Origin of the sequence: Belnapia moabensis DSM 16746, assembly GCF_000745835.1 — a bacterium.
Classification (GTDB): domain Bacteria; phylum Pseudomonadota; class Alphaproteobacteria; order Acetobacterales; family Acetobacteraceae; genus Belnapia; species Belnapia moabensis.
Genome location: NZ_KN050757.1, coordinates 1 through 53,156, shown reverse-complemented (window position 1 = coordinate 53,156; position 53,156 = coordinate 1). Strand labels below are relative to the sequence as shown.

Genomic DNA, 53,156 nt, shown 5'->3' with positions numbered 1-53,156 from the left:
GTGGGAGCCATCGGTGCAGCAGCCAGCAACGGCGGATGCTGAGCCCGGCGAAAGGCCGAACAGCACGCAGGCCATCGAGGGCCTCGACCGACGTGATGCAAAGCCACGTCTGCCGAAGGTGAGGGTGCGGCGTTTTGCGGACCCCTTCGCCGACGGCGATGACGGCGCCAACTGCATCCGCTGCGGGTATCTCGTCGAGCGGGCCCGGGAAGCACGTGGCCTGTGGACGTGCTCGAAGTGTGGCTGATGCGCCTGCGGTGACACTGCCGAGTGCGCTAATGATCATTACGGCAAACACCCGCGAACGGTGAGCCAAAATCAATACTACCCCTACAAACTTGGGCCCTCTCTTCAAACGGATCCGTCATTTCAGAGGATAGAGGTAAAGCGGGTCATACCGTCTTTCCTTCGCGCCGGCGACCAACGAGGCCAAAGCGAGCACCAAATGGATCCTCTGTAACCACGGCAAAATCACCGCCGGAGATCTGGTCGGGGCCGCTCAACACGCGTCTCCCAGCGCTCGTCAGGCGCCCGATAGCATCGTTGACTTCGGGAACGAGGATGTAAAAGCGCCAGCCAAGGACTTCGCCGGGCGGCACGTTCATGGTGGCGCCCAGGCCGACGAGCCGGGCATAAAGGGCCAGCATCGACCACGCCCTCGCTGTCTGGGCAAATTGCCCCACGGTGTCGCGAAATGCATTGGGCCAAAGCTGCTCCCAACGGCAGCATGCTCAAAGGCTGACAGGCAAACTGCCCAACGCTGGACTTCAAGTTCAAATTTGAATCCGCTGCTCCTCATGATACCGCCAGACTTCGTCGGTTCATTTTTCGTTTCAGCAGCGTCGGGCAACGAGGGCAGAATGCCAAGGATACCGCGTGAGGAGCATGCGACGATCGTCCGCAGGGTCGATGTCGAGGGACACAAGGTGGCCGAGGTTGCCGCGGCCTATGGCTGCACGCCCGCCAACATCTACGCCATCCTGAGCAAGCTGCGCCGTCAGGCCACTAGCGAGGCTGCTCCAGCCCCGGCACCGCCAGGGCCAGTCACAGCCGACGCTGATGACGCACCCGTGGCGGCGCGGGCTACCACGGTCGACCTCTTTGCTGCCCCGCCCGCGGGACCGCCGGAACCCCTGCCTTCGCTCCCGCTGGCGTCGAATGCGCCAGTTTTGCCTCCAACTGAGCCGGCGGGGCCACCACCAACCTCGCCAAGCGAGCCTGCCCGCACAGAGCCAAAGCCAAGAGCCGTCACTCCCAGTCGGGCTGCACGGACTGCAGCGTCAAAGCCGGCCGCACCGGTGTCACCACCGCGGGCGGGCAAGGCTGGGTACGCCCTGCTGATGCGGACCAGCGACGGCGAGGAAGCGGTGAACCCCTTCCGCTCGCTCGAGGAGTTGCTGTCCGCGGCAAAACCCCTCCTGCGGACCGCGGCGCGCAGCCCAGAGCCAGTCTGGTTCTCGATCCAGCAGATCGACCTTGACGCCTTGGGCGATGACTTCTGATCCGGCGACCCAAGCAGACCATGTCAGCTGAGGACTGAGTTGATCGCCTCCTCCGCGGCGCCCAGGCGCTATCGCTGGCTCGACGTACTCGACCCCACCCATCACTGCAGTTTCCTGATCGACGGCGTGCCGGTACGCTTCTTCCGGGGCGACACTGAAGATCCTAGCAAGCGCACTCTGGTCCAGCGGGGGATTAAGGCGCAGCAGCTTGCCCTCGCTCTCGGGACGGCGAAGGGATCGGAAGACATCTTGTTGTACGGGTCAGCGGCCTGGACACACTGAGCCCTGCTCGCGTCTAGGGTCATGCGGTCCGGATGTACTCCGGCCGCCCAAGCTCGAGCATGTGGTTCAGCGCCTTGGTAGCGATGGCCACCTCGGTCGTCTGGCGTCCATCAGTTTGTGAGTGTAGCCCGTCACCGATGACGCGCTTCCATCTTGAGATGTCCGCCTCCACCAGGGCACGAATGTTGTGTCCTGACGCCTGCTGCCAGCCCATGCGCCCACGCTCGGCAATACAGCGCAAATGTGCATCCCGCTGTGTCGGCGCGGTCTCGACTGTGCCGCTCGACACCGCATTCGCACGCGGCCGAACGATGATGGAGGCATGTGGATGCCGCGCCGCAACCTCGGCACAGACGTCGTCTCGGTCGTAGGCTCCATCGCCGGTGAAGGACGCCACGGAACCGTCGACCCCGTCGAGCAGGGAGCCAACTTGCGAGCCGTCATCGGCATCCTTGCTGGTCAACACCGAGGTGACGACCTGGCCGGTGTCGGCGTCAGTGGCGAGGTGGAGCATCTTCCAGGCTCGGCGCCGCTTGGTGCCGTGCTTCTCCTCCAGCCAACCGCCGGGACCGCACAGCCGCAGGCCGGTGCTGTCCACTAGCAGGTGCACCGGCTCGCGCCCGCAGCGTGGCCGCGGCACCTCCAGCGTCTCGGCCCGACGGCTCAGGGTGGAGTGGTCCGGCACCGCAAGGTCGAGGCCAAGCAGCTGCAGAATGGAGCCAATCAGGCCTTCGGTTTGGCGCAGCGCCAGGCGGAACAAGGCACGCAGCGTCAGGGCGGTTGCGATCGCCAGGTCCGAGTACTTCGCTTGGCCACCCCGGCCAGTGCGCGCCTCGGCGCGCCACCCTGCAATCGCCTCGGCCGTGAACCATACAGTCAGGCTGCCACGGGCGCGCAGCCCGGCATCGTACTCAGCTGAGTTGGTGACCTTCTGGCGCTGCTTGGGGATGTGGTGCCGGCGATCGGCGTTGACCTTGAACGGCATGCCGGGCGTCCCTCACGGCTCGAGGGCTCCCCTCTCTGCCAGGCTACTCCAAGGCGCCCGACCGAGCGACCTATGCAACAAGATACCATCGCGGGAGTTCTGTTGCGGCCCTGATCCAAGGATTGGGTGACCGCGTCTCTGACATCACGAGGCCAATGCTTCCGACACCATCATGCGGCGGCCCATGCCGACCGCGGAGAGAACCGTGATCCGGCCGGGACGCCATTCGCCGCAAGGCAGGTGAATAAAGGGCTTGATCTCCAAGCCCGCCATAAGAGAACAGATACCCACCAGGGCGATGACATCGGCCGGGTATTGGGTTGGTTCAGCGGCCCGGCGCTGCGCTCGTTGGACTGCTTGCCGCAGCTCCGGCAGCGGAACCGGCGGTAGCCCTGGGCGGTACGCTCAGGCCGCTCCGCCACAGCAGCGGAGCCACAGGCTACACAGTCCATTCCTGACCCCCGTTCCCTCGCCTCGGGAGGTTAACAGTCCTATTCCAGCCGGCCAAATGCCCTACCGGCGCGAGACCTGACAAAGCCATACTTCCCAAGCGTCGTAAATCCGCAGAAATCCTCCACTTTCAGCCTATTTCACGGCTGATTAAATACAATGCCAATCTAATCTCGGATGGCAACATCGCCCATAATCTAGTAGGCTAAACTAACGTAAACTCCATGTGTGGATTACGTGTCGACTCACCACGGCGTTTTGCATGGTCTTTTCACGCTGTGATCTGCGCAGATCGGCCTGCATTTATATCCAGGGTGGTTCCAGAGATGAAGTGCGCCGCTGGCCCTGCGAGGAATGCAACTCCATCGGCGATATCCTGCGGTCGAAGGGCTCCAACAGGAAGGGCATTTTGCATTGCCTTCGCATTCGTACCTGCATCTCCGCTGCTAAATCCGCCACCGGTACGGCGCAACATAGCTGTATCGACTGCTGTCGGGGCGACCGCGTTAACTGTAATCCCTTCGGGGCCAAGCTGAGCAGCGAGGGACTTCATCATCCCGGTAAGCGCCCATTTGGTAGTTGAGTAGCTCATTGAGTCGGGAACCCCCAGCCGAGCCTGAAGAGATGTGATAATGATGATGCGCGCCCCGGGCCTCTTGAGACTAGGCAAAGCAGCTAGAGCTGTTTGCATAGTGCCTGTTAGGTTCACGTCCACAACAGCACGCCAGCTCTCGGGATCTAAGGTTTCCAACCGGTCATCTACAGCGACGCCAGCATTTGCAACCAGAATGTCAAGCGCACCGAACTCTGAAACCGCGCGTCTCGTCGCCCCCTCGATTGCTGCACGGTCACGAATGTCAGCAACGAGAGGCAAAGTCCTCACTCCTTCAGCGCTTGTGAGGCGTACAGATTCTTGAAGGTCCTCCAAACTGGCGAGGCGATACCCACGCACGGCTGGGATTGCATTGGGGTCAGCTATGTCAAGCAAAGCTACATCGGCGCCATGCCGCGCGAGTGTGATCGAAATCGCGCGGCCGATTCCCCTGGCTGCCCCGGTGACGAGTGCTGACTTCCCCAGCAGTGGACGCGAAGAGCTATGTGGCTGCCCCACAGCGTCCCTCGCAAGGGATATGCCGGCCCCAAGGACAGCAGAAGATGTGAACGATCGACGCGACGGCATTTGAGCCCCCCATTCTGAGCGAATTTAGCAGAAACGCGCTTGGTCGGTCCGACTGAACCTCCTCCAGCACGGGCCTGCTACTCTCAGCTGCTTTGAAAGCCGTGTCGCCGGCATCTCCGGGCCCGCCAAGCGAGCCGTACTCGCCCCTGCATCTTCGCGGCAACTGTATGCCAGTTAACGGACAAAGCAGCGTCGCTGTTAACATCCCTGCAAATGCCTGCGAGTTTCAAGGTCGAGCATCGGTCCCAATCTGAAGACGCCAACCAGACGATGCTAGTTGCTGCCACGGCGAATTATCGCCCAGCCGGTCCCCCAGCCGCTGCCAGCTTGCCGCGCACTAGGACGGTGTACGAGCCCTGGCTGGCCGGACGACATCTCCCAGAGACCCATCTTCGTCGCTTGTCCGCAGTCTAGCCAACGTGGACCCGGAGCATTTCCCTCGTTTCGTAAACCGAAGCCGCGGTCTGTTACGTGCAAAGTCCAAGCTGTTCCAGTAAACTCACCAGACGTAGCAAGCCTCACTAATCCAAGATCGGTCACGCCGTCGAGCCAAGCTTCAGCCGTACTGATAGTGGTGCTCCGGAAGGCGAAAAAGCCGCCTCCGATATGGTGGACGCGCCACCATATCGTTTGGCTCCTCTCATCAACCTCAGTGGTGACGCGCACTTCGGTCGGAGAAACCGCTTGCAGGAACGCCCTGTCATGGGAATGGTGACCCTGGCATTCCAAGGCCACAACTTCTCTATCCTCGAACGGTGCGTTCATTTTCCCTATATGTCGAAATACGCTATCATTATCGACGGGGCTCGACTGTTCAGCAGCGGCCGGCATAAGGAAGGCGGCCAACAGAAGCGAAACGCCCATTTTGACATGAACCGCCATTTTACCCCTCCTCGCCGTGCAACCTCTTTGCCATTTCAGATTCTTCTGATACGCAGTTTCTATGCGACGGGACCGCCACAGCCCACGGGTAGCCTGAAACGGCTTGGCTGAGGGATGGATGGTTTGACCAGTGGATGAAAAAGGATCATGGAAAAATAAGCACTTCATGCAACCGGTAGTGGATTTCTACTTGATCCATAAATCTTGCATGGAGTTACGATATTATCCGCGACTAATTTGCTGCTCCGATCGCCAGATCTGCGCCAAGCGGCACGTAGCTCGGATCGAGCCGATTATCCGGGTCATCTACGGGTAGGACAACGCGAAAGCTTATATCCGGACTCTGCGCGACGTTAATTGTCGCATGAATTAATGCTCCTTCATCACTAGGCCGGATCGCCCTCGCGGGAAGAGGAAGGCGGAACAATTCATTGCCTCGGCGGACTTCAAGCTCCAACTGCATTTCACGTGCGTCCAGCGCGCATGGATGTTGCAGCTGAATGGCCACTTCGAGCTGGTTAGACCCGCGCCAATTGACCTGTTGGAGTCGTGTCACCGCCCCAGAGGTAACAGGCAGTGCTCGAAAAACCTGATAGTCAGCAATCAGCAGAACGTCGCGTGGTTCGGAGGGGGATCGCAGCTGACTTCGAACGGCTGCCTCGACGCCCATTCGTAGTCCGTGGGTATGCAGTATCGCCGAACCCGATCGATCGGGCTGTGCATAAAGGAATCTACTTCGGTCCTTTAGCAATATCTCACCTGTCGCGGAAAGGGGCAGCCAGTAAACAATGCCATTACCAGCTCGCGGATCAACGCGGCTCGCAGCTCCTTGTACGCCGACGCTCCGGCTGTAGCCTAGCAGTCCTCGTGTGCTGGAGAGGTAGTATGTATCCCGATTTGGGCCGGCAGACTGGTGCAAATGCCAAATTGCTGCCCCTTCAGTGCCTGGGACTAAGCTAATCCGTTCACGGCCACGTTCGTAGAGGAGCAGGCCGCTCTCGGTGCCAATGAGAAATTCCCCGTTTGCGTTCGGGATGGCTGTCCAGGTTGCTACTACCAAGCTGTTGAGGTTGACTCCATGGTATTCGACCGCGCTCGTGGACCAGCCTCCCCATCCGAGTTCAGCGTGATGCCAATTCCTCCAGCCAGACTGTACTAGTAGCGAATTACTGGAGAGGGGCAGCCACGCTGTGATAACGCCGTTCACGTTTCCACTTGCCTTAGTTATAGAACCATTTGGGCGGTCAGCATCGGGGAGTTTGTAATAGAATAGTCCCGAATCAGAAGAAATAAGAAGATCTCCTGAGTCAGTTTTATACCATGTATGGATGAAGCTGGGCGATTGATCCTGATCCTCCGCTGGCACAGGGGATAGTTGCCGGAGGCCAGGGTCGTAAAGCGAGAGTCCTCGCCGACCGATTACCAATGTCTTACCAGAGCTGAGATCGTATGCACCGAGTGTGATGTCAGTTCTGATGTCGCCTAGCTCGCTTACGGATCGGCCGTCATAAACAAGCAAGAGATGATTAAGTCCAGAGGTCGCATGTAGAACCGTGTGCGAGGATCCTGGTGTACGTCGCTCCTCAGCTTCTGGCGGCGTGCGCCAGAAAACACGTGATCGCCTCGTTGGCCCCGTCAAGCGCTCTGGCATTAACGGCCCGCCATCAAGGGTTATATGGTACCAGGCCCGCTCCTCCTGGATAAGCACTGCGCTTCCTAAGCGCGACCATTCTATCACACGGCCAAACCCGGGCCTCGATATTTTTCGTAATTCGTTGCCGTTAAAAACGTATAGCCCGTCGTCGGCGGAAATAAGAAGGGCGTTCAGCTCGTTGAGTCGCATCCATTTTCGGATCCGCCCTGCAGCCCGGCCGGGGACTTCGGTTGCTTCTGGCGCCTCCCCAGCGCGCAAAACGAGTGAAAAGATTCCATTTTCCAGTGCAATGATGAGGCGCTCTGACCATCGCTCTCCGCTGGAGGCTGCCCAGATTAACCAGTCTTGTATCGTGCCTGCGTTACCGCCGCGCTCAGAATTGGCGACGTTCAAGCGCGAGAGTATAAGTCCGTCATACCTCCAAATGCCTCGCTCGGCGACAAGTACCGCGTTGTCTGGTACACCTCGAGCCCCAAAGATTCGGCCAGTCAACGATGCGGCTGGGGCTTGATATAGGTCTCGCGCTAACGGGGGCGAAACAGGAAAGACGCAGAGGTTGTTCGGAGCTTGGGAGGGATCGAGCGAACGAGGAAATATAGGCGGTATCGTTGTATCTCCTGGTAAGGTTCGGTTCCCGAGAGGCCGCCTTTCGATTGGTGGAAGATCGGGAGCGGGATCGAGCGGGAGCCCCATGTTTGCGAGTGCGCCAATAGCAGCTGAAAGTGGAACCATTGCAGCGTATCCCGGCCGCGGACGTTCGTCGGTCAGCACGCCTGAATGGATCCCAACTACGGTACCTTCAGCTGAGAGGTATGGTGCCCCGCTAAGGCCACCTGCACTGGTTGCACGGAATATAATACTTCCCTGCGGCCCTGCGGTGGTGTCCAAATGGGCCACCTCGGGCGTCTCAGAAAGTGGCAAACCTGATCGAAAGCCTATGAATGCGAGGCTTCGGTGTGATGTGTCGCGGAAGCGGCCGAGGCGCATACCCGCTATACTCGCGTTCATTCGGCCAGGTGGCTTTATGAGAATAGCACCGAGATCCGGTCCGCCTAGGTATACTATACATTCCGCAAACACCGGATCGCCGCCAGTGTTTCCGATCCGGAGAGTAAGTGTCGCCTCATCCACCGGCTGGCAGGTGTTCGGTGGAACCGCTTGCTGGTTTATGCCGCGGGCGGTTGGATCAACAACACCAAATATATTATGCGCAGCGGTAAGGACAAACAGACCACCTCGCTCCGACCGGACCAGAAATCCGGTGCCCTTCCGGCCAGCCATCTCTACGTAGACAAGTGCTTCGCGGTGCTCAGCTGTCCAAGCAGCAGCGGGCGAGGATGGCAGCTGCGCAGTTGCAGTGCCTGCCCCCATTGTGAGCAGCAGCGTCAGCGCCGTGATACCATAGCGGAGAAACAGTTTGTCCCTTTGTCGGGAAGATGCCGTTCCGTTCGGCATGGTTAGTGTCAGCATGGCTAGTTCCTCGGGTACCATAGCTGTAGAGCCGCTAGATCACCCACGCTTAATCGAGGCGCCCCCCCCCGGTATATGTTGTTGCAATAGTTCATAATGGAACTTTCGTCGTAGTCGCCGACCCGCAACGGTCGGAAGCCATGAAAATCCTGTGGTGGGTGCAACGCTTGTGCGCATCGGGGTTGGCGGCTGGCAGCCTCCTGGCGAATGTGTTCGTGGAGGAAGCCAAGGGAGTGGAGGAACTCGTGGATAGCGACGACCGCTATACATTCGTCATTGCGTCCTCGGCAGCTTTCGAACCCTGCAAACTCGTCAAGTTGAAAGTTCAAGGTCATTTGTGTTGGCAGTTCCTGGTAGTCCCCGAAGTGACCAAATCGCCTTAGCAATCGCCCGTCCGGATCACGAGCGAACTGGCGCCCGACGTGACTGACAGGCCATGTATGATCGGAAACGGCAATGCGGATGCCCAGATCTGACTCGCCGCACGCCGGCCAGGATGTATTAAATTCCACTCCTGACTGGTTTTCGATGTGCTCCTTCACTGCAGAACGCACCATGCGCCGTTGTGCCTCGTGCCGCGGTTCTGGAGAGTTCCAGCACACTCTGACAGGTCGCGAGGTGGGCGGCCAGTAACCCTCCTGATCAAGGTAAGCTTCGGGACCGATGCGGGGAGCTTGTTGCGCGAATGCCGACAGCAGTCCAAAGTAGGCGTACGCGGTGGTAAGTGCGGCACGTACGCCTAATTTTAATGAGCTTCTGCGCATGGCAGCTTCCTCCTATGGACTCTCCGACGAGCGGCACAGACTGCCGTCGCGTAAGTTTCAGCCCGCTTCGGGGCATATTGATGTTGGCCCCGGCCTCCGCTTGGACATTGAGTGAGGTAGTTTGGACAATCGCACATCCAGAGCGAAAAGCGGGACGAGGCTAGTGGATTTCTAACCTAAGCCATAGCGGATGCGCTGTTTCTCGACCAGTTCGGTCGTACTTTCCATGCTGATTGAAGGGCGTGCTGACGCCGGCAAGCAATCATCTTTGAACGTGACCTTTGGACCGGCCAATCAACTTCCGAGTAGTTCTGTAATTTCTCGTTCCTCATAACAGCTGCGAAAATGCTGCTTGCTCGGCTGAGGCGCTACGTTGCGCAAAGGTTCTGTTCTCTTATGCCTTGCCACAACGTCTTGCCATTGCCGTCGACGATGCAGACCGAGGTCTGCTCCAGTAATACGTCCAGCCCAACATAGTGGTCCATGACAGTCCTCCTGGCTGCAGCATCAAGGACCAGATAGTATCAGGCCCCGCTTTGCCGCTGGAAGACATCAGCCCGCCATAACCCATGTCAGCGTCCACGCGCTACGTCGGTCTTTCACGCTCCATAGCGGCTCTTCCGGAGCAAGAGCATTGCCTTTGATTTCAGTGCGAAGCTATGAAAAGAGCTTGTTAAACAGCTCCGGTTGGGCGTCGAGAAGGCGGCGAGCCATTTGGTTAGCGTAGAACATGTCGGAGCTCGCCTGCGTGGGCAAGACGATCTTTGTATAGTCCGGCGCATCTTTATTGAGACTGAAGGTGGCGAGTCCAACGCCGTGAATACTGCAAAGTGCTTTCAAGCGGCCGAAATCATCTTTGCTGATGGTACCCGGAACCACGATATAGCTCTTGTGAGGGGATAGCCGGTAGGCCACGGCCTTACCGAAGGCGACGACCGGTTGATTTAGATAGATCTTGATCTCCGCCGACACGGTCTGCGGCTCGAACTTAAGCAGGGGCATTGTCAACTTCGTGGTCGCTGGCCGTAACGAAGAGACTGGGCCATGCTGGCGAGATGATGCCCGAGCCCACCACCTACCCTGGCTACCGCTTCCCAGCCGAGAATATCAGCCACGGCGTCTGGCTGTACTGTGAGAGTATCCAGGCCGCTCGGCGGGTCTGACCCCTGATCTCTACTGACCGCGTGTCCTGAGGTGGATCTGTCGGCCTTCCGAGCGGCACCGGCGGTCAAGCGGGATGTGACCTCATAGGAACTTGGCGGTGTTCGTCCCATCACAGTCCTGTCCCCCTGCTGGACTGCCGGACCCTCACCCGTTCCGGAGACCCGGCACAATGAACGAGGCCACCTCATCAGACGTCATAATCGGTGCCGACACACACAAGCAGACCCACACCGCCATCGCCATCACCACGCTTGGTGCGCGTGTGGGAGAGTTGACTGTCTCCGCCTGCACACAAGGCTACTACGACCTGGAGGCTTGGGCCGCCTCGCTGGGATCCATCCGCAGCTTCGCCATCGAGGGGACCGGGTCCTACGGCGCGGGCCTGTCGCGGTTCTTGCGCGAGAGGCGGCATACCGTCCGTGAGGTCTGCCGGCCTGATAGGCGAGCTCGCCACCAGCACGGCAAGGCAGACCACCTCGACGCCGAGGTCGCAGCCTGCACACTCCTCAGCGGCTATCGCGCGGCCGTTCCAAAGTCGGGGAGGAGCGAGGCTGAGATGATCAGGCACCTCAAAGTTGCCCGTGACACCGCGGTCAAGGCACGCACGCAAGCCATGCTCACGCTGAAGTCACTCATCGTCGAGGCCCCCGCTGCCCTCCGCGAGCAGCTCGAGGCTCTTCGGGGCAAGAAGATGCTGTTGCGGCACCTCGCTGCGCTACGGCCCGGCGCGGTCACCACAACGGTGGCTTCGGCCAAGACCAGCCTGCGTGCCATTGCCCGATGTCAAACGACATCAGGAACCCAGCCACCGGCGACACCGAAGACCCAGCCACCCCGGTCACGCTGATGCCCCGGCCGGAGCCGGTGCGACATTGGATTTGTGCAGCCCGGACCGCCGCTTCTCCCGCAGACGATAGCTGTCGCCACGGATGGTCAGCACGTCGCTGTGGTGCAGCAGCCGGTCCAGAATGGCTGTCGCTACCACCTGGTCGTTTAGGACGATCCCCCACTCGCTGACGCTGCGGTTGCTGGTCACCAGATTGCTGCCCCGCTCGTAACGGCAGCTCACCAGGGCAAAGAACAAGTGCGCGGCATGCGGCTCGAGCGGCAGGTAGCCGAACTCGTCGATGATCAGCAGCTTCGGCTTGGCGTAGCGCGTCAGCTTTTCCTCCAGCCGCCCTTCCGCCTGCGCCTTCATCAGGTCGGTGATAAGCGCCATGGCCGAAGTGAACAGCACGGAGTAGCCCTGCTGTACCGCCTCGCGCCCGAGGGCGACCGCGAGATGGCTTTTCCCCACCCCCGGCGGCCCCTGGACCAGCAGCGTGTCGCCGTTCGCTACCCAGCGGCAGGCGGCCAGGTCGCGGACCTGCTTGGGATCGAGCGAGGGCTGGGCAGCGAAGTCGAAGCCTTCCAGCGTGCGCACATAGGGGAACTTAGCAATGCTCAGCCCCATCTGGATGCGCCGCTCCTCGCGGTGCGCCACCTCGGCTGCGCATAACAGGCCCAGCGCCTCGGGCAGGTTGAGGTCGCGTCGAGCCGCCTCGTCCAGCAGGACGTCGAGGCGGTCACGCAGCGCCGTCAGCTTCAGCCGCCCCAGCATCTCGGGCAGGGAGGATGCCGCGGCGCCGCTCACCACGCGCCTCCCGTCACCTGCTCGTACTCGGCCAACGGCCGCAGGAGATCGGCGCCAGGCGCCAGCGCCTCCACCACGCCGTCGAGCCGCGGCTCGCCTTGAGCACCCACCACGATGCCGCGCAGGTGGGCACGATCCACGGCGCGCTCGCGCCGACCCCGCCGTTGCCCATGACGTGCCACCTCGGCGCCCGCATGGCTGATCCGCACCTCGCCGTCGTTGACCACCACGCTGACCTGGGCGCCGATCAGCTGCCAGGGCACGCTGTAATGGTTGGTGTCGACGTCCACGCAGCCGTCGTTCTGCACGCAGCGGGTCAGCTCACGCATCTGGCGGAACGGTGGCTTGCCGCCGAGCGGACGCAGCGCCTGCCGCTCCTCGCGCTCGAACCGCAGCATCGGCACTTCGCCCGTGGTGCCGTGCACGCGCTGGTCGGCGATCTCGCGCATCCACCACGCCAGGTGCGCCTCCAGCGCCGCCCAGCTGGCGAAGCTCCGGCCCGCGATGGCATTGCGCTTGACGTAGCCGACCCCGCGCTCGTCCTTGCCCTTGGTCCGCGCCCGGTACGGCGCACAGGCCACTGGCCGCACGTCCCAGTACCGCGCGAAGGCGTGCAAGCGGGCGTTGAACACCACCTCCCGGGTGGCCGGGTCATGGTGCTCGACCAGCGCCTTGGCATTGTCGAGCAGCACCTCCTTGGGCAGGCCGCCGAAATGCCGGAACCCACCCTCCAGCCCCTCGAACCAGGCTGACTGCCGCTCGTGCCGGAAGGCGTGGGCATAGACCCGGCGCGAGTAGCCGAGGGTCGCCACAAACAGGTAGACCCGCACCTGCTCATCGCCGATCGCCACCCAACGCTCGCCGAAGTCGATCTGCAGTTGCCGCCCCGGTGGCGTCTCGAAGCGCACCGTCGCCAGCGCCTCCGCCGCGAGCTCGCGCCGCAAGTCCGCCACCGCCCGCTCGACCGTGCGCAGGCTGACAACAATCCCCAGCTCGGCCGACAGCTCCTGGCGCACCAGGTCGGCATTGCCGCGATGGCGGCGCAGCCGCGCGGCCAGCCACGCCCCATGCCCGGCCAGCGCCCCGGGCCGCTCGGGCGTGCGATACGGCGCCCACCCGCCCGCGCCGAGGTAGCGCTGCACGGTCTCGCGGTTGCAACCGAGTTCCGCCGCGATCCGCCGCGTGCCCCAGCCCAGATCCCGTAGCCGCAGCATCGCCGCCACCTCGTCCGGCATCCTCATCGACTGCCCCCGCCCACTGGCCACGGGCGGAACAACGCTCATCTGGTCAGACACCCTGTCTCTCCCTCTCTAGCCAGGGGTGGCTGGGTTCCTGATGTCGCCGCCGGATGGGTTTTGCATGTCGCCCGACAGCCCGACGCTGGCTGGCCCTCGACGACGAAATCCGGGCACACGATGCCCATCTTCAGAAGCTCGTCCAGCGCCGCTCGCCAGCGTTGGTCGAGGCCCATGGCATCGGGGTGGGGACCGCTGCGGAGATGCTGATCTTGGTCGGCGACAATCCCGAGCGCATCCGCTCGGAGGCTGCCCTGGCAAAGCTATGCGGTGCCTGTCCAGTGCCGGCTTCCAGCGGCAAGACCAGCAGGCACCGGCTGAACCGGAGCGGAAACCGGCAGCCAATGCTGCTCTGCACCGCGTCGCCGTCGTGAGAATGCGGGCGCACGAGCCCACGCTTCGCTATGTCAGTCGGCGAACGGCCGAAGGAAAGAGCAAGGCAGAGATCATCCGCTGCCTCAAGCGGTTCATAGTTCGGGGAATCTTCGGCCATCTATGCGCCGCTCCGAAGCCAGCGAGCCCCGCCCCATAAGCCCCTTGACTTATATAGGAGCATCCACCTGTTCAGCCTGAGCCTGCGCGAGGTGGAACTTATCCTGGCCGAGAGAAGCATCGTCGTCAGCCATGAGAGCATTCGGCAGTGGTGCTTCAAGTTCGGCGCCGACTTCGCCCGAAAGCTCCGTCAGCGCAGGCCCAAGCCGGGCGACACTTGGCACCTCGATGAGGTGCTCCTGAAGATCGACGGCGAGCTGCATTATCTCTGGCGCGCGGTGGACCAGCACAGTGTCGTGCTCAACATCCTGGTCCAGGACCGCAGGAACGCCACGGCCGCAAAGTGCCTCTTCGAGCGCTGCACGCTGGGCTGAAGTACAAGCCGAAGCGCCTCGTCACTGACGGCCTGCGTAGCTACGGGGTCGCGCACCGCGAGATCCTGCCCGAGGTGAAGCACCGGACCAGTCGCTCTTAAACAACCGTGCTGAGAACTCTCATCGACCAACGCGGCGCCGAGAGCGCCAGATGCAGAGGTTCAAGTTAGCGGAGCAGGCGCAACGCTTCCTATCATCCCACGCCATGATCTACAGCCACTTCCGTCCGCGGCGTCACCTGATGATCGCGGCACAGTACCGGCGTGCTCGCGCCGCAGCCTTCCGGGTGTGGCGGCAGGAGACGTGCATCCAGATCGCTGCCTGAAGCTCAGCAGCGTACTGCCGCACGATGGCGCATGCCTCGAAGTCCACCAAGTTGACAATGCCCTTCGTCGTCATGCTGCGCGAGGGCGCCGGGCGGGAGGCCAGTCCCTCAGTGGTGATCGTCGACACCCCGAGCGTGAAGACCACAAAGAGCGGCGGCCCGCGCGGCTGGGAGGCCGCCAAGCGACTGAAGGGACGCAAGCGCCACGCCGCGGTGGATACGGACGGGTTGTTGCTCGGCCTCCTCGTGCATGCCGCCGACATCCAGGACGCCGACGGTCTCGGCGATCTGCTGCAGCGCGTGAAACCACTCCACAATTGGCTTCGGGCCGTGTTCGCCGACAGCATCTACAATCGACTGGCCGCCTTGCTCGCCTGCCTCGTGTTCGGCCTGGCGCTGATCATCGTCCGTCGCCCAGTAGGCAGCACAGGCTTCGTCGTGCAACCGCGCCGCTGGGTGATCGAAAGGTCGTTCGGCTGGTTCGGCCGATGGCGGCGACTGTCCAAGGATTACGAGACGCTGCCCGAGGTCTCCGAGGCAATGGTCACCCTGGCCGCGATCCGCCTAATGCTCCACCGCCTCGCTCACCCAAACCGCAAGTAACTTCCTACCCCGTAGCTTTCAAGACAGCCTTTGAAAGCGACTACTACCGCTGTAGCAGGGGCGGGTACCAGCGCGGGATCACGTCACGGATGCTGCTCCAGTCGTACCAAACGACTGAGTCTGTGTCTCGCCTCTCCGGGCGCTCGCGCTGGAAGCCGATTACCAAATCAGGCGGGAGCGTGCACTCCGCCCACTCCAGCTCGGACGTCGGATCCGCCCTAAAGTACACCATGGCTCGCCCGCCGTCGTCGTTCCGGTAGCGTGGCCAAACCTTAGCGATCCGCGGCTCCGTGTCGCTTTCAAGCGAGAACAGACGTCGGTCGCCACGGCCGCACGCCATGCCAATCGCTTCCCGCCCGGACAGTTGTTCGGCCTCACCCCCTGGCGCACGCCTTCGCCCGAATACTAGACGGCCCGCATACAACGCCGGGCGCCCAGCCGGCCCGGTTACTTCGATCAGGTCGTGATAGACCAGCATCGCCTTTGAGATATTCAGGCGACGACCGTGATACACTTGACCCATGGCATCGGGCTGTCCGTCGCGATTCTCCTCATGCAGCCGCCGCTCCAGGTCAGCGGCTGTCAGCAGGCGCTCCCGGATAGCTGCCGCGGAAGCCTCGGGTCCCACTTCGGCGCGTACCAGCGCCGCCGCGAACGAGACGAGGGGCGCCGCCACGGACGTGCCGCTCAGGCGGCTTGTCCGAAAGCCTGCCGGCGGCCAGGGTTCGACGTCGAATGCAAAGGCCGGAACCTCGCAGCCTGGAGCGGCGATATCCACGTGGCCCGTGCCGTAGTTCGAGAAGCGTGCAAGGCGGTCGCCGGCGCCCTCCAGGGCGGCGACGACGAGCATGTTGTTGGAGCGACTCTGGCCGCCGTACTGAGCTGGGAAGACGCGCCGGCTAGGGTCGTGGAGCGGGTGCCCGTCGTTTCCCGCAGCGACAACGAACAAGTCGTCCGAGTAGCTCTCGCTAAGCCGGCTCAGTTCCGGGAGATTGTTCGGCGATGAGAGGCTTAGGTTGACGACGTACGGCATAATGCTTACGCGCCGCAGGAGCTGGGTCAGTGCCCCGGTACGAATCGTATAGTATGGGGTCGATCCACCCGATGTTTCGTACTCGTAAAGCCTCATGACCTCGAAAGAAATTCGATCCTGCAGAAGGCCGCCCCGGGCAGCTAGTACAAAGAAGGGTCCACCCATAGCGAGCGACGCGACCGCCGTGCCGTGCCAGGGCGGCTCCGGGCCGCGCCTGAAGGGCGCAGCGCCGGCCGCCGGCTTGTAGTCGGACCCTGTGAGGAGCGTGACATACCGACGCCTGAAGAGTTCCGGCAGGTAGGCCGAGGGCTGGAGGCCCGTGTCGGCGACCAGCAGCAGAGCGGGTTTTCGAAGCCGTTCGTCGCCGCGCGCCACGTCGTTGATCGCAAATGCGTCCAGCATGGCATAGAGATCGAACGGATGCGCCGCCGCGTTCTCCGACTGAGGCGCCTCGCAGCGCAGGCGGTCCGGGGCAGTCTGGAGGTCCGCGTCGCTCCACGCCATGGTCCAGCGCTCCACCGAGGTGACCGGCGTAGCGAACGCTGCGGCACCGCTGTCCGGTCGCACCGGCGCGAGCGGGACCTGGACACTGGCGAAGGTAGAGAGATCCACATCGTTCTTGCCACGCAAATCGCGGGCGTTCACCAGAGCAAAGACTTCAGCGAAGTAGGCGCTTGCGTAGCCGCGCTCAGGCCTGCTCCCGTTGGTCGGCCGCGTGCAGCTCTGGTCCCACCCGTCCCGGAGCCCACCGGCGCTTCTGAGCCGTGCATAAAGATCGCAGATCCGCTCCCCTGGAAGCGCGGCCTGCTCGTCCAGCGGCGGAAGCCGGTCGAGCGCGGCGCAGATCGGGATGAGGGTCGTGCCCTCGCGCTCGAAGCGATGGTCCGCCGAGGGAGGACCGCCCGGTTCGACGAGATCCTCATAGTAGATGCCCGGCTGCTCGCCACAGTGCTCGACGACGACGTCGCGCGCCGTCTGCCCATTCCGGTAGGTCACGAGAATACGGCGCACGCGGCGCACCGCCGCAGCATTGGCCGCGGCGCTAGCCAGGGCTGGCGGCGCGACCGCTGTTGTGGGCAGGCCTCCGTCCAGACCTGGGGCAGCGAGGTTGCCCGTTCCGCCGTCCCCTGGTGGTGAAGCGTCACAGCCCACATCGCCTTCGAGCCCACAGATGTCCACGCGACGCTCGCGCGCCCAGCCCCGCGCCCACTGCAGGAACTCACCGGATCCGGTTGGAGCGACGACGGACTGCGTGACCGTGCCCGATAGACGGTAGCCCCACTGCACCCCCACTAGCAGCGGACCGCGCGCACGTGGTCCTACGCTGGTACTTGCATCTGGTGCCACGTATACACCGCCGCCTGCGTCGCCCGCGCAGCTCGATGCGCTTCCCTCGGTGAATACCGCACCGTCAAACAGCGCGGCGGGACCTTTAATTGACGCGGGCGGCTCGACCACGCGGGTGGAGCCGACGCGCAGCGTGCCGAAATCGGTCCCGGCGGCCGTCCTTCGAAAGCACCCGTAACCAACCAGGGCAACCTCCTGCCCAACGCGCGGCAGGTTCTCGTCGGTGTTGACGCGCGCGGGTAGGAGCGACGGGATCGGCACATCGGTGACGCACAGAGCCAAGCCCAACGACGCTGACTGCTTGGCAGCGGGGTGATGGGTGCACTCGATGCGGAACGTGCGGCCGGGCAGGCCGCTTGCCGTGTCGTCGAGCTGGGTCGCCGTAAAGCCATCGTCGGCCAGGGCCAGTCGGCCGCGGAAACCGTCCTCCACGCAAAAGCTGGCGATCAGCCCAACGCGTGGGCCGATGAGGGTACCGGTGCAGATGCTGCCCTGGGTGTTGTGTATCAGCACCGTCGAGGGCCAGTCGGCTTGGCGAGCGACCTCGCCGCCCTCAATGGCGCCGGCCGTACCCGTTAGGAGCCGGAGCAGTGCGCCTCCCGCGAAGGCGACAACAGCCAAACGTACTGTGGTGCGCACGATGTCCTCCTCTGATCAGCCCTTGATTCCCCTCGAACCCGACGCCTGTAACCGATGTCCGTCAGCGCCGACAGCTGTCTTGCGGTCCCACAAGGCCGCATATTGCAACGCGCCGGCGCGGATCCTCCACCCAACCATTGGCCCAGGCGCGGAAGTCGTCCGTCGACGTCGCGGAGATCCAAGAAACCCCATCCCGCACGCGGGAGTTGACGCCGAATACGCGGCGCCCGCTGAGCGACGACGTGAAGGCTCCACCGCCGCTGTCACCGGGGCAAACAGCCGCTTGACCCGCTCCGCTCGCCAGGCCGGTCTCGATGTAATTCCGACCATACTGCGATCGCGGCGGGCGTACAGTGACGTTGGCGTCGCCCTCATTCAGTAAGCCGTATTGGCTCCGCTCCGAGCACCCGAAGCCGAGCAGGACGACCTCGGCACCATCGCCGGGCCGCTCCGCCGATGTCTCGAGAACCTCAAAGCCCACGACTGTAGAGCCGCGTGTCGGCACAGGCATTGGGCCGGCGGTCAGGCAGAGCGCGTAGTCAGCTGATATGTCCCCGCCCTGCTCGCCACCACGGTAGCGTGGGTGGTGGTCGCAACGGACGCCCACCTCGTCGCTAGGATTCAGCCGCACGATGCCGGTGGCCCCGTCGTCTACGCAGTGGGCCGCCGTTAAAACGACGCGGGGACCGATGGCAGTCGCCGTGCAAACCCCACTCGCCGTGCGGAAGGCCAGCGTGGAGGGCCAGTCGTCCCGCGACGCGATGCGGCCCCCAGTGACCTGCGGTCGAGAGTCCGAACTTGCGAGCAGTGGCGCCGCGTCCATCACGAGTCCGGCGGTGCTCTGCGCGTTACACACAGCCGTGGCCGTCTGCAACGCCAGCCAAGCCGCAAGCACCTTTGACGATGTATGAACAAGCTTCATTGCTTTTCCCCTGGTTAAAATGTGGTGCTGGACACGATATGCGTCCGGCCGTCTTCGCCGTCGCGGAGCCGAGCTCCCGCACCTGCCCGTCGGGGGCAGCCTGGAGCGGTGTTGACGGGATGATGTCTACACCCAGACCCTTCCTCGACGGCGGAGTAGTCGGATTCATTGCGGGCCTGCCGGCGGCGAGACGGCCGCGCGAACTGCGTCCGCAATGGCCTTCTCGACGGGCGTCTCGTTGTCCTTCAGCGTCGCCGCGAGCAGATCGAGCACGCGGCTCGGCTCGCCGGCTTCGGTGACGAACGCGTCCGCGTTGGCCGTGGCGGAGAGCGCGGGCACGCGCACGGCGCGCTCCTGGTTGGCGAAGGGGTGCGCGGCCCCAGCCGCGCCCGCTGGCGCCGCGACGGCGGTGCCTTCCCGCACGACGCCGAAGTCGAGCGGGAGGGCGAGAAGCGCGCCCTCGCGGGCCTGCGCCTCGGTTGCCCCACGGCCGAACGGCTCTGCCCGCAGCAGTACCAGCATGCCGATGGCCTTCTGCCCGTCCCCGGGGCGGCGCGCGGCGGTGTGCGCGAACTGCAGCGCCTCGGGCCGGACTAACAGGTGCAGGTACGCGGGCTCCACCTCAGCGGTAGCGGCAGCCCGCGGCGGGGCGCCACGCCGCGCCGGGGCGGTGAACCGCGTTCCGGTTTCCGCCCCGGCCACCGCGCGGGTGGCGGCATTGGCGTCCGGGGCCGACCGAATGCTGACCTCCACGTAGAGGGGCGGGTAAACGGTGAGGCCCAGGTCCTGTAAGTGCCGCCGTGTCAGGAGGCCCGACGTCGGCGGAAGCGCCGTCGGTAGTGTCGTCCCGAATCGCCCACGCGCGACGACCAGGCAGGCCCGGGGCGCAACCCCGGCGCCGCTGCGGAGCATGCCGGCGCCCGAGGCTCGGTAGCTTGTCCGTCTGCTTCGACTGCGCCCGAGCGAGGTAGTCCTGTAGCAGCCGCACGCTGAAATCTGCGACCACGGGCACCAAGGTGGCCAGGGCACCTGCTGACACGACGGGTAGCGCCGCGGTCGTCGGGGGGGGGCACCACCCGCTCCGGCGGTTGCTGGTGAGGCCTGCGTCGGGCAGGCACCATGGACGATGAAGGCACGGGCCGCATCGCGTCCCCCCTCGACCACAACGGCTTGGTCGCTCGCGTCGAAGGTAACCGGCCCGCGTAGCCCGCCACAGCCGGCCAAGAGAAAAACGAGGAATGCGCAGGCAGCTCCGACGCGAAACGGCCAAGACGCTTCGCCCTTTTTAGAAGGCAGTGCCAAGTGCGACCGTTGTGGTTCGAATGAACCCACACACCGCAGCGCCTGGAGCGGAAGGCTCACACCGGCGCTGCGTACTTCAGTATTCAAGCAGCATACCTTGGAGTAAGAAGCTCTTTGCGGATGGCGACGTGCTTTTACGAAACTAATCCAATAGTGTTGCGTGGCCTCAGGATTTGATGGCAGTGAGCACCAATCTGAGAAGTGGGTCGGGAAATCAGCAAAGCGTGCCACGGGCCGATAGTCCTCCCAGCTTTGAATAGCTCCCCCACCCTTGCAGCTTCGGATACGGTAACTTATGGCCGTTACCCTGGGTCGTGATTACCAACTTAACAAAGCAATCTGATGAAGAGGGAGGCTGGGCGTGCTACGGCTCGCGAAACAGGCGCTGCGCCCATGCACCAAGCAGCGCCGGATTTATGTGCCATGGGCCAAGGTCCGAAGCTGCGGCCTTGAGTCGATCTTCAAAGCTTTTTCATGTACTCGATGATTGCAAGGCGTGCGGCCTCGTCAAGCTCTGCGTTCCCGTAGTCGTGCCCCGCGTTCGAGTTGCCGGGGATGGGTCGCCCATCTAGATTCGTGACCGAGAACGTGTGGGTGTTGCCTGGGGCGGCCTGATCCGTGATGTACCCGACGTGCCGCGGGTCGAACTCGCGTGTGCCTACATGGAACGCAGTGACACGCTGGGATGGTGGGAGGAGCAGCTGGTAAAGGTTTGGCACGGAGCCGTTATGTAGATAGGGCGCGGTTGCCCAAATGCCGTTCAGCGGCCGAGCCTTGTAGCCTAAGAGTACGCTGCGCTCCTGCATGCAACGGTCCAACCGAGCCTGCCGCGGGTCGATTACACGTGGGGTGGGGGCGGCAGCAACGGGAGGCGGGGCTGTAATAACCCGAGGTGGCCGGTCGCCAAAGAGGAAGGTGGCGAACGCGCTCTGGACGACTTGGCTTTTCGCTCCGATTAGGACGCCGGCCACCGTGGTCTGCAGCATGTCAGATAGATTAGCTTCGCGCTCTAAAGGAGCACCAGAGATGTAAGCTGCGGGCAGCCCCTCCATCACTCCAGACGCCGAGCGATATGTGTAAGCGTTGCACGCCATCCAGGGGTCAGTACCTGGCGGCTTATCCCGTGCAGGGTCTGCCGCATCGGGTGCGCTTGCAGGGTTGAAGGTGCTAATCCGGTCGGGCACGCGGGTGGTGAGGTTCGCCAAGGGTATGTGGCAGGAGGCGCAGTTCGCCCTGAACAGCGTTTCCCCTTGCGCCGCTAGCCTCTCATCGATCGGCGGAAAGTCGGATGGCCACTTCGGTGGTTCCAATCGCATAAGGCGCTGCTCCAGCGCCACTAGGCTACCCACGTCCACACTCGACGCGAACCCGCCTAGTCCGGGATCTCGCCGTGCGGCTACGTCGGCAAAGACTCCGACTACCTCGCCGGTGTTCCGGCCCAGGGCGCCGATATCGAAGGTGCCGCCGCTGATGGGTGACCGGACGGGTGAGTTCTCAACGATAGCATTGTACTGAACGTGGCCAAGTTGGTGGATATTCCAGAGGTAGGGGTAGCTGACCGGGGCATCGGCCGGATTGGGCGTAGCGTTGGTCGGGTCTGCTACCAAAGCCACCTTGTTAAAGATGTGCCCGAAAGCGTCTAGGCGTCCGTAGCCGTAGCGCAGCGGCGTCTGATTCATTCGCAGTTGGGTCGCCTGCCAGGAGGTCAACTCACCAAAAGCCTCGCGGAGCATGGCTCTGTTAGCCGAGGTGTCCTCAGCTCTTAAGACGCGGGCAGCGAAGCGGTCCCATTTGGCAGGCTCGGCCGAAGTCTGAGACAATGCCTGATTGAGGCTCTCAATGAAGCCCTGGAAGTCTGCGAGCGTTGGGCCGCCGTCGACCCGTACGCTTCGACCTGCGTAAGTGATCTCGGCCGTGTGGCAGGCCGAGCAGTTCATCCCGACCCAACGCTCGTTGGAGCGCTGCCCGACCTTCCAACGCAGCCGCGTGTGAGAAAGGCTAGTGTCGTCCCTTTGGTCGAGCGCAAAGCCGAGGGGCAGGCGGACGCCGAATGAGGTGGTGCGAGGCAGGTAGCGGAAGCTAGCTATGTAGGCGTCGTCGAGGAAGGGGCGGTCGGAGCCGGGCTGTTCCAGTGCTTCAAACCAGTCATAAGGGATGAGGCGTGAGCCCTGGGTAGCCTCGTACCACTCCGAGCGCTGCATCTCAGTCCATCCCTGAACTGTAGGCTTTTCGGCATGTGGCACGCCACAGGCGGCAATAGCTGTGCCTGCGGCTAATCCAACGGCCCAGCTCGTCCTCCAGATTGCCATGCAATCCTCCCAGCGATCCGTCTCGTCCGAGCGTGGCGCGAAAACCTTTCGCTTCGCTATATTAATCGTATACGAGTTCTTCTGAATTGCGCTGGTTAAGGTGCGGCATTTCGAGGGAAATTGTGATCGGCTAGGAGGAGTCGCGCATGCGTGATATTTGTTTCCTCGGCTTCAGTTCTCTGGCACTTGCAGTGCTCGCAGGTTGCTCACAGCCGGCGGCAATAGCGTCAGTGTCATCGCTTGAACCCGTACCAACGGTAGCTGCGGTCGATCGCCGTGCTGATTGCTCGCTGATAGACAGCGACGCAGGCCTAGACGATTTACGCGCTATTACGGTACTTGCTCCGCATCGGCGCATCGCTGCTGTCGTAGTCACAGAGGGCCTAGCGACACCGCGTGGCGGTGCCCGGGCGCTCCGTACCTTCTTGCGCGGTGCTGGCATTCCCGTTGTGGAGGGTACCTCGCCAGCGCCGGACCGAGAGTTTGATGCGGACCGCTTCCGCGGGTTGGATACCTGGCGGGTCACCGCAGAGACACTGAACGGTACGCTTCCGCCGCCCAGCCCCGTCGTTCGGGTGAGCGAAGAGGTCGTGCCTCCCGTGGAGGCGAAAGTCGAGCGCCTGACCGCGGGCTGTGCGCGCCTCGCACTGCTGGCCATTGGGCCATGGACCTCGTTTCTGCGGTACGAGAGTGTAGTTGGCAGACGATTGGTCCAACTCGTCGCACAAGGCAGCCCGTTCCCTGACGACGAAGCGCGTGGTGAGCCCGACGGCTGGAACTGCGGTACGATTGGGCTGCCTGCCGCGCGGCCTTTACAATGCTCGGCCCGCGGGGATTGCGTGCCGACTGGGTCGACATTTCGCAGGGACCTAGAAGTTGCGGCACAGCTGAGCCAGCGCAAAACGTCGCAGACACGAGAAGTTACGCATTCTCGCCAAATGAGGACATGAGAAGAGCGTTTGCGGCGACTTCAGAGGTACTACCTTAGCGGCTTGCACAGATTATGCGCGACCCAGCTGGGCTAAAGAACACTTCGCTCTGGGACGACCTTGCCGCACTTTACCTACTGCGGCTGGACATATTCGGTCGGGTGCGCGATCCATCGGGCCGCTCCGGCGGACACCTCGAGCCTTACCTTCCAGCACGGGAGGTTCGGGCGACGCTCGTCACCGCCGCGGCAGGTAGCCCACTAAACGCGAGGCGTTGAAGGTGGCCGGCTGGGTAGAATGGTGGTGCAGGTCTGGGTAGACGATTATTCGATGGCGTTGCAGGTTGTGAAGGTCGCCGGAAGCTGCAAACCGAGGGACCTAACGGCCTTTTTTGGCGAACTGGTAAATGGGCTGCCGTTCGCCCCAGAGACTTTCGTTCCCCAGTTCCCACCGCTGCAGCGGTGGGAACTGAGAACACAACTCTCTCTGGGTGTAGCGGTTGGCGGAGGAGGTGCACCCGGGATCGTACCGTCGCTGACAGTGTGAGCCGGTCAATGCCGTCAGGGCAGTCCGCGCGCCTGGGCAACCCGCTCAAACGCCACAAAGCGCGCGCAAGGAATGCAGGGGCACCACCCACCATCCGGCGCCTATGCCAAGCCCCGCCACCGTCAGCGCCACTGCCGCCGCCGACATGATTCTTGGACCCCACACGGCGTGCTTCTGCATCATCATCACCAGGGCCAGGCCGGCCATCCATCCAAGGTCGTGGACCCCGACAAGCATCATCACGACGATCATCGGCACGCAGCAGCCGACGCAGCTCATGCCGTAGCGGAGCCCTGCCATGAACGCGTCGCGGCAGGGCGTTCCCGCGCCATGCCAGGACCGCGCCAGGATGCCGAAAGGCCGGGCGCAGGCGCGCTGGCAGGAGCGCGCCAGCGGGCTGGCCTGATACAGCGCAGCAACGATTAGGCTTGCGCCGGCCAAGTGCCGTTCAGCCTCTCCAAGCGCGGCGCCATCGAGCCAACCGCCCGCGGCCCAAATAGCCAGGCACACCACGATGCCAACCGCGAACCAGGTTGCAGTGAACCCGATGCCCGCCGTCATGCTCGCGTCCGGGCCGCCCGCCCGTTGCACAGTCAGCAGGAACGGCAGAGACGACGGCAGCATCATCACGCATGTCATCAGGGTCCAACCGGCGAGGAACAGCGCGATCCAGGCGGCGACGCCCAAGAACGCGGCGTTTGCAGCGTGGGGCAGCCAGCCGGTCGCATCTCCAGCGGCCAGCAGTGCCAGCCCCGCCCCGGACACCCCAAACACGGCCAGCGCGACCCGCGCCGGCGCGACAATCCTCGGCGGCAAAGCGATGATGCTTCTCATGCCTTGCCCGGCTCGCCCGGCTCGTGGCGGTAGCTAAACCGGCCGCGCATGGCGCTGCGCCCCTGCAGATCGAGTTGCACTCCAAGCGACGGCATTCCGACCTTGAGGCGCAGCGACTCGCCGACCTCTGCCGGCGTGCCGAGAACGTTCGAAAGTCTTGCTCCGGCCAGCGTCATCGGCTCGCCGTTGAGTCCGGTCAGGGTCTTGGTTTCAGTGGCGATACTGCGTCCAACCGTGAGCTTGGCGCGGCGCGCGGCTAAATCGATCTCGATGGGCGCACGGGCTACACCGGCAAGGTCGCCCAGCAGCCGCCCGAGTTCGCCGAGCGGACCTCCGTATAGACCGCTGAACGCACCAGCGAGGGCCAGCGCCTGCGCATCGTCCGCGTCGTCGCTGACGAAGATCTGCACCCGCTGCTGCGCATCCTTCCGGTGTCCGGTATGGGTCGAAACGCTGACTGCGGTCAGCCCGCCCACATCCACATCATCGATCCGTCCGTTCTCGATGACCCAGGCGAAGACGCCGGTACAGACGTCCTCATCCGGACCGCGGCCGGTCCAGCACGGGCAGATGGTCCAGCAATCGCAGACCTCCAGGAACGTGCCCTGCATGGCGTAGGGAACGGCGCGCGCCTGTGGCATCTCGGGCAGCGCCGGATTTGGGCCGCCGACATGGCCGCCTTCGCCATGACCGCCGCCACCGGGGCCGCCGACGACGGGGCCACCGCCATGACCGCCACCTGGCGCGTGCCCACCCTGATCCCCCGGGCCATGTGGTTCCGTCGAAAACGGCCGCTTGCGCGGGGGAGTGCGACTGCCGAGCAAGTCGCGCTGAATGCCGCGCGTCTCGGCTGGGGTCAACCGGCGCCCGTCGCGCAGCAGGTCGCGCAACCATTCCCACCAGGCCGGGTCCCGCCAGGGCCGCGGCGGCCTGCTGCTGCCAGGGCAAATCTGGATGAACCGGCCCGTGCTGGGACGCCCCGTCGAATCGATCACGAACAGCAGGTAGTAGCCGACGATGGCTACATTCAGTTCGGCCGGGATGCGCGCCACTATGACGTCGCCCTTGTCGCGCCGGAACTCGAGCGTGATGTGCCGTTGGTCTGGGTTGAAGTTGTGCGTGACCGTGCCGCACCGAACAATGACGACGCGCTGGATGTCGGTTGCGTCCGGCGTGCGGATTTCGACATCGTCGCCGTGGCAGGCCTTCGGCGCCGCATCGGTGATCGACGGGCGACGACCGCAGAAATACCAGGGTTCAAAGATCTCGATCCGGAGTTCACGGTTCGCGATGCCCGAGTTCGCGTTGAAGTTCGATCCCGCCACCCACACGGCGCCGCTCGGCATCAGCAGGGCTACGCTGTGGTAGCCGCGGACGATCGACGTCGCTGGCAGCACACGCCAGGTGCCGGTCGCCGGATCGAAGGTTTCCGGTGCACGTACCGCGGTGGCATCGCTGTTGCCAACCTTCATTCCGCCTTCAATGAGGATCTCGCCCGTCGGCAGGATGACGGCATCCGCGTTTTCGCGCACCGGGTTCACGTCACCGCTCGCCGGATGGTCAAACATGGCGCGTGTTGCCGCGCTCCATCCGGCAGCAACATTGCCCATGTCCAGGATGAACGGTGTCGAGCCGCCGATCTGCATCAGCCGGGCCCGGTATCCATCGGCCGGCGACAGCGGCAGCAGGACCGATGTCGTATCCTGTGCGAAGCCGTTGTCGTAGATGCCTTCGGTCGGCGGCGCGATCACATCGTCCCAATCATTGGCGTCGGCATAGGGATGCCAGCGTTCCAGCCGCCCGTTCGACATCGGAGACAGGGAAATCACAGTGCCGTCCGGCAGCACGTGCAGCCGCGGATACTCGTAGCGGCGCGCATCGACGGAATCGATGTTGGCGTAGTCCGTCGGCCCGATGATCGACCAGACGCCGGTCGCCGGATCATACAACTCCAGCGAGTTGTTGTTGTGGCGGCTGTCGTCGATTTCCGGATGGCCTGACAGGGCCAGCACGCGCCCATCCGGCAGCGTTACCAGGGTCGGGTACCACTTGCCGCCGGTCTTCTCGATGTCGAGACCCGCGGCGACCTCCGCGGCGCGCTGCGTCACCAGCTTGCCGGTTGCATGCCACTGGTCGTCCGTGGGATCGAACAGCCAGGCGTCGCGCAAGCCGATGAAGTGACCGGACGGATGGACGCCGCCGCCGCCCCATTTGCGGGTGCCGCCCGCAGCCAGGATCCGACCATCGGCAAGCTGGGCATGCCCGGCGCAGAAGAGGTCGCTGTTGCCCGGGAGCCCGGTGACGTTGGTTACCGCGTGCGTCGTGCAGTCGAACAGGCGCGTGTGGTCCACGTCGCCGGACGTGTTGAGGCCGCTGTCGTGCTGGTCGCCGCCGAAATAGACGATCTTGCCGGTATGCAGCAACGCCGCGTGGACCGCCAGGATGCCCGCCGCCGTGTCGCCGCCGACTTGATGCCAGCGGCCAAGGAACTCCAGCACCGTCACCGGCCTGCTGGAGCGCGAGGTATGCTCGCACAGGCGTTGTAGCGCCGTCACCTGATCGCCGATTTCGAGTTCGCCGCTTACGCCAACGGTCAGGTCGGTCCCGCCTCCGGTGGCGCTGCCGCGGAAATTTCCGTCGACGTAAACATCGACGCGGGCGCCGGGCACGACATCCACGACGTGGACCGCGGACTCGCAGGAGTACAGCGGCTCAACGACACGCGGCGGCGGCACCCGTTCGATCTTGCCGACTACGACGGCGTTGGACTTAGAGCTCACCAGCCCGCATCCGCGCTGAACAGCGAAGATGGTGTCGCCCGCGATCAGCAGCGGCGCTACGCCGACATCGACCTGGTCGGCCTCGACGGTCCGCTCGCCGATGGGCGCGCCCAGAAGCGTGGAGTAGACATAGACCCGCGCGCCGAAATGCAGGTTGGAAACGCGCACTGCCGCGCCGCATTCGTACAGCGGCTCATGCAGCTTGGGCGTGGGAAGCGCGGACGGCGCCTTGTCTACCGGCACTCCGGGGCCGGGCAGGCTCCATTCGCCACACAGCTCCTGGTTGGCCGTGATCATCGCGCCGCCGCCCAACGGCGGCACAAGAAAATCGTAGGTTCCATCAACCGGAGATTCGGCCAGGCCGAGTTCCGCGCCGTCGGCCAGGATGCGCACGCGCGCGCCCATGACTAGGCCGCTGAGCACGACCGTTGTGCTGCCGTCGCAGAGCGGCGGCACCACGTTCGCCACCGGGACCGGCGTGTTGTCCTGCACGGTGACGGGATCGGCGTCCGCGCTCTTCAGGTTGCAACGGCCGCGCAGCTCCTGCCGCGCCGAGATGGTTTCCCCTAGGGCGAGCGGCGGGTTCACGCCCATCCACAACGAGTCGAGGCCGAAGCAGGCCTGTAGGTTCGGCCCGGCGCTGCGCATCAGCGTCACCTGCGCGCCGTGTACGATGTTGCTGATGGTGACCTTGCGTTCGCATTCGCGCAGCGGCGACTGCACCACCGGTGTCGGCAGCGTGCGCTGCTTCTCCACCACCACATCGACGGGTGGGCCGTTCGTCACGCTGCCCGCGATGCCGCAGGCTGTCTGCTGCGCCGTGATCGCAATGCCGAGCGCAAGCGGCGTGGCGAGGTGGAAGCGCGCGTTGCCGTCATAGCTCTCGCCGCTGCCGAGCACGGTGGCGCCGTCGCGCAGCTCCACTTTCGCGCCGGGAACCAAGCCTTCGAGCCACACGCATTCGCCGCACTGGTTCAGATGGCTGCGGAATCCGACTGGACCGATCGTCGGTGGCCGGGCCTGCACCTGCACGGCTTCCGGTGACGCCGGGCTGGTCTCCATCCCGACCGTCTGCGTCGCCGTGACGTTCTGGTCAGGCGAGAGCGGCACGCTGAGCGGGAAGGTCTGATCCGACCAGGATGCGACGCCGGTAGCCACGACGGCGCCATCAGCGAAAATAGTAACTGTCGCCCCGGTGAGGTGGGCCTGGACCCTGACGCTGCCGCTGCACTCCGACAAAGGGCCGATCACGCGTGGGGGGAGGAGCGCCATGGCAGTATCCCGTTGGGATTGCATAGACCGCGCCCGCCGCACGGCATCGGGCCGCGACAACCGGGATGTGCTTACGAGAGAATGCACCTGCCGGGACGTCGCGATCAACTTGAATCGCGGGGCGTTGTGGGTAGCGTCCGCCCTCCGCAGCGCGTGATTGTCCGTGACGTCCGACAGCGTTGTCAGGTTTCCGGAGGAAGGGGCGGGCGCACCGGAGAGGTCACAACAAAACCGGCCGAGGCTACGCTTTTGTTGCTGATGCAGCAAGCGAGAGATCGCTCTCGGGGGGATTGTCGATCACGCGCCTCCGACATCGCTCATCGCCACAGACGTAACCGTCATTGTCGGCACGGCACACACCGTGGCGCATGGATCGCGCCCGATCGGCTTGGGCAGCAGGCTCGGCGGGGCGGTAGCGCCGTCGGCAGGGGACGAGCATGCCGTTCGAGGCAGACCGAGAGCGGCGGCATCGCATCCCTCGGCAGCGGCACCGAGTGCCAAACTGGCGGAGTACGATGCGGCGCGATATAAAATCCTTATTTAAGATCAAAGAGACATCTTGCATTAATTGCGAAGATAGGATGCTGATCAGACCAGCACCGTTCGGAGAAGCACATGTTCGGATCAGAGACGCTCGACGTCGTGGTCGGCATTGTGCTTATTTTCCTGCTTACCAGCTTGTTCCTGACCGCGCTGGTCGAAGTAATCGAGTCTGCACTGAAGACCCGGGCGGCGGACCTGGAACGGGCGGTGACTCTGCTTTTCCAGGAGACGCCTGCAAGCAAAGAGGCAACAGAGGCCTTCTACAATCACCCTCTCGTCTTCGCGTTGTTCCAAGGCGATTACGAGAAAAGCAGAACGTCCTTGTTCTTCGGCCGGGAGACGGGAGGCAACCTGCCCTCCTACATCCCGCGGGACATCTTCTCAGCGGTCGTCCTGGACCTGCAGAGCGCCGGCTCGGTAAGCTCGGGCGTGAACCGCGTCGTCGAGAAGTTCCGGCAACTCTATGGAGACGATGTCGCCACGCTGAGGACTAACCTCGAGAGCTGGTATGACGGAATGATGGATCGCGCCGCCGGCTGGTATAAGCGACGCACCCAGAAGCTGCTGTTCTGGCTCGGCCTTTCCCTGGCTGTCGCACTGAACATCAACCCGATCGTCATTGCCCAGCACCTCTCGGCGACCCCTGCGGCGCGCGAGCAGATCGTCTCCCTGGCCAGCAACATCGCCGCAGAGGAACTTCCACGGGGCGGCCCTAGCCGGGAGCGGCTACGCCTCCTCGACCAGGAAGTCCGCAACGTCGGCCTGCCGATCGGCTGGAGCGAGTTCGCGCTGAGCCGCACCCTCCCGCAAGGCGAGTTCGCGCTCGGCAGCTGGTTCTGGGCCACCATAATCGCCTTGTTCGGCTGGGCGATCACGGCCATCGCCGCTACGCTCGGCGCGCCCTTCTGGTTCGACGTGCTCAATAAGCTGATGGTGATCCGCGCGACGGTGAAGCCCAGGGAGAAGAGCCGCGACGAGGCTTCGGAGGACAGGTCGCGGTCGGACCGCAAGACCGACGTGATCCTGTCCGATGCGAGCCATCGGCTCGTGGGCGGCGCGGTGGCCGGAGTGCCGCTGGCCGGCGGCGCGGACGCTGCGCACCTCTCGGATCCCGATGGGTGCCTAGCCGGCCACGACGTACCGGAAGAGCAGGTCACCCACGACGTCGAACTGCCGCCGGCGAAGGGTGGCATCGAAGGCCGGGACAAGGGGGCGTAGCCATGGCCTTCTCGCTGACTTGGCTGCCGGAGGTGCTCTTGGCGGCGGACCTCAAGGTGGCGGAACATCCGGGCTGGGCGAGCCGCGGCCGCGGAGAGTTCGGCCGGCCCGAGGGCGTGATGTGGCATCACACCGCGACCACTAGGCTAGGCAACATGCCGAGCCTCCACACCCTCGTCGAAGGGCGCAGCGACCTGCCTGGCCCGCTCTGCCATCTCGGGCTCGCGCGCGATGGCACCTACTACGTGATCGCCGCCGGCCGAGCCAACCATGCCGGCGGAGGCGACTGGAAGACCATCCGCGACGGGAACGGCCGTTTCATCGGGATTGAGGCGGAGCACAGTGGACGAGCCGGCGACCCGTGGCCGGACGTCCAGATCGATGCCTACATCCGGGGCACCGCCGCGCTGCTGAAGCATATTGGCCGCGGCGCTGACAGGTGCTGCGGGCATGGCGAGTACGCCCTGCCTTTCGGGCGCAAGAACGACCCGCGGCTGGATGGCCAGCCTGATCCGCGAGAGGCCATGGACCGGCATCGCAAGATGGTCCAGGCCGCCATCGACGGGCATCACGTGCCGCGCCCCCTGATCCCGCAGGTCGATGCCGAATCGCGCCCCACACTGCGCCGCGGTGACCGAGGCGACGACGTCAGGGCGATGCAGGGCAAGCTCGGTCTGGCCGTGGACGGCATCTTCGGGCCGGCGACAGAGGTCAGGGTTCGGCAGTTCCAGCGCGACAAGGGGCTGGTCGCGGACGGCATCCTCGGCCCGAAGAGCTGGGCGGCCCTGGATACCGCGTGACCGGGCGTGTTGCAGGGATCGACAGTACGAACGCAGTAAGCCCAGCGCCGTCTGGGTTCAGGCGGTACGGACGGAGATCGGGCGCCCCAGCTCCAACATGCGGTTCAGCGCATGGACGGCGACGTCCACCTCGGTCGCCCGACGCTGGTCCGTGCGGCAACGCAGTCCATCACCAATCACCTGTTTGAACCTGCCGGTAGCCGCTTCGACGCGGGCTCGGTTGGTGTAGCCAGATGCCTTCTGCCAAGCCGCGCGTCCGTGCTCGGTTATTCTCTTCAGGTGACGATCCCGCTGCGTTGGCGCGGTCTCCGCCGTCTCGCTCGGCACGGCCGTGGAGCGCGGCGGCACGATGACCGCAGCATCCGGATGGCGGTCGGCGACTGCAGCGGAAACGCCTTCCTGGTCGTGGGCGCCATCTGCGGTGAACGAGGCCACCGGTGCTGACACCTGGCCGAGTAAGGAGCCAACCTGGGCGCCATCATCGACGTCGATGGTGGTCAGCGCCGCCGCGACAATCTGACCGGTCTCGGCATCCATGCCGATGTGCAGCTTTCGCCAGGACCGGCGTGTTCTGGTGCCGTGCTTCTCCAGCAGCCACTCGCCCGCGCTGCAAAGCTTGAGGCCGGTGCTGTCGACCAGCAGGTGGATGGCTTCACCCTCCCTGCGCTGCCGGGGCCGCGGCACCTCCAGTGTCTCGGCTCGGCGGCACAGGGTGGTGTGGTCGGGCACCGCCAGAGCCAGCCCGAGCAGTTGCAGCACGGAGCCGATCAGCCCCTCTGTCTGGCGCAGCGCGAGGCGGAACACGACCCGCAGGGTCAGCGCCGTCAGGATCGCCAGGGGAGAGTACCAGGGCTGCCCGCCGGGGTAGTGCGCGGCGCTGCGCGCCATCCCTCGATCGCCGCATCGGAGAACCACACCGTCAGTCTGCCGCGCTGGCGCAGGCTGGCGTCGTACTCGTGCCAGTTCTGAACCTTGCGGGTCTACTTGGGGATATGGTGGCGGCGGTCCTGGTTCAGCTTGAACGGCAAGTTGGTATCCGGGGTCAAAGGAGGGGCCATCCTCCTACGGCGGGCCCGGCTCACAGCGCCACTGGCCGGATCCATGCAACAACGCCGCGACCACGTCACCACCAGTGAGTATCGCCCCACAAGGCTGCGCGCGTTCGAAGTGTGGACCGATATCAGCGGGGCCGCTGCGGCATCTTGACTGTAGACCGACGGCCGCTGCGACCGGCCAGCTTGCTCGCCTCAGGGTCAGCAACTTGACTGTGAGAGTGTTGATGTTGTTCGGCAGGTCTGACCCTCACCTTGATTGACCCGGTGTCATGGTACCGACGTGCCGGCCTGCCGGACGACGCTCGGCGATCGGGCGGGATGTGACCTCATAGGAGCCTGAGGCCGACCATCCCGTCACAGTCCTGTCCGCCCGTCAGATCGCCGGACCCGCACCCGATGGGAGAACCGGCAGCATGGACGAGGCCAACCCGCATGACATCATTGTCGGCATCGACACCCATAAGCACACCCACGCCGCCGTGGCCGTCACCGGGCTCGGCGCCCGGGTTGGGGAGCTGACGATCCGCGTTGGCCTTGAGGGCTACCGTGAGCTCGAGGTCTGGGCCCGATCACTGGGAGCCGTCCGCGCCTTCGGCATTGAGGGCACAGGCGCGTACGGCGCTGGCCTGGCGCGCTTTCTTCGTGCGACGGGCCATACCGTTCATGAAGCCGGCCGGCCCGATCGCGGGCGGCGGCACCGGCATGGCAAAACGGACCACCTTGATGCCGAAGGCGCCGCCCGCGCCGTGCTGGGTGGGCAGGCCACGGCTTCGCCCAAGCCGGCACAGGTGAGGTGGAGATGATCAGGCACCTTAAGGTCGCCCGTGACACCGCCGCCAAGGCGCGCACCCAGGCCATGCTGGCGCTGAAGGCCATCATGATCAGCGCTCCGGCAGCTCTGCTCGAGCAGCTCGAGGCAGTCGCCGGCCGGATGGCGCTGGTCCGGCATCTGGCGGCATTGCGGCCGGGGCCGCTGACCACGACCACCGCCTCAGCCAAGGCCAGCCTGCGTGCCATCGCTCGCCGCTGGCTCGACCTCGACGTCGAGATCCGGTCACACGACGCCCATCTCGGCCGGCTGGCCGAGCGGTGCGCACCGAAAATGGTCGCGGCGCATGGCATGGGGACCGCAACCGCGGCGGAGATGCGGGTTCTCGTCGGCGATGAGCCAGAGCGGATCCACTCCGAAGCTGCCTTCGCCAAGCTCTGCGGCGCCTGCCCGGTGCTGGCCTCGAGCGGCAAAACCGGCAGACACAGGCTGAACTGCGGCGGGCATCGGCAAGCCGACGCTGCCCTCCACCGCGTGGAGGGTGCGCATGCGCACCCTCCAGCCCACCCTCAACTTCGTCCGGCGCCCCACCGCCGGGGGCAAGAGCAAGCGGGAGATCATCCGTTGCCTCAAGCGCTTCGTCGCGCGTGAGATCTTCGGTTATCTCTGCCGTCGGCCCAAAACTGTCCGCCCGGCGCAAATCGCTTCTTGACCACCATAGGAGCATCAATGCCCTTGAGCCGCTTGGTAAGCCGCAGCACGGATTTCAGAGAGTTTGGGTATGGTTTCTGGCATTGCGAACGTGTGCGGACGGGTGACAACGCTGGATCATGGTCCTGCTTGCTATTTGTTCCAGATCGTACGCAGCTTGAGGAGTAGACCGCTGGGGTCCAACACCATTAAGCCTAACTAGCCACTAGTTAGTTCAGCAGTTACATGCTGCGATCTCGCAGTAGGGATTGATGTCGGCTAGAGATTTGTTTGAATGCGCTCTCTGTGAAGAGAGGCATCCCTGTGTGCTTGCCCATTTCTTGTTAGGTTTAGTGCGGGCACGTCGAACGTGCTTACACCTTGGACGCCTGTGACCTGAACAAAACTATCGGCTCCGCAATAACGAAAACAAGGGAGAATAGAGATGGTCAGCGCAGTGGGCCCTGTATACACGGGCAGGTTCGAAGAATTCGTCGTTAACGGGACCTCCGGCGAACAATACACCATCTTGTACCTAGCCGATCGCAACAACCAGGAGCTCCAAGCGAGCGGGCAGGCGCCCGCGTACTACTGGATGCCGGGCGAGGTCAGGCTGGCGCGCAAGGGGGACGTAGGAGACTACAAGTTCTCCCATACCCACTACGTCGGCGTCTTCGATGAGGATACCAACGTAGGGCTCGGTAACTCCGAGACCCAGTTCGGCGTGCTCAACCTAACGGTGACCTCGCGTTATCCGACCGAGGTCCTGAAGCAAGCCCAGGACCAGCTCTTGGCCAAGTTCAAGGGCAAAGATGACATGTATTGGGGGTGGCGGACGCCCGTCGCCCCACGCTTCGCCATCTGCCCCATCGTGGCCAATGTCGTTTCCATGAGCAACGTCGTGCCCGACATGACGGGGGCTGTCCCACCCCTGCCGGGCGGGGGAGATGCCCCTGCAGGGGGCGCTCCGAGGAGCGTTATGTCTTCCCGCACCCGTCTGCTCGACCCGCTGCGCGTGCCGCACAACGTCAAAGGGTTCCGGGGCCCGTCTTCAGTCGACCCCTGGGGCTTCAAAATGTTCGGCCAAGGGCCGGGTAGCGTCACCGGCGGCGAGAACGCGTTTTCGGCAGTCATGGGCGCGCTGCCCAGCGAGGTGATCTGGACCGGCTTTCACGGCGCCTACAGCCCGCTTAACGTAATCATGGCGATGCAACTGCCGATGTGGTCGCAGCGCATGCGCATCAAGATCACCGGCGACTGGGATCGCGTCTTTGAGCACTTCTCCGCAGCGGTGAATGCCAAACTGGCCTGGTTCAGCGCCGACATTAAGGCCGAGTTCAACAACCTCCGCATCAACGGCGGCATCAAGGTGGAGGTTGACGTCGACGGCACCCTCCCCGGAGCCGACAAGATGGAGGAAGAGGTCAACAAGCGGATCGACGTCATTGTCGCGCAGTTTACCGAGCAGGCAAAGGCCGTGATCTTTGTGCCCGCCCCAGTGGTCCCGCCGGCGGAAGCCGGAAAGGGCGGCACCCTGAGCTCTCTATTCAGCTACGGCGTGGGCCTCGCGCTCAAGTACCGCCGCGACACGACCAGACTCAACGTTAGCTACGAGGAAACCCGCAACTTCCGCTACATCCAGCCGAACACTATCAGTTCCACCTTGCAAGGCTTCTATGAGGACATCAAGGCGGACCCGGCCGCGGAGCAGAAGTACTTCAAGCGCCAGGTGCTCGGCGGCATTGGCAGGAAGATCACCAGACTCTTCAAGCCGGTGGTCGACTACGGCGATCCGACTAAGAACTGGGTGGGCGATCCCGTGGCCTTCAGCGTCGCCGAGGCTGGCTACCCCGGAGAGGACGGATCGATCGTTTGGAAAGCTGCGACCTTCCAAAAGTCGGATCCGCCCGACGCTAGTTTCAACCCGGCATGGGTGCGCTGGAACCCCGGCGAGGTGAAAAATCCCCCCGCAGGTTGGGATCCGTCCATGACGTACAACAGGCGGAGGGTCGCGCTGAGAGAGCCGCCGGGCGCAACCGAGTTCCCCTTCCTGCGGGTCCAGATTGAGCAGGACGACGCCTTGCTCGATCCGCCGACAGGTACGCCAACCACCGAGAAGGTCCACGAGGTGCGAGCCGACAGGGCAGGCACCTTGGAAGTGGGGCCCATTATCCTCGCCTCTATTCTGCAGAGCGAAGCGGAACTGGTGGAGGTTGAGCTTATCCCGAAGGGCACGACCGCCAAGGGGGTCGACAGATCGCGCAACGTCGTCCGCTTCCGCTGGGCGTTCGGCGACCAAGCCGAGGGGCGTGTCTGGAAGCTGTTCACCGGCCAAGCCGACTACGTCCCGGCCTATGACTATAGGGTCCACGTCACGGTTCGCGGTACGATCTTCAGCAAGGGCATGGCCTGGAGCGGGCCGCTGGTGACGGTCAGCGGTGACGGTCCGATTATCATCGACGTGCCGTCCCCGGATTCGCCAGGCGTCGTCATGCGCCGTCTGACGCCGCGAGAGATGTCGTCCCGCGACATCGTCCGCGCATCCGAGGGGAGCCCGCCGATTACGGGTGTTGTCGGCGAGCCGAAGCCTACGGGTACCGAGCCGATCGGTGCGCCCGGTACCACGCCCGTTCCGGCTGAAGCCGGCGGGATCGGTGCCCCGCGCATGGGTGGAGGCATCGGTGCCCCAAAGGCGGGTCGCGGAGCACCTGCGGAGAAGGAGGACCTTTCGCTGCGTTACGTGATGGTGTCGACGCCGAGCGACGACGATGGCCGGACAGCACGGTCGACCACGGACACCGCCACGCCGAACGTCGAGGCAGAGTCGAGCTACGTGAAGGAGCTTGAACGGCTGGCGCGCAAGGCCGCCGCCGCCAGCCGCGTGGGCAAGGACAAGGGGGCGACTTCTCGTGAGGAGCCCGACGACGCGGAACGGCGTGGCGCCTCCGATGACGCGCTAGTCGACGCCTGGATCGAGATCCCGGACGTGCGCAAGTAGCGCCCGGTCGCTGCACGCTGCACCACGGCCGGAGCGACGCTCGCTCCGGCCAGTCAAAACGGGAGAGAGGCGGAATGCCCAGCGACCAAAAAACCGGTCCATCCGCGGCTGCGGCGTGGGAGCGGCATCAGGTCGAGGCTGGGCGGGAAGGCCTTGTCTCCCTCCTCACGCTGCCTGACGCGTCCAACGCGGCGCTTCAGGCGGAGGGGAGCATGCCGCTCCTCCACGTCGCCCTCGAGGCGCCATCCTTGCCAACAGGGCCGGAGGAATGGCCCGTCTTCTCGCTGATCGTCTTCCTGCGGCGCAAGCCCAACCCCGGTGAGGCTTGGGCACCGCTGGTCGACGGCGGGCAACTTAACCTTGACGTCACTCTAACCCCTCCTCCGCTGGCACGCGACGCGTTAGCGCGGAAGACGGGTGCTAAATGCTTGCCGATCTTCGCCCGAGACAGCGTCTTCCGCCTTGTCAGTCCGACCCCGGCGGGGGCAGTCGCGAATGGTGACGGGCAGTCCGGCCAGCCCGATAGGCTCTTGGCCGAAGCCTTGGTCCCGGGCGCGACGCCCAGGGCGTCTCTCTCGGCCCGCCTGACCTCGGCTGAAGCGCTAGAGCTTGAGGAGGCCTTCGTGACCGGCGCACCGGTGGAGAGCATCGTGCTCAGGGCCGAGCTCGGTTTCCGCGCAGTCGCTGCAGCCCCCAGGACCTTCCGGCTCGTCGGCTCATGGGCGACGATTTTCGATGCCTTGGCCGTCGCTATCGGCGGTGCGAAGGAGATCACTCCGGATGGGGTTAGGTTCGCGGTGGACGAGATCTTGCGCAATGGAGCGTTGCAAGCCTTCGACTTGGACGATGATGGCGAACACCTGATTCAGCCGCCCCTGCCGGAAGACGCGTTCCGCCTGTTCCTAGCCCAGGCGGTGTCGGTGGTGCTGAAGCGCCTGATGCCGCACCTGACGCCGGATGATGCTGCCAACCGGTACCAACTCGATGAGACGAGGCCCATGGAGGTCTTTACGCTGGACGCAGTGCGCCGGACTTCGGCAGGCACGTCGGTTCGGCGGTTTCTCGCGGCGGCGTCCATGGGCGCGGTGATCGGTCAGGTGCGCGCCGCGGGCATGCCGCTCGACGCTGCCATCCAGTTTCACGTGATGCAGGGCACCTCTGGCCCGTCCGCTGGCGAGTTTCGGCTGGGCGGCGCTTCCTCGCGTGACCCGGGCCGTCCAGGACCAACGGGGCCGACCACGCCCGCGCCGCGCCTGGTGCGCTCAAACAAGGGAGCTCCGTGGCGATCGCCCATACGGGGGCGCCAAGTGATGGTCGCCGAGGCGAACGGCGGCGCCCGCGCCCTCGGGGCGGTGCTACAGACGGGGGCCAGGACCACTCCAGCGGCCGCGCTCATGCTGAGTGACGCAACGCTCCTGCGCCCAGTGGGTGACAAGCTGAAGGTCGGGTGGGTTGACGACATCAGGGTGCCGTTCAGGCCCGTGAAACCGACCGATGGCGCCGAGAGCCGACCTGTGGTGGGGAACCCGGGAGCGGATCCCTGGCCCGACCGACTCTCGGCGGGGAAGAACTGGTTTGCGCCCTCCTACACGCCGCGGATGCCGGATCCTGCAGCCACCCCGGACAACAGCCCGTTCCTCTTCACCTTCGAGAAAACCGGCGTTACGGAGTCGGGCGTGGTGGGCATCCGCTCGTCGCTGACATTCACGCTGAGCCGGGAATTCTCCGCGTCGGGCGGCGCTGCCATCGCAGCAAAGGAGCAGGTGGTATTCTGGACAGTCACCAACGGTCTTTCCGTTACACTGCATCTGCCGTTCATCGACGATGGCGACGGGACGCTGAGTTCGGCGCCGTTCCCCACATCGTTCCATCCGCAGCCGGACGGCTCCCTGCGGTGTACACTCATCCTGGTGAACCAGTGGGCTAGGCTGCTCTACGGTGCCCTGGCTATCCCGAATTTTCAGAAGCAGCCCGTTAAGGTCTCGGTCGCGTACTCCTTCCCCGCCTACATACCGGCGGGGCGGGTGCGACCCATGGATTGGTTGGTGCTTTCCAAGGAAGCCAAGGTCCTCATCGCGCGCAAAGCAGGAGACGGGGCCGCCTTTGAGGGCCGGACGCATTTCGACGAGACCGAAGGCGTAGTCCGAAACGCGGCGGGCGAATTCCGTCTGAAGCGCGAAGCGCCGCGGGCCAACGTGCGCACCCTCAAGACGGTCCCTCGAGAATTCCCGGGTGCGGAGGCCGGCGTCGCTCCCGAACGCGCGCTGGAGCGGGGGCCACAGGCTGCGTTGGCGTTGAGGCCGGCCGTGGGCACCGTTGTTAAGCCTGGGTTGCTGGTAAGGCCCATCGATACGGTTCCGTCGGTCGTCGTCAGGCCAGAGCTGCGGCCAGTCGAACTCGACAAACTGGTGTTCGTCCGGGCGGAGTACTACGAGCAGACGATCGTGCGTGAGGTCACGAGCGATCTCCTCGTGCCTTGTAGCAGTTTCGGCGCGGCGTACCGGGACCGCACAGACGGTGGCGATGCGGCCATTGGCTGCTTGGATGCCTTCGCGCTGGGCAGCACGGATCCCACCTCCCACGAGGAGATCCCCGAACTGGCTACCACCCGCTACCGCGTGTTTAGGTCGATCCAGCAGCTCGGCCGCTTCGTCGCTCTACCGGCGCGGTACCGGGTCGGTCGCAGCGACGCGTCGGCGGGCACGCGCGCCTTTGCGCCAACCATCGCCCTGTACTCCGCGCTCGATATAGCGAACGAGACCAGATCGCGCGTTGCTGTCGACGCCGCCCTGGAGCCCGACATGCCGCCCTTCGTCCGGCAGGAACTCCTGCAGGCGCTGCGCGAGCGTCTGCATATCGATTCACCCGCGGTGGACTACCCCACCGACGTCGCCAAGGACATCGTCATCACCTGGAACTTCCCGGGCGGCCTCGCCATCGAGGGACAAGCGACGAGAGCCCCCAATGGCTTCCGTGCCATTCTCACCACGGACCTGCTCGGCGTCGTTCTCCTCGAGAACTTGCTGTGCAGGGACGGGGTGGCTGCGGAAGTGAAGTTCGTGATGCCCGACGGGAGTCCCATGTTCTCCGTGCTGGAGGTTGGCGTCGGCACCGTGGCCGGCACTTGGGCGACGGGGCCCTTCGCACTTGGCCTGGAGGACGGGGCGCTGCGCATGACCAATCGCACCGAGCGAGCTGTCGACCTCGCCGAGGTGATGGCCCTCAAGGCGGGAGCGGCCGCGGTGCGCGTGCCAGCCGAGGTGAAACTCGTCGCCGGCGCCTCGCACGCTGTGGTCCTGCCGACGGGTACGGCCGAGGCGTTCCCGGTCTACGAGGTGCCGCCCGCGGCGCCGGCGTCGATCGAGGAGGTCCGGGGCGTGCTGGACCGCGTGACCGCGGACATCCTGTTCATGGACCCGATCCACTACCAGAACCATGCGCTTACCAAGATTGCGCTGACCGCGCGGCTCAGGAACGTGCCGGGCGAGCAGAGCGTGGTGATGACGAGGAACGACGAGACCAATCTCGGCAGCGGCGTGGCCACATTCATCCTGCCGCTGACGACCTTTCTTGCCAACCGCACCGTCGAGTTCAAGGTCACAAAGACGTTCAGTGACGGGAGGATTGAGGACACGCCCTGGCTTGCTTGGGATCTCAATCTCCAGGGGGTAGCCGTCCACCTGACTTGGGAAATGATCGCGGCGACGGCCTGACCTAGGCCGCCGCATCCATTAGCCGTTCGGGGCCATTTAGGGAGGAAGATAAGATGGACGAGTACTACTGGTCCGGCGGTCAGCGAGTTCCGCTTCAGCGTGACCCCGAGGTGATGGCGCTGAAATTCCGCTCCGGCCCGGTGGGGAGAACCCCGCTTGATGCCGATGCCTTCCAGATCCTCAGGGACCGGCTGGTCCCCGCCGGCTTTGTTGGCCACCGGGGCATCAAGATCTACCGTACCCCGGGGCAGCCGCGTGCCGTGGAGGTCATGGCCCGGCAGCACGCCGTTGAGTTCGCAACCCCCGCCTACCGGAGAAACGTGGGTAACGAAGAGCTAATGTTCGTGACGAACCAGTTCCTCGCAAAGTTCAAGCCCGAGGTCACCGAGGCCAGGCTGGCGGAGATCAACGCGCGTCACGGGATCCGGATCGTCGGCAAATTGGACTATGCCGAGAACGCTTATACTCTGGAGGCCGAGGCGCCAGGGCAGGATGTGATCCATCTCGCGAACCTGTACCGCGAGCAGGAGCCGACCGTTTGGTCTCACCCGGTCTTGGTGCGCCGGCAGTCCAAGAAGAGTGCCGCAACCACTATCGCCGAAGACCAGACGAGGGACACCGGCAAGAAGCCAGATCTCACCCCCAAGCTGCGCCCTGGCAGTGCGCGGGTCGTGCCAGCGGACAAGCGGTGGCACCTCGGATCGGCCCAGACGCGGGTGACGGAGGCGTGGACGCTGGACGGGCTTGAGGCCGGGAACGAGCGCGGCGCCAAGGCCATCAGAATCGCCATCCTTGACGACGGCGTCGATGTCGATCACCCGGATTTCGTCGGCAGAGTGATCGCGCAATTCGACTTTGAGGACGGTGTCGCGGACGTCAGACCGAAGTCCGTGGGCGATAACCACGGGACGGCGTGCACCGGGGTCGCAGCGGCCGCCGGCGTCGGGCCAGCATCGGGTGCCGCGCCAGGTTGCTCCATCATTGCGGCTCGTACCCCCTCGCTCCTCGGCGTGGATGAAGAAGCCCGCATGTTTCAGTGGGCCTCAGACCAGGGCGCCGATGTCATCAGTTGCAGCTGGGGGCCCGCGGACGGCGAGGGGACGACCGACCCCCTGCCGGACAATGTGGCCGCGGCCCTTCGCTACTGCGTCACCAAGGGCCGTGGCGGCCGCGGCATCCCCATCTTCTGGGCCGCCGGGAACGGCGACGAGTCTGTGTCGCTGGACGGCTACGCATCCTGCTCGGACGTGATCGCCGTGGCCGCCTCGACAAACAAGAACGACAGGTCCTGGTATAGCGACTTCGGGCCGGAGGTCTGGATCTGCGCGCCGTCGAGCGGCGACGGCGACGTCGGCGAGCTATCCATCTTCACCACGGACCGTGCCGGGACGGCAGGCTACAACGTCGGCGACGCTGAACTCGGCGACGCCACTGGTAACTACACCGGGGACTTTGGGGGGACGTCCTCGGCGGCTCCTCTCAGCGCCGGCATTGCCGCTCTGGTCCTCTCCGCCAACCCCGACCTCCACGAGAACCCCACGAGCCCTCGCGGGCGCGAGGTGCGGGAGATCATGGCTGCCACTGCGGTGAAGATCGGTTCGGGCTACACGAACGGGCACAGCCCGAATTTCGGGTTTGGGCGCATCGACGCGGCGGCGGCCGTTCGCGAGGCGCTTAAGAGAAAGGCGGGAGACGGCGGTGGCGTTCCCGAAGCCGTGGTAGACGGCCCGTCCCGCTGGGTGCGCGACGCTGGCCCGCCGACGTTACGCGTAGACCCCGGCGCCGGGAGGTTCTACGCGGTGGAATTTGCCACGGACAGTGCCTTCTTTGATGCCGATAACCGTACGGCCGGTCCGCTGCCGTTGAGCCAGTTCTACGCGTCATGGGACGAGGCGGCCCTACTCCAAGCCCCGTCGTACCCGGCGGACTGGACGATGCCAGAGCTCGCATGGAACGAGCTCCGCGTGGCACCGCGCCTCTTTTATAGGATCTGGGGCTCGGACGAGGCCTCGGCGTGGACGCGGGCCGTCGCATCGACCGACGACGGCGACCATGCCTCGGCGCCGTCCCTCGAGCTGGTCGACTTTGAGGAAGATCGGGGGATTGGCACCGGCAGCGTGGTCATCACGGCCCCCGCCAATACGCCGCGCTCGGGCGCCTCGCCGACGTTTCTTGTCTCGCCTGGCGCCGGCCGGCACTTCGCCGTGGAGATCTCCACTGAGCGAGACCAACTGAATCATTCGGACGTGGCGGCGGCCTCGCGTCGCGGTCCAGACAGCTACTTCGCCACTTGGCAGTTGGGGGGGCTACTGCCCGCTGTCTCGCAGCCGACAAGTTGGCGTCCCCCGGCCGAGGCATGGGAGCGGTTGAAGACGGCGCCGGCCCTGTACTACCGCGCTTGGAGTTCGGCACAGGCGGATCGTTGGGCCGACGTCCTGTCGTCGCTGAGCGATGAGGAAGCCTCTCTGCACGCCCCCACAATCCGCATTGATGCGGACGGCCGGTCGATACGCCAATCTGGGGAACGCGGGCCCGGCGCGAAGGACGGGCAGGGGATGGTCCTGCGCTATCCAAGCGGGGCCGAGATGGCCGTGCAGAACCCGAAGAAGGTCAGGGGCGGTCTCAGCTACGAGGCCCCGCCGGAGATTCCCGGCGCAGCCCCATTGGTGGGTGTCGCCTACAGGCTCGACCGGCCCCTATGCACGTCCTTCCGGGTGCGGGATTTTGCCAGTCCGCTGTCAGATGCGGACGATGAGAAGGGTGAGGTCTTCGCGTATGCCGACTACGCGCGGATCGCCCCGGCCCTTGTCGAGGCCTTGCGCAAGATCACGAGCAGGACGCGGATGCCGATCGAGATCATGACGGGGTACCTACACCCCGCCCTAGCGGCCGAACGCGCCCAGCTCGGCAAAGGTGGACAGGCTTTGGCCTGGCATGTGGCGGGGCTCGCCGTGGACATCCGTGGCAGGGGCGAACGGCCTCTGGACCTGGCCCAGTACGTCCTCCAAGCCTTGGGCAGCAGCGGGATCGGGATTGGGCTGCTCCCGGACGGGATTCACATCGACCTCCGGGCAGGTGACGCGGCTTGGGCGGAACCCGGTGCAGAGATGGATAGCGCGTCCTTTGTCAAATGGGTGGGGCAGGTCATGGTCGAGACGGGGGGCGGCGGACTGTTGCGCGACGAACGTGATGTGGGCCCGGCTGATACGGAGGCACGGATGCAAGGGAGGGCGGAGATGCCGCTGTCCGCAGCAAGCTTTTCGGTCGTGGGTCCGGACGTATACCCCGCAGGGGCCATTGAGCCCCCCGTCTTCTACATCGAGTTCACCGAGCAGGACGCGTGCCAAGTCGAAGTTGCGACTTCTCAGGACCAGCTTGGCTCTGAGACGAAGCAGTCGATCAGGTCCGACGTCCTTCGGCAATCGGAGTTGAAGGAAGGGACATCGTGGCGCTTGCCGCCGGAAGCGTGGAGTACAATGCGGGGCGGCGCCAACCTCTACTACCGGGCTGTCGGGGCTGCCGGTGTCGGGGAGGCGTCCTCCTCGGATCGGACGCAGGTCGGCATTGTGGCGCTTTCCTCCGGCAGAACCCTCAGGAGCAAGGGAAGACTCCAGCGCCAGCTCCCCGACGCAAATCAGACAGCCCTGCAGGATGAACTGAGTTGGCGTGGGAAGGGGCCGATCGGGTAGCAGGCTCTTTCGCCGTCGGCCGCGGCTCTCGAATCGGGCGAAATCCAACAACGGCCGACGCACGTAGCGGTGGCAGGAGAAACCATGGCGGACTTCACCGCATATCATGATGTCTCAGGCACGAGCCATCAGCCGCACGTCGCTCAACTGTACACGCGAGGATACCGGCCGCGCTTGTTCAGCGTGTCCGGAGATCCGCTCGATCCGTGCTACGCCACCGTATGGGTGCGCCGCCCCAGACCAGCCCGGCAGACGGTCCATTGCACGTCGGCAACACGGTATCGAACCCGCTTCACCGAACTCGTCAACCGGGGCTACGTGCCGATTCTCGTCAGCGCTACGGGCTCCAGCGGCAAAGAGATATTCGCCGTAGTCTTCGAACAAGGGGTCATAGACCCGTGGTTTGTCCGCTATAGGCGGCTGTGGGATCCGGTCATCAACCCTAGTACCGTGTTTTCGGAGATCTCCGAACTCAACGGTACCTGTCTTGCTGAATGCTTTTTCCGGCTGAGTCTGGCGTGTCGCTTTGTCGCGTGTTGTCTGGAACTTTCACGGGCAGTCAGCGGAGAAATTTCAGCCGCCGCCCGAGACGTATTCGTGCGAACCCGAGACTGGCACCAAGCCCAGGTGATGACCGCGACGCGAGACACACAATGGTCTATCCTGGTACCGTCGCCCCGGCGCGATCGGCGGTATGATCGCGCGACGCGACTTTCCCCATCCCTCCTGGAGGTTGTCCAAGGACTTCATCGAGAGACTCTTCGGCTTTTCGCCGGACGGCGGCTCAGGCGCGTTCGAGATTCTGCCCTTCGCCATCCCGATTGCCGGCATCGCCTACTTGGCCATGAGGCGCTGGCGGCGACGCAAGCCCTGAGCTTGCGCCGCGGCGCCGGTACAGAGCCCACCCATCGGTCTCAGGCCGTACGGACCTCCACCGCCAAAACGCGCAGGGCACCAATGGTGAGCATGGACGCGCCGATGGCCTGACTGCAACCTTTGGAAGGAAAAGAGATGTCCGACAGGACACCAGGATTAAGGGGAAACCCGAGCCAAGAGAGAAGTGCCGGACCGCCGAACAACCTGGCGGTGTTACAGCGGCCGAGTGACGAAGAGCTCGACCGCCGTGACAGGGAGAAGGCGAAGCCCCGGCGGCCTGCGGGACCGCCGCTCCGCGACGACGTGCCCGCCTCGGCGCCGCGGAACGCGCCTCCACACACGCCCCCCCTGCCGACGGAGCCGGTACCTGGCCCGCCGTCAGGCGGACCAGCGGAACAGGGGCCGAAAGCCCGCCTCGGCGCGACCCGGACTAGCGCAGCCGGACGGCCTGCGGACTTCGTAGGACCGAAGCCCAGTTCCGACGACCTGGACCGGCGCGATCGGCTGAAGGCTGGGCCTCGACGGGCTGCGGGGCCGCCGCTGCGTGACGTCGCGCCGATGTCGGCGCTGCGCGCTGCGCAGACGCACACGCCGCCGGCCCCGACTGAACCGAAAGAGTAGAGGGGGAGAACCGCCGTGCCGATCACACTCGTAAAGAACGCCGGCCTTGACGACGCGGCCACCAGTACCCGCACCTCGGTCATCTGCGAGCCAACTGCTGCGGCAAACCAGAACCAGCTTATGGTGACCGGCAACTGGTTCGCCTGCACCTCCACCGATGGCGGGGGACACTGGACCTATGTCGATCCCTTCACCCGCTTTCCGGCCTCGGCGGGTGGCTTCTGCTGCGACCAGATCGTCCAGTACATCCCGCGGCACCGCATCTGGGTCTGGCTCTTGCAGTATTCCACCGTGGCCGCAGGCGACAACATTTTCCGCATCGCAGTCTGCCGCGACACCTCCTTCGGCAGCTGGTATTACTGGGATTTTGCGCCCAGCGGCGTGGACGCCAGCTGGACCAACCTATGGTTCGACTACCCGGACATGGCGGTGACAAACGACAACCTGTTCGTGACCTTCAATGCCTTCCAGGGGAACGCGTGGCAGCGTTCCGTCCTGTTCCGCTTCTCGCTGGCCACTTTGGCCTCTGGCGAGAGTCTGAATTACCGCTGGTGGACGACCACGGAGAATGGCTCGCTTCGGCTCACCCGAAGCGCTGGCTCGACCATGTACTTCGGCAGCCACAATTCGTTGGCGCAGATCCGGCTTTTTGAGTGGGCAGACGGCGCCGAGAACGTCACCTGGACGGACGTGGACATTCGTACCTGGGCCAACAGCACTTATTCGGCGCCTGGTCCCGATAACGTCGATTGGATGCTCCGCACGGACGGGCGCGTCACGGGCGCCTCGATTGGAGCCGGGATCATCTGCTTCATGTGGACAGCCAACCGCGATGCCACCCACCCTCTGCCCTACATCCGAGTTGTTCGCATCAACGAGAGTACGAAGGCGGTCCTAGACGAGCCCGATCTTTGGAGCGCCAACTCCGCCTGGGCCTATCCAGCGGCAGCGGCGAACTCCTCGGGGCAGATAGGGTTCAGCGCCTTCTTCGGCGGCGGGTTGCGCCATCCCTGCCACGTTGTCGGAGTGCGGACCGCGACGGGGTGGGACACGGTGCTGACCGGGACGAGCACCCACGGGCCGACCGACCAGTCCTGGGGCGACTACCTCTCCTGCATCGCGCACTACAGCGCCCCGAGCCACTGGGTCGCGGCAGGCTATACGTTGCAGGGCGGGTCTGAGCGCAAAAATATCGAACCCCGTTACATCGAGTTCCATGCTTAAGCGGCTCGGCGGTGCGGCGTGGTCCGGTCCCTTCGTGCAGCAATGAGGACAGCCCTCGCGCTCGGCGCCGCGTTATTGCTGGCCGCCTGCGCGGCGCAAGGCGGAGGCGCGGCGAGCACCCAATCTGTGCAAGCGGGGAAGGCTTCGAATGCGCTTGTGCAGGCGCTCGACGACGAACGTACCCGGGCCGGCAACACCGGTCGGCCTTCTTCCCCTGTTCCTGGCTACGGCACGCCGACCGACGCTGAGCTTGACCACCGCGAGCGAATGTCAGCGGTGCCCCTCCCCCCGGCCGCGCCGCTGCTCCGCGGCGGCGCGCCAGGCCGAAAGGTGTCTGGTGGGCAGCACACCGCACCGCGCCCGCCTCCTACCGAACCTAGGGAGAGATAGCGTGAGCTTGGTGCACGGATGGGCGTAAGGGCATCGCCGGCGTAGAATAGGACCAGGGCTATGCCCTACCACCGCTCCGGGGCATTCACCTTGCCATTCAAAGCCAATGCAGACCGTCGGCACCACATTCCACGCCAGCAACACAGGGCGACGAATTGGCCTGCCTACGAGGCTGGTTTACGAGCACGCGGCAGCCTGACCGTGTGGTTCTCAGCAGAGGCGATCGAGGCGTGGCGGGCTGAGCCGCAAACCACCCGGGGTGGACAGCTGCGCTACTCTGCCTTGGGATCACCACGGCATTGACCCTGCGGGCGGTGTTTCGCCTGACGCTGCGCCAGACGGAAGGCCTCATGGCCTCCATCATCGGCCTGCTTGGCCTCGACCTCGCCATCCCCGATCATAGCACGATAAGCCACCGAGCGCAGACGTTGGAGGTGCCACGCCCACGCGGAGGGCGTGAGCCCGTGCACCTGCTGGTGGACAGCACGGGATTGAAGCTTTGTGGCCCTGGCGAGTGGCTGGTGGAGAAGCACGGCACGAGAAAGCGGCGTGGCTGGCGCAAGCTTCATCTCGCCACCGACGCCGACACCGGGTTCATCGTCGCATTGGCACTGACCGATAAGGATGCCGACGATGGCTCGCAGGCTGGCCCCTTGCTCGACCAAGCGGAGGGGCCGGTGGCGTCCTTCACTGGTAACGGTGCGTACGACAGGGACGACGTCTACGCTGGGATCGCTACACGGCATCCGGATGCCGATGTCATCATCCCGCCTCGCTCAAGCGCAGTGCCGAGCGACACGGCTGGGGCAGCGCCGACCCAGCGCGATCGCCACCTGCAACTCATCGCCGAGCGCGGCCGCATGGGCTGGCAGAAGGGATCGGGCTACAACCATCGAGCTCTGGTGGAGTCTGACATCTCAAGATGGAAGCGCGTCATCGGTGATGGCCTGCGTTCGCAAACTGACGGGCGATAGCGCACCGAGGTGGCCATCGCCGCCGAGGCGCTGAACCGCATGCTTGAGTTCGGTCGCCCAGAGTACGTCTGCATCGCATGACCGGAAACCTGGGTCGGGCTCAATGCGCCCGATCCGTCGACCGGTGCAACACGCTGCTGGCCGAGGGCCGATGCGGATTGGAGTTCAGGCCGCGGCGGTGACCTCGCTGACGTTGGCCCAGGCTTGGAACGCACGCGCCACCCACTGTGCTGACAATTCGCTGCCTCATAACGGTGAATCTGGAATGTGTCGGGATCACGGCGGTTTGTAGGCGGGAAAGCGAGCATTCCTCACAACCTACTTGTAAAGGCCTGAGACTCACAATCCTCTCGCGAAGGCAGCATTGCCGCGGGAGGAAAAAATGGCGCAACGGTCCTTTTCTGAGCTTCAGCGCCTCGTGAGGGTCGACGTGTCCAACCTTCACTACCGGGGTGTCCGTTCCGCCCCTGAACACCGCGACGACTTGCGGCGCGTGATAGGCGCTCCGAGCCGACAAACCCATGCGCCAGGACGTCCGATCGCAAGGCTCCGGCCCGGCCTGAGGCGATTCAAGCCAGCGGTCCCCCAAACCTGGCGCTGGGCGCGGGTTCTCAAGGGGCCTTTGGAGGCATTCAAGGACGGGGTCGTCTTTGCCAACAGCTACGGCGCAGCCGAATGCTGCACGCCGCCTCACGTGAACGACGAGACCAAGGGGACGAACGACTCCTTCTACGACGAGCAGTTCGCAGACGCCAACGGAACTGTGGTGCACTACCGATCCATCGGGGCGTTCACTCTTGAAAACGACGAAAACAAAGCACGGGAGATTGCCAGCGGCGTGCGTGTCAGCATGCCGTTCTATTTGCCTTACCAGAACCCGAACGTCGGACTGGGCGGCGGATGGTTCTATAACCTGAGCGCAGATCCCAATGTGAGGGGCATGCACGCCGCGTGCGACTTCAGCCGTACCGATGGCAGCCCTGGCAGCCCGTCATTCTCCGTGCATGCCGTCGCGGCCGGCACGGTCGTGGCCAAGTTCTGGGACGATCGGACCGGGAACGTGCTGATTATTGAGCATGTCGCACCGAACGGCGACCGCTACAGAAGCCTCAGCATGCATCTCCGCGACGGCCTCACCCACGATGTGGCGAGGGCCAAGGCGATGCCCAAGCCGAGCGACGCTAGGGACTCGGCCGGCAATTACGGACGGGATTACAAATACTACCTGTTCGCTAGACGCAAGATGACTTCCGATCTTGAACGCCTGTGGGGGACGGACGGCGACGCCATCCCGGTCAATGTGGGCGACAGCGTATACGCCGGGCAGTTGGTGGGGCACGCTGGGAACACTGGATGGGGAGGAGCTGGTTGGGGTTTGGACAACGACGGCGTTCCCACGGACATGAAAGCCGGGAACATACACCTCCACCTATATTTCGGCGTGGCGGCTCCTGACGGCTCCGGCTTCATGCTCGTCGACCCGTACGGCGTCTACAGCGACCGGAGCGCGCCGGACTGCTACGATCTGGGAAAGTCAACGCTCGGCCCACGCTTCTTCGCGCCCTTCCTGTTGGCCTTCCATGAACTGCCCATCGAGATCTTCGCCAAATACTTCGATTACTACCCGGCGATGGGGGCGGGGCTGAGAACCCTGAGCGTCTACGAAACGCCGGCGGGGCAGCGCTGCGCCGGCGCCTTTGATTGGACCTTGCCTCTGGAATGGTACGCGCGGTTCAACATGAGCCGCGCGGAGTGGGAGCGTTGGCACGGCGAATACCTGAAAGAGGGGCTCCGACCGCGGCAGATGAGCGCCACGGTCAGCAATGGGGTCCCACTGTTCACGGTCATCTGGCAAAAGCTGGCCGGCGAGTGGTTCGCCGCCTATTTCGAAATGGACGAAAACAGCTGGATGGCGAATTGGAAGAACCTAGTCGAACAGCAACACTACGTCGTTGATGACCGGTGCAGCTACGACGTGGGCGGCGCCTTGAGGCACGGGGCGGTCTTCGCCACTGCGGAAAGCAGCACCTTCTTCGAATACCACAACATGTCCCGCGACGCGTTCCAGGCCAAGTTCGACGAACTCAAGCCGAGCGGGCTGAAGGTGGTGAGCGTCAGTGTCGTAGAGACGGCGGCGGGGCCGCTCTTCGGCGGGGTTTGGAGGCCTGCCGGCGGCGAGTGGCACGTCTTCGACCTCACCGCGGAAGGCTACCAGGCCAAGTTCGACGAGCTCGCGCCCCAGGGTTTTTGGCTGCACAAGGTCCAAGGCTATGCCGGAGGCTCAAGGTTCGCCGCGGTCTGGCATCGCCCCTGACTCCCTGCTCCACCTCGCCCCAGCCCTGGGGTGAGGTGGGGCTAGATCCGGTAGCGGGCCCGCACCGACGGATGCTCCGGAGGGTGTCTGTCCCCCAGAATGATGTTGCTTGGGAGGTGGCCGGCTGGACCGGCCGTCGACATCGCGGAGGACAGCCATGGAGCATTATGTCGGCATCGACGTCTCGCTCGAGTTCTCGAGCATCTGCGTGGTAGACGGGACAGGCCGGATCATCCGGGAGGCGAAGGTCCGCAGCGAGCCGGAGGCGCTGGTCGGGTTCCTTGTCGGGCTGGGGCTGGCGGTGACGCGGGTTGGGCTGGAGGCGGGACCACTATCGCAGTGGCTGCACGCTGGGCTGACGGCCGCGGGGCACGAGACCGTGCTGCTGGAGACCCGGCACGTGAAGTCGGCGCTGTCGGCGATGGTGGTGAAGACCGACCGGCGGGACGCGCGCGGTATCGCGCAGCTGTTGCGGATGGGCTGGTACCGCCCGGTGCATAGCAAATCGCTGGCGGCGCAGGAGGTCAGGGCACTGCTCGCGGGGCGGAAGATGCTGCTTAACAAGCTGCTCGACCTTGAGTTGTCGATCCGAGGCATCTTGCGCGGCTTCGGCCTGAAGCTCGGGGAGGCCACTAAATCCCGCTTCGCCGCCGGGTGCGCGAGCTGACCGCCGGGCAGTCGATTCTCGAAGCGGTGGCGGAGCCGATGCTGCGAGCGCGTGAGGCGCTGCGAGCGGAGGCGGCTATCCTGCATCGGCGCATGCTGGCAATCGTGCGGGAGCACGAAGTTTGCCGTCGGCTGATGACGGTGCCGGGTGTCGGCGCGGTGGTGGCACTGACCTTCGTGGCCGCGGTGGATGACCCGACCAGGTTCAGACGATCGAAGGATGTGGGCGCGCACTTCGGCCTGACGCCCAAGCGCTATCAGTCCGGCGAGACGGATGTAGTGGGTGGCATAACCCGCGTTGGCGACGCCTCGGTGCGGGTGGCTCTCTATGAGGCCGCGAACGTGTTGCTGACGCGCACGACGCGGTTCTCGGCGCTGAAGCGCTGGGCGATGGAGGTGGCGAAGCGACGCGGCGCGCGCCGGGCCAAGGTGGCGCTGGCGCGCAAGCTCGGGACGGTGCTGCACCGGATCTGGGTGGACGGCACGGAGTTCCGGTGGAGCAAGGAGCCGACGGCCGTGGCGTAACCCAGCGAGGCAGGAGGGAGAGGCAGGCAGGAGACGAGATCGGAGCGGGCCTGACGGGATCCCGCTCCCCCGAGGTCCCGTCGCCGGGACGCGGGAACGGTGAAGCCGCTGAGAACGGAGTGGCGCTGCCAAGGGGTGGTGACCACGCGATCACTAGATCGGCTTGCCGGTCCCCTCTGACCAGGATGATGTGGCGGCCCTGGCGCCGACCACGGACGGAAGCAAGAACCTGGCGGCGAGACGATCACTCGGGGGACTTGACACCCACGGGCCCATTACGGAAACCGTTCTTATTCACCACGGGTCTGCGGAGAGGCTGGCGGGCGTAGCGTAAGTTGCTGATGACGTTTGCGAACTCGGGTGTCGAGACCAACCCGCAGCACCGTCAGGCCACACCACACTCGCAATGGATGACAATACGACCGAACCCTTCGGCTTTCCAGCGATCGGCCGCAAGAAGGTGGCCGCCGCCTTCGATGGCGGTCGGCTGACCTCGGACGGCGGCGTCATGCTGTTGGCCGCGGCCAAGCGCCACCTTGGTCTGTGTGACCGGCTGGCGGGGTATTGCCAAGTTGTTGGATTGATGGACGCGTTTGGCCGCGCGGCACGACACCTGTCGTGCTTACGCGGCCATCTGGACGCACGTCTCCTGCCGCCAGATCCGGAAGGCCTTGGCACGGGCATCGCGGTACTCAGCAGCCGTCATCAAGTGCCGCCGCGGACGGAAATGGCCATAGATCATCGCGTGGGATGATAGGAAGCGCTGCGCCTGCTTCGGTGACTTGAACCGCTGCATCTGGCGCTCTCGGCGCCGCGCTGGATCGTGCCCCCGGACGTGGTGTAGGAGGCCGTCACCGTAACGGTGGCGGCCATCGTGGTTGGTCCTCGGTAGGGTTGTGTTGCGACACGCAACTCTGACCCAAGGACGCCACGATGACCGATGAGAGGATTGCTCTTCGGGAGCTAATGGAAAAGGGCTCCGATGCTACTTTCCTTCGGGAGATGATTGGCTTTGCAGCCCATCGACTGATGGAGCTGGATGCTGAGGGGGCCTGCGGCGCCGGCCACGGCGAGCGCAGCGCTGATCGGGTGAACCAGCGCAACGGCTACCGCGAGCGCGACT

The 53,156-nt window shown here is 64.5% G+C and carries 29 protein-coding genes and 7 pseudogenes; 22 read left to right on the top strand and 14 right to left on the bottom strand.

Annotated features, from left to right (window positions below; all coding sequences use genetic code 11):
* A partial coding sequence (locus tag EP26_RS37150) for a hypothetical protein (RefSeq protein WP_211259660.1) occupies positions 1 to 247 on the top strand: 247 nt, incomplete at its 5' end.
* Between the two features lie 145 nt (positions 248 to 392).
* Here the strand turns inward: EP26_RS37150 and EP26_RS36065 are convergent.
* Positions 393 to 647, bottom strand: a complete 255-nt coding sequence (locus EP26_RS36065) for a VOC family protein (protein WP_157034013.1) — start codon at positions 645 to 647, stop codon at positions 393 to 395.
* Between the two features lie 693 nt (positions 648 to 1,340).
* On the opposite strand from EP26_RS36065, the gene EP26_RS36060 reads away from it, so the two are divergent.
* A complete protein-coding gene (locus EP26_RS36060) occupies positions 1,341 to 1,502 on the top strand; it encodes a hypothetical protein (RefSeq protein ID WP_157034012.1) in 162 nt (53 codons plus the stop codon).
* Positions 1,503 to 1,803: 301 nt separating this feature from the next.
* Here EP26_RS36060 and EP26_RS31030 read toward each other — a convergent pair whose 3' ends face one another.
* The 3 genes from EP26_RS31030 to EP26_RS31025 form a co-directional block, all read right to left on the bottom strand.
* Positions 1,804 to 2,769 carry an IS5 family transposase gene (locus EP26_RS31030; protein ID WP_043345553.1) on the bottom strand — a complete coding sequence of 322 codons (966 nt, stop codon included), beginning with the start codon at positions 2,767 to 2,769 and terminating at the stop codon, positions 1,804 to 1,806.
* 721 nt (positions 2,770 to 3,490) lie between these two features.
* The gene (locus EP26_RS38980; RefSeq protein ID WP_084113212.1) at positions 3,491 to 4,399 is read right to left on the bottom strand and encodes an SDR family oxidoreductase; all 909 of its coding nucleotides are present in this window, start codon (positions 4,397 to 4,399) and stop codon (positions 3,491 to 3,493) included.
* Positions 4,400 to 9,826: 5,427 nt separating this feature from the next.
* Positions 9,827 to 10,171 (bottom strand): hypothetical protein, encoded by a 345-nt coding sequence (locus tag EP26_RS31025; protein WP_211259659.1) that lies wholly within the window; start codon positions 10,169 to 10,171, stop codon positions 9,827 to 9,829.
* Positions 10,172 to 10,502: 331 nt separating this feature from the next.
* Here EP26_RS31025 and EP26_RS31020 point away from each other — a divergent pair, with 331 nt between their 5' ends.
* A complete protein-coding gene (locus EP26_RS31020; protein WP_052389916.1) occupies positions 10,503 to 11,180 on the top strand; it encodes an IS110 family transposase in 678 nt (225 codons plus the stop codon).
* On the opposite strand, the gene istB is transcribed toward EP26_RS31020, so the two are convergent.
* Both istB and istA read right to left on the bottom strand, forming a co-directional pair.
* Positions 11,172 to 11,966 (bottom strand): IS21-like element helper ATPase IstB, encoded by a 795-nt coding sequence (gene istB, locus EP26_RS31015; RefSeq protein ID WP_281177184.1) that lies wholly within the window; start codon positions 11,964 to 11,966, stop codon positions 11,172 to 11,174. The two genes, EP26_RS31020 and istB, sit on opposite strands and share 9 nt — an antisense overlap.
* Positions 11,963 to 13,249 carry an IS21 family transposase gene (istA, locus tag EP26_RS31010; protein ID WP_084113211.1) on the bottom strand — a complete coding sequence of 429 codons (1,287 nt, stop codon included), beginning with the start codon at positions 13,247 to 13,249 and terminating at the stop codon, positions 11,963 to 11,965. The genes istB and istA overlap by 4 nt, the downstream gene beginning before the upstream one ends.
* Before the next feature lie 65 nt (positions 13,250 to 13,314).
* Here istA and EP26_RS38975 point away from each other — a divergent pair, with 65 nt between their 5' ends.
* The 4 genes and pseudogenes from EP26_RS38975 to EP26_RS30995 all read left to right on the top strand — a co-directional run bounded on the left by EP26_RS38975 (position 13,315) and on the right by EP26_RS30995 (position 15,055).
* Positions 13,315 to 13,635 carry a transposase gene (locus EP26_RS38975; protein WP_408735134.1) on the top strand — a complete coding sequence of 107 codons (321 nt, stop codon included), beginning with the start codon at positions 13,315 to 13,317 and terminating at the stop codon, positions 13,633 to 13,635.
* A 210-nt stretch (positions 13,636 to 13,845) separates the two neighbouring features.
* A complete protein-coding gene (locus tag EP26_RS38445) occupies positions 13,846 to 14,127 on the top strand; it encodes a DDE-type integrase/transposase/recombinase (protein WP_052389915.1) in 282 nt (93 codons plus the stop codon).
* A 97-nt stretch (positions 14,128 to 14,224) separates the two neighbouring features.
* Positions 14,225 to 14,452: pseudogene (locus tag EP26_RS38970) on the top strand (hypothetical protein); the annotation flags it as partial.
* A 57-nt stretch (positions 14,453 to 14,509) separates the two neighbouring features.
* Positions 14,510 to 15,055: an IS5 family transposase gene (locus EP26_RS30995; protein WP_169747571.1), complete on the top strand. Its 546-nt coding sequence runs from the start codon at positions 14,510 to 14,512 to the stop codon at positions 15,053 to 15,055.
* A 43-nt stretch (positions 15,056 to 15,098) separates the two neighbouring features.
* Here EP26_RS30995 and EP26_RS30990 read toward each other — a convergent pair whose 3' ends face one another.
* From EP26_RS30990 to EP26_RS30965, 6 genes are all read right to left on the bottom strand, one after another.
* Positions 15,099 to 18,074: a S8 family serine peptidase gene (locus EP26_RS30990; protein ID WP_157034010.1), complete on the bottom strand. Its 2,976-nt coding sequence runs from the start codon at positions 18,072 to 18,074 to the stop codon at positions 15,099 to 15,101.
* 61 nt (positions 18,075 to 18,135) lie between these two features.
* On the bottom strand, positions 18,136 to 18,897 hold the full coding sequence (locus EP26_RS38965; protein ID WP_408735135.1) for a trypsin-like serine protease: 762 nt from the start codon (positions 18,895 to 18,897) through the stop codon (positions 18,136 to 18,138).
* Between the two features lie 264 nt (positions 18,898 to 19,161).
* A complete protein-coding gene (locus tag EP26_RS30980) occupies positions 19,162 to 19,908 on the bottom strand; it encodes a hypothetical protein (protein ID WP_043345539.1) in 747 nt (248 codons plus the stop codon).
* An 851-nt stretch (positions 19,909 to 20,759) separates the two neighbouring features.
* Positions 20,760 to 22,499, bottom strand: coding sequence for a di-heme-cytochrome C peroxidase (locus EP26_RS30975; RefSeq protein ID WP_052389913.1), 1,740 nt, complete (start codon positions 22,497 to 22,499; stop codon positions 20,760 to 20,762).
* 1,628 nt (positions 22,500 to 24,127) lie between these two features.
* Entirely contained in the window at positions 24,128 to 24,916 is a 789-nt protein-coding gene (locus tag EP26_RS30970) for a DUF2182 domain-containing protein (protein WP_043345536.1), read from the bottom strand.
* Positions 24,913 to 28,968 carry a DUF1326 domain-containing protein gene (locus tag EP26_RS30965; RefSeq protein WP_043345533.1) on the bottom strand — a complete coding sequence of 1,352 codons (4,056 nt, stop codon included), beginning with the start codon at positions 28,966 to 28,968 and terminating at the stop codon, positions 24,913 to 24,915. Before EP26_RS30965 ends, EP26_RS30970 begins: the two co-directional genes overlap by 4 nt.
* A gap of 615 nt (positions 28,969 to 29,583) precedes the next feature.
* On the opposite strand from EP26_RS30965, the gene EP26_RS30960 reads away from it, so the two are divergent.
* A complete protein-coding gene (locus tag EP26_RS30960) occupies positions 29,584 to 30,729 on the top strand; it encodes a hypothetical protein (protein ID WP_043345531.1) in 1,146 nt (381 codons plus the stop codon).
* A 2-nt stretch (positions 30,730 to 30,731) separates the two neighbouring features.
* On the top strand, positions 30,732 to 31,529 hold the full coding sequence (locus EP26_RS30955; RefSeq protein WP_043345528.1) for a peptidoglycan recognition protein family protein: 798 nt from the start codon (positions 30,732 to 30,734) through the stop codon (positions 31,527 to 31,529).
* Positions 31,530 to 31,586: 57 nt separating this feature from the next.
* On the opposite strand, the pseudogene EP26_RS30950 reads toward EP26_RS30955, so the two are convergent.
* Positions 31,587 to 32,470, bottom strand: a pseudogene (locus EP26_RS30950) (IS5 family transposase).
* A gap of 527 nt (positions 32,471 to 32,997) precedes the next feature.
* On the opposite strand from EP26_RS30950, the gene EP26_RS37135 reads away from it, so the two are divergent.
* From EP26_RS37135 to EP26_RS36040, 12 genes and pseudogenes are all read left to right on the top strand, one after another.
* Positions 32,998 to 33,387, top strand: a complete 390-nt coding sequence (locus EP26_RS37135) for an IS110 family transposase (protein WP_211259657.1) — start codon at positions 32,998 to 33,000, stop codon at positions 33,385 to 33,387.
* 53 nt (positions 33,388 to 33,440) lie between these two features.
* Complete coding sequence (locus EP26_RS37130) at positions 33,441 to 34,004, top strand: transposase (protein WP_211259656.1); 564 nt, start codon at positions 33,441 to 33,443, stop codon at positions 34,002 to 34,004.
* Between the two features lie 484 nt (positions 34,005 to 34,488).
* Positions 34,489 to 37,041 (top strand): hypothetical protein, encoded by a 2,553-nt coding sequence (locus EP26_RS30940; protein ID WP_052389912.1) that lies wholly within the window; start codon positions 34,489 to 34,491, stop codon positions 37,039 to 37,041.
* Positions 37,042 to 37,115: 74 nt separating this feature from the next.
* Positions 37,116 to 40,754, top strand: a complete 3,639-nt coding sequence (locus EP26_RS30935; protein ID WP_043345525.1) for a hypothetical protein — start codon at positions 37,116 to 37,118, stop codon at positions 40,752 to 40,754.
* A gap of 53 nt (positions 40,755 to 40,807) precedes the next feature.
* Complete coding sequence (locus EP26_RS32810) at positions 40,808 to 44,443, top strand: S8 family serine peptidase (protein ID WP_052389911.1); 3,636 nt, start codon at positions 40,808 to 40,810, stop codon at positions 44,441 to 44,443.
* A gap of 84 nt (positions 44,444 to 44,527) precedes the next feature.
* Positions 44,528 to 44,815 (top strand): annotated as a pseudogene (locus EP26_RS38960) (hypothetical protein); the annotation flags it as partial.
* A 322-nt stretch (positions 44,816 to 45,137) separates the two neighbouring features.
* Entirely contained in the window at positions 45,138 to 45,317 is a 180-nt protein-coding gene (locus EP26_RS37990; RefSeq protein WP_157034008.1) for a hypothetical protein, read from the top strand.
* Positions 45,318 to 45,955: 638 nt separating this feature from the next.
* Positions 45,956 to 47,164: a hypothetical protein gene (locus EP26_RS30925; RefSeq protein ID WP_052389910.1), complete on the top strand. Its 1,209-nt coding sequence runs from the start codon at positions 45,956 to 45,958 to the stop codon at positions 47,162 to 47,164.
* Positions 47,165 to 47,644: 480 nt separating this feature from the next.
* Positions 47,645 to 48,609, top strand: a pseudogene (locus tag EP26_RS30920) (IS5 family transposase).
* A gap of 301 nt (positions 48,610 to 48,910) precedes the next feature.
* Positions 48,911 to 50,842, top strand: coding sequence for a hypothetical protein (locus EP26_RS30915; protein ID WP_157034007.1), 1,932 nt, complete (start codon positions 48,911 to 48,913; stop codon positions 50,840 to 50,842).
* Between the two features lie 157 nt (positions 50,843 to 50,999).
* Positions 51,000 to 52,033, top strand: a pseudogene (locus EP26_RS30910) (IS110 family RNA-guided transposase).
* Between the two features lie 406 nt (positions 52,034 to 52,439).
* A pseudogene (locus EP26_RS36040) lies at positions 52,440 to 52,592 on the top strand (transposase); the annotation flags it as partial.
* A gap of 185 nt (positions 52,593 to 52,777) precedes the next feature.
* Here the strand turns inward: EP26_RS36040 and EP26_RS38955 are convergent.
* Positions 52,778 to 52,859, bottom strand: a pseudogene (locus tag EP26_RS38955) (IS6 family transposase); the annotation flags it as partial.
* 107 nt (positions 52,860 to 52,966) lie between these two features.
* Here EP26_RS38955 and EP26_RS34460 point away from each other — a divergent pair.
* The coding region (locus EP26_RS34460; protein ID WP_211259655.1) for a transposase at positions 52,967 to 53,156 on the top strand (190 nt) is incomplete at its 3' end.

Bases quoted from the DNA above. Each gene is read 5' to 3' on its own strand.
- EP26_RS36065 (WP_157034013.1), bottom strand. From the start codon at position 647: ATGCTGGCCCTTTATGCCCGGCTCGTCGGCCTGGGCGCCACCATGAAC.
- EP26_RS36060 (WP_157034012.1), top strand. From the start codon at position 1,341: ATGCGGACCAGCGACGGCGAGGAAGCGGTGAACCCCTTCCGCTCGCTC.
- EP26_RS31030 (WP_043345553.1), bottom strand. From the start codon at position 2,769: ATGCCGTTCAAGGTCAACGCCGATCGCCGGCACCACATCCCCAAGCAG.
- EP26_RS38980 (WP_084113212.1), bottom strand. From the start codon at position 4,399: ATGCCGTCGCGTCGATCGTTCACATCTTCTGCTGTCCTTGGGGCCGGC.
- EP26_RS31025 (WP_211259659.1), bottom strand. From the start codon at position 10,171: ATGCCCCTGCTTAAGTTCGAGCCGCAGACCGTGTCGGCGGAGATCAAG.
- EP26_RS31020 (WP_052389916.1), top strand. From the start codon at position 10,503: ATGAACGAGGCCACCTCATCAGACGTCATAATCGGTGCCGACACACAC.
- istA (WP_084113211.1), bottom strand. From the start codon at position 13,249: ATGAGCGTTGTTCCGCCCGTGGCCAGTGGGCGGGGGCAGTCGATGAGG.
- EP26_RS38975 (WP_408735134.1), top strand. From the start codon at position 13,315: ATGGGTTTTGCATGTCGCCCGACAGCCCGACGCTGGCTGGCCCTCGAC.
- EP26_RS30995 (WP_169747571.1), top strand. From the start codon at position 14,510: ATGCCCTTCGTCGTCATGCTGCGCGAGGGCGCCGGGCGGGAGGCCAGT.
- EP26_RS38965 (WP_408735135.1), bottom strand. From the start codon at position 18,897: ATGGACGCGGCGCCACTGCTCGCAAGTTCGGACTCTCGACCGCAGGTC.
- EP26_RS30980 (WP_043345539.1), bottom strand. From the start codon at position 19,908: ATGCTCCGCAGCGGCGCCGGGGTTGCGCCCCGGGCCTGCCTGGTCGTC.
- EP26_RS30975 (WP_052389913.1), bottom strand. From the start codon at position 22,499: ATGCAGCGCTCGGAGTGGTACGAGGCTACCCAGGGCTCACGCCTCATC.
- EP26_RS30970 (WP_043345536.1), bottom strand. From the start codon at position 24,916: ATGAGAAGCATCATCGCTTTGCCGCCGAGGATTGTCGCGCCGGCGCGG.
- EP26_RS30965 (WP_043345533.1), bottom strand. From the start codon at position 28,968: ATGGCGCTCCTCCCCCCACGCGTGATCGGCCCTTTGTCGGAGTGCAGC.
- EP26_RS30960 (WP_043345531.1), top strand. From the start codon at position 29,584: ATGTTCGGATCAGAGACGCTCGACGTCGTGGTCGGCATTGTGCTTATT.
- EP26_RS30955 (WP_043345528.1), top strand. From the start codon at position 30,732: ATGGCCTTCTCGCTGACTTGGCTGCCGGAGGTGCTCTTGGCGGCGGAC.
- EP26_RS37135 (WP_211259657.1), top strand. From the start codon at position 32,998: ATGGACGAGGCCAACCCGCATGACATCATTGTCGGCATCGACACCCAT.
- EP26_RS37130 (WP_211259656.1), top strand. From the start codon at position 33,441: ATGCTGGCGCTGAAGGCCATCATGATCAGCGCTCCGGCAGCTCTGCTC.
- EP26_RS30940 (WP_052389912.1), top strand. From the start codon at position 34,489: ATGGTCAGCGCAGTGGGCCCTGTATACACGGGCAGGTTCGAAGAATTC.
- EP26_RS30935 (WP_043345525.1), top strand. From the start codon at position 37,116: ATGCCCAGCGACCAAAAAACCGGTCCATCCGCGGCTGCGGCGTGGGAG.
- EP26_RS32810 (WP_052389911.1), top strand. From the start codon at position 40,808: ATGGACGAGTACTACTGGTCCGGCGGTCAGCGAGTTCCGCTTCAGCGT.
- EP26_RS37990 (WP_157034008.1), top strand. From the start codon at position 45,138: ATGATCGCGCGACGCGACTTTCCCCATCCCTCCTGGAGGTTGTCCAAG.
- EP26_RS30915 (WP_157034007.1), top strand. From the start codon at position 48,911: ATGGCGCAACGGTCCTTTTCTGAGCTTCAGCGCCTCGTGAGGGTCGAC.